This window comes from Lactococcus hircilactis, from assembly GCF_009601015.1.
Lineage (GTDB): Bacteria > Bacillota > Bacilli > Lactobacillales > Streptococcaceae > Lactococcus > Lactococcus hircilactis.
In genome coordinates this window covers 57,672-115,342 of the sequence record NZ_WITJ01000007.1, presented here as the reverse complement: position 1 = coordinate 115,342, position 57,671 = coordinate 57,672, and the positions used below count along the sequence as shown (strand labels likewise).

Below are 57,671 nucleotides of genomic sequence, written 5' to 3'. Positions count from 1 at the left end.
CTAAAATAACAAACAATAGACATTAATAATTTCTTTTCACTGTGTTAAAATAAAAATATGAATTAACCAGTTTTCGAAAGGAAAAGAACAGTAATGCCACAATCCCGAATCAAGAAAAAAAATCCGCATTTAAAACCAAAAGTGAAAACGTTCCATAGACCCACCACAAAAGTAGCAAGTACTGTTCTTTTAGCTGGCGCCTTAACGACAAGCGCAGAAATCTTATTTGATTTTCAAGCCCCAAAAGTCGCAGCAGCAACAAACACACAAGAAACGTTTATCGAAAATATCGCTGCTGTTGCAAAACCCGTTGCTGACAGTAATGGACTTTATCCTTCTGTCATGATCGCACAGGTCATCCTAGAGAGTGATTGGGGACAAAGTGGACTCTCAAAAGCGCCTTATTACAATCTTTTTGGCATCCAAGGAAGCTATCAAGGTCATAGCGTTTCTTTTTCGACTCAAGAATTTATTGGTGGAAAATTTGTCACAAAAGTAATGCCTTTTCGCGTTTATCCCTCCCATCTCGAAAGCTTAAAAGACAATGCGCGCGTCTTAAAAACGACGAATTTTGGAGCAGGACCTTTTTATCAAAAAGCTTGGCGCACCTTCGCTTCAACTTACGAGCAAGCCACAGCAGCACTCACAGGAACCTATGCGACCTCACCACTCTATGCGCGCTCACTCAATCAACTCATCGCGCAATATCACCTCACACGCTACGATGATTTTTCATCTCAACCTTTACCTACACCGCCCTCATCGCAACAAACAACGACAACTTACACCGTCCGCTCTGGAGATACACTTTGGGCGATTTCACAAAACTATGGCGTTTCAATTGCACAAATCAAAAACTGGAACCACTTGAATTCAGACATGATTTATGTCAACCAAAAACTTGTTTTGACAACTCAACTCACTCCTACAACTCCTGAAACACCACAAGTACAACCTCCTAAAACTCCTGTCCCACAGCCATCAGTGCCACAACAACAAGCAACGATAATCACCGTTGTCAAAGGAAATACCTTGTCTGGATTAGCTCAAAAATATCATACCAGCGTCACTCAAATCAAAACTTGGAATAATCTAAAAAGTGATTTAATTCTCATCGGGCAAAAACTTGTCGTCTCAAAAACAACCAATCAAACCAAAGCACCAAACCAACAGGACTCACAAGCACCTACCCAAACGGCCCAAACAAAAATCTATAAAGTCGTTTCTGGTGATTCTCTCTGGAAACTCTCACAAGAAAATCACGTCAGTATCCAACAAATCAAAGCTTGGAATCACCTCTCGAGCGATCTCATCCTTGTTGGACAATATCTCAGAGTACAATAAAATGAGACATCAAAAAACCACCGCTGCCGTTAAAAGTGCACGAGTGGTTTTTATTTCTGTCAGTACTGACAGAAATAGAACTGCAGACAAACCTAGCGAAATATGCGCTGGGTGCTCTCATCTTTTTTGGAAAAAAGCTGATTTTAAGAAAATGTAGCCCAAAGTGCGAGAAATCCTTCTTTCGATTTCTCATGATTTCCTAATTTCTTCATGATTATTTCTGTCAGTACTGACAGAAATTTTTTATTCATTGATGACTTGAATCTGACATGATTTCATGGTTTCAAGCGCAGCATCATGCTTTTCTTTTGATACACCAGCACAGCAAGCAGCATCAACAATTAGCTTCACTTCTGGGGCGAAAGCCTTGATCAATAACGCATTTGAAACAACGCAAATATCCGTGCAAATTCCCACCAACTCAACTTCATCCACTTGCGCATCTTTGACAAACTGAGCCAGAGCAACAGAACCAAAAGTGTGCTTTTCAAAACACCGCTCAAACCCCAATTGTGCCTCTTTTCTCATCTCCCAACCGTATGTTCCTTTTTGACAATGCAGCACAGAAAGCCACTTTCCTTCTTGTGTCGAAAGATAATCAGAAAAGTGTGTATCCAATGTTGCAAAGCGTTCATTTTTTGGATAAGATTGAATTTTTTGAACCACATTTTCTACGATTGCTTGTGCTTCAGGCGTCCCTAACGTCCCATCAATAAAATCATTTTGAAAATCAATCACAACAAGTATTTTTTTCATTTTTTATCTCCTTTTCGTGTTGTATTTATTATAACATGTTCTCTTTATTGATGTAAAAAAAGCCATGTCAACCGCACAGCTTTTCTCATTTTTTTAAAAATCAACTTCATCTGGATCTTTAGCATAGCCAGCTTTTCCACGTAATCCATCAATAAACGCAATATCTTCAACGCTCAAATTAAAATCGAAAATATCAGCATTCTCCCGAATCCTCTCTGGCGTGACTGATTTAGGAAGTGGAAGGTATCCTTTGTGAAGCGACCAGCGCAACACAACTTGTGCAACAGTTTTATTGTATTGATTTGCGATCGTCTGTAACGCTTCAATTGAAAAAATCTTTCCTGTTCCAAGAGGGCTGTATGCTTCTGTCAAAATATTATGTTTCACATTATAAGAGACAATCTCTCGTTGTTGATCGCTTGGATTGACCATGATTTGATTTACCGCAGGAACAATCTCAGCTGTTTTCAGTAATTTATCTAAATGACGTTTATGAAAATTAGAAACACCAATCGAACGTGCTTTTCCAGCCTTTACAGCAGCTTCCATTGCCTTCCAAACCGCTGCATTTCGTGCTTCATAATTGGGACGAAACGCTTTTGGATTTGGCCAATGAATCAAATAAAGATCGACAGCATCCAAGCCAAGTTTCTCAAGCGATTCGTCTAGTGCTTTTGTCGCATCTTCGGTCGTTCCAACGCCCCAAAGTTTTGTCGTAACAAATAATTGTTCGCGTGCAATTCCAGAATCAGCAATCGCTTGACCCACAGAAGCTTCATTGTGATAAGCAGCGGCAGTATCAATGTGGCGATACCCCGCTTCAAGCGCTGTTTTCACTGCTTGATAAGCTTCATCTCCATCTTTTGATTGCCAAGTCCCAAAGCCAATCTTTGGAATCGTAAGTCCGTTGTTGAGCGTATAAGTGTCAGTTAAAGTCATGGTCTAATCTCCTTTTTAGATGGGCGCAAGCGTGAGGCAAGCGCTATGAAAACGTTATACTATCATTTTATCACTTTATCCGACTTCTCGATAAAAATATCACTTCTGTTTTGTATTTATTTGAAAAACAAATACCATGGACAACTCAAGCCACATGCACTGGCGTACCTACTGGAATTGTATTATAAATCCATCGTGCATCAGGAATACTCAATCGAACGCACCCATGACTTTGAGGTGTTTTTCCAAGTTGAGCAGCTTGCGCTACATTAACTGTACCATTTGGATTGAAGACGACAGAGTGAAACAGGTAAATACCATGATAGAGCCATGACGTGTAAGTTTTTGCAATCGCATACCCGTCTTCATAAAGATTAGCGCCATGTTCTGCTTGTACTGCATAATTTCCAGAAGGTGTCGTCCCCAAAGAAGGATTTGCTGTGCTACAATACATCGTGTACACTACAGTATTTCCAGACTTGATATAAACTCTTTGTTTTGCTTTACTGATTTCAATATTAACATTGCGATACTGATTAAGATTTGGATATGCAGTAAGTTGCGATGGATAATTCCAATAATCCCCTGTCATCGGACGCATTGGATTTGGGATGACTTTACTGACACTCCCATTTGAAGCGACATTATAGTTTTGCCCTTGAATATTCCATGTTCCGTAAGGAAGTACCCAGCTTCCCCCTTCGTGATAATAATACGCTCGTTTTCCATTTGTGTTTGGTTGAGTTGCCGCTTTAGGAACAAGCTGCATTTTCATTGCCTCTAAACGATAGGAAAGTCCTACTGTACCTGAATTTCCCCCATTATTTGCCCAATTGAGCCAACCAAAATTTTGAACTTGCGTTTGATAATAAATATTGAAATATTTGGCAACATCTCCAGTAAGGCTGACTTTTAGCGTTTCTAAACGAAGGCCGCGTCCAACAGTCCCCGCAAGTGCGCCATTCGTCTTTGTCGCCTGCCACCCATAATTTTGTCCTTGCACTTGATAACTCACGCCGCCGCTAAGACCGTACGGAAGATTACTAAGCTGGATTTTTACTGCTTCTGCGCGAAGTCCACGTCCAACAGTTCCCGCAAGTGCGCCATTCATTTTTATGGCTTGCCACCCATAATTTTGTCCTTGCACTTGATAAGAGAGCGTTGGACTATAGAGATAAGAAAGTCCTTGAGGAGATGGGACTTGTGTTCCTTTTTTTACCAACTGCACTTCTAAGGCTTCTATACGAAGAGATTGCCCGATACTCCCAGCATTTTCACCATCTTTAGTCCATGCCATCCAACCATAATTTTGAACATAAACACGATAACAAACACTATAAGTTTGTGCAATTTCACCCGTCAAATTGATGCGTAATGCTTCTAAGCGCAACGCTTTGTTTGTCGTCCCTGCTTCAGCATTATCACTTACTGGACTTTGCCAATCATAATATTGACCTGCTGCACTGTATGAAATCCCACCTGTTAATCCTGTGTGATCTAAATGAAGCGCAAGTTTTACTGCTTCTAAGCGCAAGGCTTTTCCCATTGTACCAGAGAGCGCACCATCAGTTACAGGAGATTGCCATCCTATGCTTTGAACTTGAGCACTGTAAGAAACTTGAGGGGCTTGATCATTCACATTGGAAGAAGGATCAGGCTTTTCAGTGGTGCTAGGGATTGTGTTTGAATTTGAATTTGAAGGATTAGTTTTTGTTGAAGAACTTGTCTGCGTTGTCGTCGCATTCGTAGTGGACGAATTGACAGTTGTACTGTTTGATGCTGTGCTACTACTGGATGGCGTACTCACACTAATTTGAGGACTCGAATTTGTTGTTGTGCTATCTGCGTTGGTACTAAGGGGAAACATTGCACTCAATATAATGATGAGACTTGCAGATAAAAGGATGTTCTTTTTCATTTCATTACCTTTTTAGTAAAGCACTTTAAAATAGTTGATCTCAAAAAGAAATTCTATTTTAAGTCACTTGAGTCTTTCTTTGTTTTATTTTTATAACTTAATTGTAACATAAAATTCATTTTTCACAATTTTTTATGTTACTTTATCCTTTTGTTCGTTTTATTAAAGCGCTAGGATTTACTTATAATAGACAACAGCTGCTGAAGCGCCCATATCTTTGTTTCCTTGCAACCAAGAAAGTCTGCTCCAAACTTCACTCACCGTGTGTTTTCCACTAAAAAGTAAATTGTTCCAAGGATCATGTACTGTAGTGTAGCCATTACTATAGCCCGTCAATGCTACAATATGTCTTTCTCCATAACCTAAATCTATACACACCGTCGCAGGATAACCTTTTTGGAGATAACTTGCGAGTTGACTTGAAGAGCCCATTACCTTATAGGACAATCCCCATTTCTTTGCTGCTGTCGTGAGTGATGACTCATCAGAGCCAGCTGAGCCATCATTAAATAATCCTTTTGAATAAGTGTAATTTGCTACAGTAGGTGGAGTCACAGATGTCCCAAAGCCCGAAATAATCATTGCAATCGACGCTTGACCACATCCTGATTCTCTAAAAGTATATCCTCCATAGTATTTTCCAGACCATCGTGGATCCAACTGACTATAATAAACGAGTGAAAATTGTTTTGTATATTTTTTTGATCCAGCATCATAATATTTTAACGTGCCATTCACGGATTCCCAGCCTGAGGGTTTAGCAATAAAGCTTGTCTTTGTCGATCCAGGTGCTGCTTGACCTTTAGGGACGAGGACGATTTTTACGGATTCCATCCTCAATCCTAATGCTGTTGTTCCTGAATTTTTCCCGTCTGCTGTCCATCCAAGCCAGCCATAGCCTTGAACTTGGGATTGATACCACACATCAAAATATTTATTGAGATCGCCTGTGAGTTTGATATTAAGTGCTTCAACGCGAAGACTTTTGCCCTCTGTTCCTGCCAATTGTCCATTTTGTACAGGAGATTGCCAGCCGATGTTTTGGACGTGAGCTTGATAAGTAATGCCCCCTGAAACCCCTGTTGGCAGATTCGCTACAGAAACACGAAGTGCCTCTAATCGCAATGCTTTTCCTACCGTACCTGAGATGGCACCATTTTTCACTTCAGACTGCCAGCCAATGTTTTGGATATGACTTTGATAAGCAATGGTTGGAAGAAATAAATTTGAAAAAGTGCTAGAATCCGGCGATGCTGGTGCTTTATTTCCTTTTTTGACCAGCTGGATTTCAAGTGCTTCTACTCTCAAACTCATCCCACTTGTTCCTGAGATTGCCCCATCACTCGTCCAATTCATCCAGCCAATATTTTGAGCATAAGTCCGATAATAAATCGAATAAGTACTCGCAAGCGTTCCTGTCAACCGAATTTTGATGGCTTCTACGCGTAAACTTTTACCGACAGTTCCACTGATTGCTCCATCTGAAACCTCCGATTGCCAGCCGATATTTTGAACATAAGTACTGTATGAAATCCCACCTGTTAAGCCATCTGGAAGGTGACTGAGATTAATTTTGATGGCTTCCATTCGCAAACTTTTTCCACTCGTTCCTGAAAGTGCACCATTTTTTGATACGGAATCCCAACCAATGTTTTGGATTTGAGTGCTGTATTCAACATCAGGGACTGCTGTCGGATCACTCACGGTCACAAGCGCTGTTTTCACAAGTTTTTCGTTTGTGAAAGTAAGCGTATAGCTTCCTGCTTTTGTCGGATCTACTGTCCCAGAAACGTGCAGATGACTCAGTGCTAAAGCTGCGCCATTTTGATCTGTCGCAGAAACAAAAGCTTGTACGTTTGAAAACGAGTCTCCTACATTAATCTTCACGTTTTTTACGACCAGCGTTGATGCATCTTTGAGCGCAGTAGTCGATGTGGAAGGTGTGCTTTGATTTTGGGAGGACGAGGAAGGGACTTGAGTTGTACTCTTTTGAGAACTCGTCGCACTGGAATTTTTAGTGTCTGTGGGTTGCGCACTCGAAAGACTAGAAGAGACTAGTCCACTAGATGATTGATTGATTGATTGATTGATTGATTGATTGATTGATTAGTGTCTGCGTGTCCCACGACATTTGCACCAAGCAGCGTCAATGCTAAAACTGAGAACGAAATGATCTTTTTCATAAAACTCCTTTATTTTTTCACAATTGTAATAATTATACTCCTTTTTTCTTGTTAATTCAATGGAATACGCATTTGAGGATAAAAAACAACACGAATCACTGATTCGCGTTATTTTTAGTGTTTTTATTTTATTTAATTAATCAAATTTTACTAAATGTTTTTCTGAGATGGCTTTTACTTTTTCGACGCGGCGGATGTATTTTTCTTCTGCAAGAAAATCTGTGGTCATCCATGTTTCTACGATATCGAGTGCAAGTGCTGAACCGATAATTTTGCCTCCTAAGCACAAAACATTACTGTCTGTATGTTGTCTTGCTAATTTTGCACAAAATGAGTCTTGGCAAACGACTGCATCAATCCCGTAAATTCGATTGGCAATCAAGGCTGAACCGTAGCCAACACCATCCACAAAAATCCCTCGAACATTTTCTTGACTTACTTTTAAAGCTGCTGGATAAACAAAATCTGACAAATCAACTGCTGTGGTATCAAATGGTCCCATATCCTCCACTTCGTGTCCCATGTTTTCTAACAAGACTTTAATTTCTGCTTTCAACGCAACACCAGCATGATCACTGGCCATAATGATTTTCATTTTACTTTTTATCTCCATTCAATGTCATGTGCTATTTTGAGATCAATTTTGTGTGATCTCTTCATGAATATATCCTTTATTATACCACAATTTAAACACGATGGTTTTTAAAGGATGACTTTTCTTTTGAGATCTGATCATTAGTTTTGGTGATAAAATCTATTTTTTTTACTTCATTTTTAGGGATATACTATTTATTAAAAAACGCTTAAAATCTTTGATATTATTGAATTTATGAAGTATAATGAAACAAAAGAATGGAGAAAAAATTATGGCAGAAGTAGAATCATTTCAATTGGATCACACGAAAGTTTTAGCGCCTTATGTGCGTTTGATTGGGGCAGAAAAAGGACCGCATGGCGATGTCATTACGAATTTTGATGTGCGGTTTGTACAACCCAATGCAAATGTGATTGGGATGGCCGCACTACATACGATTGAACACAGTATGGCAAGTTTGATTCGGGATCGGATTGATGGAATGATTGATTTTTCACCTTTTGGTTGTCAAACAGGATTTCACATGATCATGTGGGGAGAACATTCTCCTGAAACCATTGCAAAGGTAATCAAGTCTTCTCTTGAAGAAATTGCGTCTGATCAGTTTGGATGGGACCAAGTGCCTGGTGTTGCAGAAAAAGAGTGTGGCAATTATCGCAATCATAGTGTTTTTGGTGCAAAAGAATGGGCGAACAAGATTTTGAATGAAGGCATTTCAACAGATCCTTATGAGAGAAAAGTTATCTAATCTTCCACACATCAGTCTATCACGTGTCTCATACCCTGTTAAAATGAGTATTTGATGAAAAGAAAGTAAGAAATGGGAAAATATCAACTTGACCCGAAAGGGCAACAAATCGAACAAAAATTTCATGAAAAAAATTCTACCGATGGTGGAAAAGGAATCAATACAAAAAATGCCACGCAGGCTAAAATTGCTGAATTGAGAAAAAAAATGGCGCAAAAAAAAAGATAAGCACTTGATGATGCTTTATAAAATCAGGGGCTTTGAGTTTTAAATGAAAAGGGAAATAATATGAAAGAAATGAATATTGCTTATGTTGGATTTGGGAAATCAACCAATCGTTATCATATTCCTTATGTGAAAACACGGGATCACATGAAAATCAAAAGGGTCGTCAATAGAAGCTTGGGGAAACGTCCGAAAGAGCAAGCGGCGCTTGAGGCGACAGGAACAGTATTTTCAACAGCACTATCTGATATTATCACTGATGATTCAATTGATCTTGTGGTTGTCGTTACGCCTGCTTTTGCTCATTATGACACGGTCAAACAGCTTTTGATGGGAGGGAAAAATGTGCTTTGTGACAAACCGTTAGTTGAGACGGCGCAGGAAGCAAAAACATTGATTGACCTTGCCAATGAAAAAGGGCTGTTCTTTATGCCTTTTCAAAATCGGCGATTTGATAGTGATTTTTTGACCGTAAAAAAGGTAATTGAAGCAGGTTATCTTGGTGATTTGATTGATATTACGGTAAATATGGATCATTTCAGAGCAAATGATGCAACGTCTGGTCAGCCATTTGATGGGGCATGGTACGGTCATGGGGTTCATTTAGTGGATCAGATGATTTCCTTGTTTGGAAAACCAAGTTCTGTTTCGTATGACATTCGTTCAGTGCGTCAAGAAGATGCTGTTGATGATTATTTTAATGTAAATCTCATGTATCCAAAATTACGTGCAACGGTTGCGGCTACTGAAGTTGCAGCACTTCCTCATCCCAAATGGATTGTGTATGGCACACGCGGTACATTTGTGAAAGCTACTGTAGATCAGCAAGAAAATGATTTGAAAGTTGGCATCATGCCTGGCACTGAAGGCTTTGGATGTGATACACCAGATGATTTTGGAACAGTGACGTATTATAATGGAAACGGTGATCGGATTGAAAAGCGAATCCCATCGGTTACTGGTGATTATGCGCGGGTTTATGATGCTGTTTATGAGACCATCATGAATGGACGTGAAAAACTCGTCACTGATGAACAAATTTTAGCAGTGATTGAGACGCTTGAACATGGATTTCATTAAAAAGATGCTGTCAGTACTGACAGCATTTAAAATGTGACGATTTTCTATCTCAAAATAACTCTGTCAGTACTGACAGGGTTATTTTTTTGTGAGTTTGATCATGGAAAGGGCTGTTTTGACTTGGGCACTGACTTTTTTTCCATTGCCTAAAACATCTTCGCCTTTGTTAAGCATATTGACTGTGATCCAGCCGAGTGCTTCTGTCGTTAGAACAGATACTGTAACGTTTGCAATACTTCCTGCTGCCGTTCCAAAAAAGGGGATGAATTTCATTAAATTTCCTGGGATTTCTCGAATGAACGTCAGTAAAAATGTTTCTTTTGCAATACTCCACGCCATGCCTTCTGTCCAACTGGCACCAAAAAGTTTATGGAGCCGTCCCATCATCACGACTTGAATCGGCACTAACATCGCAGAATCTGTCAATGGAATCGGAGAAAGCGTGACAATGGCAGCCATCAAAGTGGCAGAATGAATGACCTCATGACATTTTTTTCGCTGCTTTTCATCCACATTTTCAAGAAGCGGATCAAAAGAATGATCAAATTGGGTTGCGATTGTCGCAAGTTGTTTTTCAGCTTGGACTTTCAAGGTTCCAAAAGAATTTTTCAAAAGCTGTGCTGATTTTTGAGGCATTCTATCTGTTACCTCAGAAAAAAATGTGTCAAAATGATCGTTTTGTTCTTGACGTTCGTGGTTTTCTTTCGTTTTTAAATGAATGCCTTTATTTTTATTTCGATGAAACATGCTGCCTCCTTTGTATGATCTGATTTACCTTCATTATATCATAGGTCGCTTTATTTCGAAAAAAAGTGATTTTTCATTTATATTTTATGATTCTTTTTGACATTCATGTCGTCGTGAGTGCTTCTCAAATCCAAAGACGCGTGAAAAAACTTTTGTCCCTTTTGTGATTCCACAGCGAAGCGCTCTGGTAGCAAAGAAATACAGCAGCTCACGTACATTTAGTGAAATAAAAATCTGTCAGTACTGACAGATTTTTATTGCTCAAACTGTGAATGATAAAGTGCCGCGTACATGCCGTCTTTTTTGAGCAGACTTTCATGATTTCCTTTTTCAACAATATTGCCATGATCCATGACGATAATTTGATTGGCCTCTCGAATCGTGGAGAGCCGATGTGCCACAACAAAACTCGTCCGTCCGTAAAGGAGGCGATGCATTGCACTTTGAATCAAGCGCTCTGTTCTCGTATCCACAGAACTGGTCGCCTCATCCAAAATCAAAATTTCCGGATTTGAAAGAAATGCACGCGCAATCGTTAATAATTGCCGTTGTCCTTGTGAAATATTCGATGCTTCCTCATTCAAAACAGTCTCATATCCTTGCGCAAGCGTTTGAATAAATTCATCTGCATAGGCCATTTTTGAGGCTGCGATGACTTCTTCATCACTTGCATCCAATTTTCCATAGCGCAGATTATCCAAAATCGATCCACTAAAAAGCCATGTTTCTTGCAGTACCATCGCCATGCGCTGACGCAAAACCTCACGCGATTCTCCTTTAATATCTTGGCCTTTAAGATAAATCACACCTGCCGTGGGATCATAAAATCGCTCTAAAAGATTGATGAGTGTTGTTTTTCCAGCACCTGTTGGACCAACAATCGCAACCATTTCACCTGCTTTGACGTGCATCGAAAAATTAACCATCAACGGATGCTTTTCATCATAACTAAAATCCACTTGATCAAAATAAACCAAGCTGTCAGTACTGACAGAAGGTGCTACTGGCAGATTTTCCATTTCTTTTTCATCCAACACTTCAAAAATCCGCTCACAAGAAGCCACTGTCGCTTGAATTGTATTGAGCATGTTTGAAATATTTGTAATGGGCTGAGAAAATTGATTCGTGTATTGCAGCATTGCTTGGACATCCCCTAAATTGATTGTCCCTGAAACCACCTTTATTCCACCAATCACAGCCATCGCAAGATAATCCAGATTGTTAATAAATCGCATCGTCGGATAAATCAATGTTGACACCACTTGTGCTTTCCACGCCGCTTGATAAAAAGCCTCGTTTTGTTTTTCAAACCGAATCATCATCTCATCTTCATGGTTAAATGTTTTGATAATCGTGTGCCCAGCATAGTTTTCCTCGACTTGATTATTTAAAAGTCCGAGATGTCTTTGTTGTGCCGCAAAAAAACGTTGTGAAAGTGGAGCAACAATGCGCACTGTCACAAATGCTAGCGGTACCGTCACAAATGCCACAAGTGCAAGCTGCCAGCTGATTGTCAGCATAAAATAAATCGTCCCAACAAACTGCAACACCGACGTCACAAGTTGAATCAATGTTTGATTGAGTGTGCCTGAAATATTATCCATATCATTAATCATCCGACTCATGATATCTCCATTATGATGCGTGTCATAATAAGCAATCGGTAATTTTCTCATTTTATCTTTAAATTCACGACGAAGTGCAAAAACCGTGCGCTGTGAAATTCGTGTCATAATACTTTGTTGAATCACGCCAGAAATAAAACTGATCAGATAAATCACCATCACCACTGTAAGAATTGAGGCGACTTTAGTCATGTCAATGTGCACTGCTGTCTGATTTCTGTCAGCGCTGACAACACCATTAAACACCACTGTTGTCGCATTTCCAAGGATTTTTGGTGCTTGAACGGATAAAATCACAGAAAGCGCTGCAATCAGCATGGAAATAATGACTCCCCAAAGATCGCGTCGCATGTATTTAAAAAGTCGGATAATTGTCGGCCAAAAATTTTGAGCACGCGAGGCTTTTTTCCCCCATCGTGCTGCATTTCCCCCGCGATTGAGATAATTTCCACCATTTCTCATCATAAGCTTGGTCCTCCTTTAGAAAATTCAGCGTGTGCCACACCCATCTTTTCCAAATCTTGATCAGAGAGCTGTGAGCGCATGATTTCTTGATACTGTGGACAAGTTTTTGCTAGCATTTGATGCGTGCCATAACCAACGCAGCGTCCATTTTCAAGCACCAAGATCTGATCTGCGGACATGACAGTTGCAATGCGCTGTGCAACAATGATTTTGATGGCTTCTTGATGCCGGTTTGATGTATTTATGGCATGACGAAGTTTTGCATCCGTCGCAAAATCAAGTGCTGAAAAACTATCATCAAAAAGATAGAGCTTGGCGGGTTTGATTAACGTCCGTGCAATCGCTAAACGCTGACGCTGTCCCCCCGAAAAATTAGCCCCATTTTGCTCAACTTCAAGCGCTAAACCACCTTGTTCACGAACAAAATCATCTGCTTGTGCCAACGAAAGTGCCTCCCACATTTCCTCATCCGAAGCATCTGGTTTACCAAAATACAAATTTGAACGGACCGTTCCTGAAAATAGCACTGCTTTTTGCTGCGTCATTGATACGTCCTGATGAAGGGTATGCTGTGAAAGCTGACGAATATCTGTCCCAGATAAGAAAATTCCCCCATGAGTCACATCCATCAATCGCGCAATCAAACTGATGAGCGTCGATTTTCCTGATCCTGTCCCCCCAATAATTGCAAGAGTTTGACCTGATTTCACCTCAAAAGACAAGTCTGAGAGTGCCTCACGCTTTGCTTCGTCAAATTTAAACGCCACTTGATCAAAGGTCAATGTCACGTGTCCTTCTTGCGAAGACGAAAGCGGTTTTGTTTCAATTTTTGGGTCCAACACCACATCTTTACGCTCTAAAACTTCGCGCACGCGCATCGCAGACACTTGTGCCCGTGGAACCATGACTGCAACGGCTGATAACTGCATAAAACTCATCAAAATTTGGGTTGCATACGTCAAAAAAGCAACCAAATTTCCCATCGGCATCGCATTTTTTCCAATCAACTCTGCTCCAAACCAAACGATAGCAACATTACTAAAAGATAAAATCACCGTCATGATTGGCATCAGCATCGCAACAGTAGTCAATACCACACGCGTGGTGTGTGTCAAATCTCGATTGGCTTGATCAAATTTTTCAACTTCAAAATCATCTCGATTGAACGCACGAATCACGCGCACTCCCGTTAATCCTTGTTGAAAAACTAAATTAATCTTATCTACTAACCCTTGCATGGCACGAAAACGTGGCATCGCAATCATCATATTAGTGACCACCGCAAGCGTCAAAAGTGGTAAGCTGACCGCAAAAACAAGCATTAAATCGTGACTCAATTGAAACGCCATCACAATGGATCCAATCAACATCATTGGCGCCATCAGCATCATGCGCAGCATCGTTTGAAACACATTTTGCAGCTGAGTCACGTCGTTTGTTGTCCGCGTGATAAGCGTAGAATCCCCAAATTCGTGAAACGCAGCATTATCCATGAACATGATTTTTTTAAACACATCTTGGCGCAATTTTCGCCCAAGCAATTGAGATTGCTTTGAAGCATAATAAACATTGATCAGTGCTGACAACCAACTCAATAGTGCCACCACAAGCATCACTGCACCTTTTTGCCAAATGTAGGGCAAATCGTGCTTTCCAATGCCTTGATTGATGAGCGCTGCTGTGATCGTCGGGAGCGCCAGATTGGTTATCACCTGAATCACCAGAAAAAGCAAAGCCAAAAAAACCGGCCATGCTTGTAAATATCGTCTGCCAATCGTTAACATTTTTTCCTTCTATTCAAAACTATACATATTAGTTTTGTTTCTATATTTAGTAGTATAAAAAATATTATAGCACTTTTTTCTCAAAAATTCTGCATCAAAAAATGCTGTCAGTACTGACAACAAATTTTCTCATGCAAAACTAATGAAATTAAAAATTACTCTTTTTTTCTTCATACTTTTTCATCATTTTAGGAATTTCATTGATCAATTGACTTGGAAGCACGACATAAGCGGACCGTGCAGCATCGCGTGCAATTCGTGAGTGCAAATAAACAGCGGCCAGTATCGCATCAAATTCATCTGATTTAAATTGTCCAACAAAACTCCCAATCATCCCAGCCAATGTATCGCCCATCCCAGCTGTTGCTTGAGCTGGAGTGCCAATTTTTAGCTTATAATTTTCTTTATGAGGGGAAAAAATTCTTGTTTCATGCGATTTTGCAACAAGCATCACACCACACTCATCCACAAAATCTTGAATTTTTTTATTCGTTTGCTGCCCAATCGCAACAGCACTCAATCGCTCAAGTTCCATTTCGTGTGGCGTAAAGATTGTATGTTCTGGAAATTTCAAAATGAGCTTTTCACGTGCGAAAAGCGTAATGGCAGAACCATCAATGATTAATTTTTGATGTTCAGAAATGTGATCTAATACCTGCTTAAAAACAACTAAGTTTTCATCAGATAATCCTAATCCGCATCCAATAATAATCACATCTGAATTTTGAAGCAACTCAGAAAAATCGTGATGATAATCCACCACCATCGCTTCAGGAAGTCGCGCATGGAGTGCAGAGCGATTGATTGGATCACACGCCACCGTAACCAGTCCACTTCCTGCATTTACTGCAGCTGCTGCAGCCAAAATAACTGCACCACCATATTGCGCGTTGCCCCCAATCAATAACACACGCCCGTAGGTTCCTTTATACGAATGTGCCGCCCGTTTTTGAATTACTCGCCCTAAAATTTCATCCGTTAAGTCTATCATGCCTTTATTATATCAAATCTCACCCAAAAGTGCGGACGATTTAAGCCATAATCAAAAAAGCACTAAATCCGTGCTTGCAAAAATAATGGATTGCGTTTTTTTCTCTCAATGACTTCACCTAAAAAAGTGGTTTTTTGATTACTTTTGCTGTATAATGTGAAAGAAAAAGGAAAATTACAAGACCAATATTTGTCATTTTATCAAAACGAGTCATCTGTTACTCCTTTTTCTTAACTTTGAGATTAAAATCCAGAGTGCAATAAGAAAAGTAGCAGCATAAAGTATAAACTGAACACTTAATATCTGATGATGCAAAATGTTCCGGCTCATAAGAATTGGCGAAGTGATCAGCCAAAGGATGCAGCCTGCAAGTTCGAGTTTATTTTCCATGATTGGTTATTTTCCTACTCTCAGCTTTCATCAGCGCTTTTTGTTTTTGGCGTTTTAAATAAACCATATAAAACGGACAAACAATGACCGCAATCAGTGCCATGCCTTTCACACCAAAGAAATAATATCCCGCAATAAGGAGTAAAATAATGAGCATGCCAAGCCCCCAAAGTGTTAACCACTTGATGACATCAACTCTTTTTCCACCAGATTTCATTTTTTCAGCGAATAGAGCAACAAAAGTCCAAATCCACCAAATAAAAAAGAGCGGAATGAGAATCATGAGTCCGATGCTGATGATTTGTACGAGTAAAGCCATTTGTCCTGCTACCATCTTTCAATCTCACCTTTATTTTCCCTCTCTTTTTGTAACGCTTCTGATACTTCTACCGCTTCCCACAGCGGATAAAGATGCTGTAATCAGAGCTTATGAAGTCTATCAATCGTTTTTTTGTTCGATTTTTGCTAGCAATTAACAGTTTATCAGAAATAAAAATCCCTGTCAATCACACTTTTTTAGACATCTCGTATTGTAAAAACGCTGAAAACGCGCAGTATGACACGATTTTCAGAAATTCAATGATACACCCTGTATAAAAAATAGTGTTAAAAAATTGACATGGTGTATCGTAAAAAAATCAATAAATGGAGCATGAAAAATGCGCGCTCAACCGAAATGATGAGGTTAATCACGAGAAGCGGGGCTTAATTGTGTTATAATTTGAACATGAATAAATTTGATATCATTGTCGTTGGGGCGGGTCCTGCTGGACTGATGGCGGCGATCCGTGCGGCTCAATCCGGATGCTCTGTTGCGCTGATCGACAAAAATAAAAAAGTTGGAAAAAAATTACTCATGACGGGCGCAGGCCGCTGCAATGTCACTAACAGTCGGCCAGTTGACGAAATTATTGCCAATGTGCCGGGGAATGGACGTTTTTTGCACAGTGCATTCTCACAATTTTCTAATCTTGATATTATTTCTTTCTTTGAAAAAAATGGAGTGGCGCTCAAAGAAGAAGATCATGGGCGTCTTTTTCCTACAACAAATCGCTCTAAAACAATTGTTGACGCACTATTTAACAGCTGTTTAAATCTTGGTGTCCAGTATTTTCCTGAAACGAATGTGCTTGGACTTTTGATTGAAAATGGTGAGGTAAAAGGTATTAAAACTGCGCAAACAAACTATTTTTCTCCTGCTGTGATTCTTGCGACGGGTGGAAAAACGTACCCTTCAACAGGTGCGACGGGCGATGGCTACACGTTTGCAAAATCAGCAGGTCATACAATCACTCGACTCTATGCCACAGAATCTGCATTACTTTCTCATGAAAAATTTATCGAAGAAAAGACTTTACAGGGGATTAGCTTAAAGGAAATCGAACTTTCTGTGCTCAATGCTAAAGGAAAAAGCGTTGTGAAACATCAGCACGATTTGCTGTTCACGCATTTTGGACTTTCTGGTCCTGCGGCACTGCGCTGCTCAAGTTTTGTGAATAAATTATTAGAAAAAGGTGAAAAAGAAGTCACCCTTTCACTTGATCTTTTCCCAGAAATAGCGCTTGGACAACTCACTCAAAAGTTGTCAGTACTGACAAAATCTAATAAATCTCTTAAAAACGCCTGTGCCTCACTTCTTCAAGAACGCCTTTTTGTATTTTTAGCTGAGACTGCTGGACTTGATCCAAACACCCCAGCAAAACAATGCTCAAAAAAAGAAATCGACGCTCTTTCAAAACTCATGAAATCCTTTCATATAAAGGTTTATGCCACCTTCCCAATTGAAAAATCTTTTGTCACTGGAGGAGGTGTCACGCTCAGCGAAATCAATCCGCAAACACTCGAAAGTAAGAAGACAAAAGGGCTTTATATGGTTGGCGAATTGCTTGATATCAACGGATACACGGGAGGGTACAATATCACGTGTGCCTTTGTCACAGGCGCTGTTGCTGGCCAACACAGTAGCGCTGCGATTCTTCAACAAAATAAATAAAAAATGAAAAATAACAGAATCAAGTCTGTTATTTTTATTATCTTATTATCATTTTTTAATTTGAATGAACAAAACTTTTAAATAATCTCCTTCTGGAAAAGCACGCGACACGCAAAAATCATCTGGTAAATGCTCTGTTTTTAAAAGTTCAAATGCCACATCAGACTTTGTCAGTGCTGCCAAAACGATCTGATGAAATTTTTGAGCACTCACATTAGCTGCGTTTGTTGAACAAATCAAAATGCCATTATTTTCTAATCTATCAACAGCATCTTCGACTAATTCACCATAATTTTTTGCAACAGTAAATGTTTTCTTCCCATTTCTCGCAAAACTCGGCGGATCTAGTACAATCAAATCATAAGTCAATTTCTTTTTTTTTGCATAATTAAAATAACTAAAAACATCCATCACATAGATTTTTTGCTGCGCCAAATCAAGCCCATTCACTTCAAATTGCTGACGCGTTTTTTCTAAACTCCGCTTTGCCAAATCCACTGAAGTCGTTTGTTTAGCCCCGCCAACAGCCACTGCTACTGAAAATGCGCCCGTATAAGAAAACATATTAAGGACTGATTTTCCAACTGCCAAACCATTTGCTAATGCCCCACGCACATTTTTTTGATCCAGAAAAATCCCTGTCATCAATCCTTCATTTAGATAAGTCGCATAAGTCACGCCATTTTCCATGACTAACAAAGGTTCAGCTGCTTCTTCACCAAAAATATGTTGACTTTCTAAAGCAGCATCAGAAAAACGAAGTTTTTCATAAGCCCCTTTAATATCTGGGAAAACGGCTTGAAAAGCCTTAACAATCGCTTTTTTTTGACTATATATAAATTGATTATACCAAGAAAAGACAGCAAAACCATTATAAAAATCAATCGTTAAGCCGCCCAATCCATCTCCTTCACCATTAAAAAGACGAAAGGCTGTCGTCAATTCATCCTGATAGAAGTTCGCACGTAAAACGCGTGCATTGACAAATTTTTCCACATAAAAATGATGGTCAATTTTTACTGACGAAGAATCTAAAAGCCAACCCACTCCTTTATTTTGTTTTGAAAGATAGCCTGTTCCAAGCGTTTGCCCTTTTTCATCAAAAAACCGTGCAAAATCATCCTCTGATAGTTCTGTCAGTAAATCTTCTGCCACCAAGAGTGGATAACCCCCCCGCAATTTTTTTGCTGTTTTTGCCCGTACTGTTATTTTTTTCATGTTCTCATTATATCATACCCAGTTACACGAAACAACGCTCCACATTACTAGCTTCCGCCGTATGGATAATACAAAAACTGACAGCTCTGAGAACTGCCAGTCAATGGGATTAAAACTATCTATCTTAAGTCCGACGAACATTTTTCAAAGCTAGAACATTTGCAAGATAAAGCACGGCAGAAAAAATTAACATAATGAGCAAATCAAACCAAATTCCAGAAAATCCCATTCCCCTTTTAACTACCTCTTGCATGGCACTAATTCCATAATAAACCGGAATACAATGAGCGATTGCTTGAAGAATGACAGGCATCGTATCGACAGGAATCAAACCAGAAAATAAAAATTGTGGAATAATGGCCAAAGGAATCATTTGCACAAATTGAAATTCTGTTTTTGCCAATGTGGACAAGAGCAAGCCAAACAACAAAGCAATGATTGCAATAAAGAAATTAATGACAAAAACCCAACCAATATTTCCGTTATTATGAACCCCCAAAATCCAATAAGTAAAAACAACCATAAGTGCTGTTTGAATCATTGCAAGAATTCCATAACTCAAAGAATAGCCAGTCACAATTTGACTCCTTTTCACAGGAGTAACTAACATTCTCCCCAGCGTCCCTGAAGTTCGCTCATTCACTAATGAAATCCCTGAAATTAGAAGCACCAAGAAGAAAGCAAAAGTTCCAACTAAAATCGGTGCTAAATCACCAAAAGTAGCATTTGTACTACTAGGATCTCCGTACAAATAGTGACTCGTGACTTTATACTGCTCTGTGTCAACCCTGAAATTTGTTGAAAGACTTTGACCTAATGTTTGAGGTAACTTACTTATCAAATCTTGCAAAGCCTGCTTAGTCTCCTCTTTAGTTGCCTTAACTTGGCTTTCTTGAATGACCTGTGTTAAAAGTAGCTTAATCGCAGAACTTGTTCCATTTGACTGATTAGCATAACGAACATCAATATTTTTCCCCGAAATACTAACAATTGCACTCAAATTTTTCTCATTCATTGTTGAGCGATTATTTTCAGAAACACTAATAACTTTCAGATGTGCTTTATCATCTGGCATATCCTTCAAAGTTCTTGTTAATTCTGTATTATCAGACTTTAAACCCACTCTGTAAGGAGTATTTGACGGCACTTGAAAGAGAAAGTACATAAGCGTCAAAATAAAGATTGGAGCTAAAAACATCATCGCCAGCGTCCTAGGGTCACCACGACGTTGAAGCATAATTCGTTTAAAGATAGCAAGTGTTCTCATTTCGCTATCCCCTTATTTTCTAACTCTAAATTTTTTCCCGCAACAATAAAGGCTTCCTCAACCGAATCCACTTGATACTTTTCCTTAATTTCCTTTGGCGAACCTTCTGCTATAAATTTACCATTTCTAAGCATCAGTACGACATCACAGCGTTCAGCTTCATCCATAACATGCGTCGTAATTAATATTGTTTTCCCTTGACTTGCTTGATGACGGAGCTCCGCCCAAATTTCTTGACGTAATTCTGGATCAATCCCAACAGTTGGTTCATCTAAAAGTAAAATCGGAGCATCCGTCTGCAGAGCAATAGCGAGTGATAAGCGCCTTTGCATTCCTCCTGAATAATTAGAAATTGAATGATTTAACTGCTTAGTCAGATTTACTGTAGCAGCTGCCTTATCAAGCTTGCTTTGTAAATCCTTTTTTTTGATTCCTTGCAAAGAACCAAAAAATTCTAAATTTTGTTTGCCTGTCAATTCTTTAAATAGGGCATCTTCTTGCGCCATATAGCCTAATTTTCCTAATACTTCTCTGTCAGGAATTTTTCTTTCAAGCATCTCAACATTGCCAGAATCCAATTTTTGCATGCCAACAATAGCTTTGATCAAGGTTGACTTCCCAGCTCCAGAAGGTCCAATCAAACAAATAATTTTTCCACTTTCAAATTCATAGGATAAATGGTCTAATATTGCTTTATCGCCAAATTTCACACTAATATCATTAATAGCAATCGGTGATTTCATATTATTCTCCTCCAATCAATGAATGAGTGCTCGTTCATTTTTCTTGTTGAAGTAATTTTATCACTTCAATTCATGATTGTCAAAAATTAAACTTTGAGTGTCTTTATAGTAATTTCAGTGGCAAATTCGATTTCTTCCTCTAATGACAAATTGTTAATTCCCAAAACTCTTTTACCAATATAAGTCGCTAAAGGATAAAAAAGAATCTGTAGAATTTTTTCAATCGAAAGATTTTTTATTTTTTGCTCAGCTTGGAGGCGAACAATTGTTGGTAAAACTAACTGTTTTGCTTGTTGCTCAAAAAAATTTTTTAAGTCTCCAATAAAAACGGAATTAACAAGCATTTGTCCTAACATTAAGCGAATCACATTTATATTTTTATCGGCAAAATAAAAACGGTCCGCAATAGTTACCTTAACGAGCTCCTCCACGCTTTCAAATCCTTTGCCAAATGTATTATCATTAAATTGATTGGCGACAGTATCCATTGTCCCCTCAAAGATAGGTGTAAGTACCGCTACAAGGATGGCTTGTTTCGTGGGGAAAGTGTGATAAACAGAACCAACAGAAACTCCCGCCCTTTTTGCAATTTGTTGAGAAGTCGTCGCTTCAAATCCTTGTGACGCAAAGAGCTCTAATGACGCCTGTAAAACTTTCTTTTGCTTTTCTGTCAAATTTTCCATTTTTTTTAGGGTATCAGCATAAACCTCATTTAATGTTTGTTCTTCAGACATGATATCTCCTTTTAGACTGAATAAATGATTACTCATTCATTATAATATTTTGAAGAATGAACATCAAATAAAGTCTAACAAAGCTATCTAAAAATAGCATTTTTGTAGTATAATGACAATAACTTTAAGTTTTGAGGAACTTAGCACAAATCACCTATATCTTTATAAAGCAATTCATATGGCATGTACATCATTTCTCGTCGGTAAAAACGCCTCATTACATGGCACAACTCTAATTGCACGAAACGAAGATGGTGGAGATAAACCTAATCCCCAACGTTTTGTTGTCATTAATCCCGAAAATCAATCCAAGCGGTATTCTTCTGTTGCCACAGCTTGTGAATTTGAATTGCCAGAAAACCCTCTATCATAGACTACCACACCTGACGCAGATTCAACCCATGGTATTTGGGCAGCGGCTGGAATTAATAGTGAGAATGTTGCCATGACCGCGACAGAAACCTCCACAACCAATAGTCGAATTTTAGGATTGGATCCCTTATGTTGAAACAGGACTGGGTGAAGAAGACTTCACAACAATTACTCTTCCTTATATCCAGAGTGCGCGTGAAGGAGTTGAACGAGTAGGACAACTCTTAGAAAAATATGGAACCTATGAATCAAACGGGATGACTTTTTCTGATAAAGATGAAATTTGGTGGTTAGAAACACTAGGTGGACATCAATGGGCAGCTATTCGTATCCCCGACGACGCTTATGTTATTGCTCCTAATCGTCTTAATATCGATTGGTATGATTTTGAAAGTTCTGACACGATTTATTCAACTGGTTTGAAAGAATTTATTGATAAGAACAAGCTTAATCCAGACTTTGATGGTTATAACCTTCGTCATATTTTTGGTTCAAGTACCATTAAAGACACGCGCTTGGTATGTGCAAAACTATTTTTCTCCAGAAACCACAGGAAATGACGATCCATTTAACCAAGATTTACCTTTCATCTGCCATGCCAATCGCAAAATTTCCATTGAAGAAATTAAGTTTGTCATGTCAAGTCATTATGAAAATACAGCTTATGACCCTTACAGCACAACTTCAAGCGCCGCAGAACAAAAATTGATTCGACCAATTGGACTCAATCGTAATTTGGAACTCCATGTTTTACAAATTCGAGATAATATAGACAAGGAGCTTCCTGGCATTCATTGGCTTGCTTTTGGACCTAACAGTTTCAATAGCCTTGTTCCATTTTATGCTAGAGTAAGTGATACCCCTACTTGTTATCGCGATACAAAAGCCGACTTTGACCCAACCAAAATGTATTGGTTGACTACAATGACCGCTGTTCTAGGAGACAGTAATTTCCAAGGCTATGTTGATAAAAGAGACAATTTTGACCTAAACACAATGGCAAAATTAAGAGCCTTACAAAACGAAACCGACAAAGGAAGTGACCAATCACTTGAAGCAGTGAACGAAAAACTTGCACAGATTGCTCTGACTGCTCAAACCGAACTTCTTGGTAAAATGGTTATTTCTGGTTCCAATCACATGAAACTTCGCTTTGATTTTAATGATTAAAAAATACGGATGCTTATCCGTATTTTGGTTCTTTGTCAAATCCTGTGGGAAATCATTCTCATAGGATTTATTATAGAACCCGTATTTTTAGATACTATCAATGAAGCGTCAGTATCCATTGATAGAGTAGCCCAGCAATTACGGCGCCAACAATCGAACCAGTTGCTGGAATCCAAGCATAGCTCCAGTCGGAGGTTCCTTTATTTTTAATTGGTAAAAGTGCGTGCATGATTCTCGGACCTAGGTCACGTGCTGGATTCATCGCGTAGCCAGTTGTTGGTCCTAAAGAAAAACCAACTGCCATAATGAGAAAACCAACAATAATTGGACCAAAACCACCTTCAAGACGATAATGGCCCATTGCCATAATCAGTAGCATGAGTAGCGCCCCATCAAAAGCTTCTCCTAAAAAATTGGACCAAGAATGACGAATAGCAGGTGCTGTAGCAAAACTTGCCAAGATTAGAGAAGAATCTTTTGTTTCTTCCCAATGAGGATAATAATGTAACCAAACGGCGACAGCACCTAACATAGCACCTAAAAATTCGGCTACAATAAAAGCAAGTGCTAAGCCAATCTTTATTTTCCCTAATACAAGAAAACCAATGACCAAGGCTGGATTGAGATAAGCGGGCGAAAAGAAGCCAACTACCCAGACGGCGACAGCAACGGCTAAGCCCCAGCCAATTGCAATAGTCACCCAACCTGCATTTTCCGATTTTGTTTTACCTAAAACATTTGCTGCGACAACCCCATTTCCCAGCAGTACAAGGATGAAAGTGCCCAGAAATTCTCCCAATATTTGTAATGTCATTGCTCTACCTTATTTTTCTATCAGCATTTTTTCTAACTGATCTTTTATTGCTTCAAAAGTTGCTCCTGCTTCTAAGAGAGCACTCGCTGTGTAAGCTCCCTCAATAAGCGGGACATTAAAAATGGTTAATTCTTTGTCTGTCATTTCAGAAACCAAATCCAAATTCATTCGCGCACTTCCTAAATCAAAGAATGTTAAAAGATGATCTGCCTCATTTCCCTCAACGGCTGCCATTACTCGATCAAAAGAGGTGCCTATTTCGCCATTTTCTAAACCACCTATAGCAGTTAGTGAAATATCTTTAGCAACTTCACGAATTAATTTTTTTAGTCCTGAAGCAATCTCAGACGAATGAGAAACGATGACAATTCCATAAGTCATGCTACTACCTCCAAAAGTGTTTCAAATAAATAAGCACTTGATTGTGTTCCAGGGTCAATGTGCCCAATTGAGCGTTCACCAAGATAAGAAGCTCGTCCTTTTGTAGCTAAAAGTCCTGCACTTGCTTTAACAACTTTTTCTAAATTTTCTTTGGAAGCTGAATCCGTTTGTAAGTCATTTAAAAACGCTGACCAGATATCAACCATCGTTTTTTCACCGACTTGAGCTTTTCCTCTTTTTTGAATGGCTTCTAGTCCTGCATAAATCAACTCGCGTGTTTCTAAAGTTTCTGCAGCAGTCTTACTCATGGCTAGAAAGGCTGAACCATACAAAGGGCCTGAAGCTCCTCCTACTTTTGACATTAGGGTCATGGCCACTTTTTTAAAGATTTCTGAGACATTTTCAAAGTCTGAACCTTCCAATGCTTTCATTGTTTCAGACATCCCACGAGCCATATTTGCACCATGGTCCCCGTCACCAATAGGTCCGTCTAGTTCGCTCAGATAAGCTTTATTTTCTTGTATTTTTTCGTTGAATTTTCCTAACCATTCAATGGTTGTATCTATTGTTAACATTCTCTCTCCTTATCCCCAAGAAATAGTTTTCACGTCTTCATTAAGATTTTTGAGCCATTGGTCATCTTCCAACTTAATCATTGTAAGTGACAAACCTGCCATATCAATTGAAGTCATATAATTTCCAACTTTTTTAAAAAGAACTTCTATTTTTTCTTCTGTCAGTAATTTTGCAACATCATTCATAAAAATGAATTGCTCCATTAGTGGTGTTGCTCCCATACCATTTACAAGAATTCCATATTTTTCACCAGCTGCAAATTTGAATTCTTCTTTCAACTTACCAACTAGCTCTGTCGCCAACTCATAAGAAGTTTTCATTTTCTCGCGTCGATAACCTGGTTCACTATGAATTCCTACGCCATATTCAATTTCATTATCATCAAGAATGAATCCGGGCTTACCAACTTCTGGAACTGTTGCAGCTGATAAAGCTAAACCAATTGTTTTGATATTCTTGACGACTTTATCAGCCAAATCCTTAATTTCATCTAAGGAAATCCCTTGATGGGCAGCTGCACCTAATATTTTATGAACAAGGACTGTTCCAGCAACTCCTCGTCTTCCTTGAGTATAGAGCGAATTTTCAACGGCGATATCATCATCGACAATAATTTGTTGAACTTTAATCTCTTCCATCTCAGCCATTTCACGTGCCATTTCAAAATTCATCACATCACCTGAATAATTTTTGATAATTAAGAGTACTCCAGCACCTTCGTCAGCTGCTTTGATTGCTTCAAAAATCTGGTCAGGGGTTGGAGAAGTAAAAACAGCTCCACAAACAGCTGCTGACAGCATTCCTTCCCCAACAAAACCAGCATGAGCGGGTTCGTGTCCAGAACCCCCGCCTGACACTAAGGCAACTTTTCCACTTTTAGGACTTTTACGTTGAACAATTTCAAAATCTGGAACTTTTTCAATCAAATCCCCGTAAGCATAGGTTAATCCGTCTAACATTTCTGAGACCACATCTTGTGGTTGATTAATAATTTTTTTCATCGCTCATCCTCCTGAGTTTCTTATGTTATACTTAGTATAAAATATAAAGTCCAGAAAAATAAGGGACAAATCGCAAAATGTGTCCGCTTTCTTTTAAAATATGAAAAAATCAATCATTACACAAAAAATTATTGCTAAAGCTTTTAAAGACCTGATGCAAAGTAATGCTTATCACCAGATTTCTGTCAGTGATATTATGCAAACTGCAAAAATTAGACGACAAACTTTTTATAATTATTTTCAGAACCAAGAAGAGCTTTTATCTTGGATTTTTGAGAATGATTTTGCTGAGTTAATTAATGATAATCTAGATTATTATGGCTGGCAAAATGAACTCTTACTTTTATTACGTTACTTAGAAGAAAATCAAATTTTTTATCAGAAAATATTTGTTATTGATAAAAATTTTGAACATTTTTTTCTGATTCAATGGGAAAACTTGCTTGATAAGGTGCTTTTTGACGAAGAAAATAAGTCTGACTATAATTGGTCAGACTTAGAAAAATCATTTATATGTCGTTATAATGCTGCAGCAATTTGTGCAATAACTAAAGAGTCAATCCTCAGAGGAAATTCTTTAGAAAAGCTGTATTCTCAGATTGTAAAACTTTTACTTGCTCAAATTAAAATTTTTGAAAGCTGATCACCATGCGAAAGCACCAGTTGGAGCATTCAGATAGTCCAACCATTTAGGATCTTTAACAGAACAAAGTGTTAATGAAATTCCTGACATATCACAACTTGTCATTAAGTTTCCAACTTTGAAAAACTTAATAGATAAGCCTTCAAGTTCTAAAAGACGCATCACATCATATTGAAAACTGTAAAGTTCCATTAATGTTGTTGAACCCAAACCATTTACAAGCAAAATATAATTTTTATTTGCTTTTTTTTGCCAGTTAATTTCTGCTTTTAACTTATTTACCAACTCTACGGCAATACGCTCTGAGTCTTCAAATTTTTCAACACGATAACCGGGTTCTCCGTGTATTCCAATTCCAAAAGAAACTTCATCTTCAGCTAGAACAAATGAAGTCTTTTGATGAGGAAAATGAACAGGTGCTAAGGCAACACCTAAAGTATAAATTTCTGGGGAAAGTGACAGAGCCAATTGTTCAATTTCATCAATTCTTCCGCCTTCTTTTGCAAAAGCACCGAGAATTTTATGAAGTAAAATTGTTCCAGCAACCCCACGATGTCTTTTATGAAAATTATAAGCATTCACCGAAATATCATCATGACTGACAATATATCTTACATCAATTCCTTCATTTCTCGCTTCTTTTATTGCCTCATTAAATTCCTTTAAGTCAGCTTCAAAATTTTTGATAATCACAAAAACGCCTTTACCTGAGTTAACTTGGCGAATGGCTTTTAAAATATTTTTAGCTTTTGGAGGTACAAATAGAGGGCCAGTTACAGCTGCAGCAAGCATTCCAGAGCCAACGTAACCTACATGGGCCGGTTCATGACCACTTCCTCCACCTGAAATAATTGGAACTGTTTTTTTATTATATGTATTATTATAGAGAATTCCAGTTTCTGGTAGATAAGTCAACTGAGGGTAAGTCAAACCAATCCCTTTTAACATTTCTTCTGGAATTTCATTTGTTGAAGTATAGAATTTCATATAATCAAATTATAGCACAGATACAAAAAGAGCTTGATTTAAAAAGTCAAACTCTTTTTATTTATTAGCTTTTAGATTATTTATCAGTCAAAGCGGCAAGGCCTGGAAGTACTTTTCCTTCAAGAAGTTCCATTGAAGCTCCACCACCAGTTGAAATCCATGAGAATTTGTCTGCGTAACCAAGATTAATCGCAGCAGCAGCAGAATCTCCACCACCGATGATTGATTTGACACCTGGTTGTTTCACGATTGCTTCCATAAGTCCGATCGTTCCTGCTTGGAAGTCTGGGTTTTCAAACACACCAACTGGGCCATTCCAAACAACTGTCTTGCTGCCAGCAAGTTGAGTAGAGTAATCAGCGATTGTTTTGCTTGCTACGTCAAGTCCCATGAATCCTGCAGGGATATTTTGGTCAGCAGTTTCTTTCACTTCAGTATATCCTGCAAAAGCATTTGCTACCTTGTGGTCAATCGGCAAGATGAGTTTACCATCAGCTTTTTCAAGCAATGCTTTAGCAAGGTCAAGCTTGTCATCTTCAACAAGTGACGTTCCGATTTCGTAACCTTGTGCTTTAAGGAAAGTATAAGCCATTCCGCCACCGATGATTACTTTATCAGCTTTTGAAAGAAGATTTTCAATCACACCGATCTTGTCTGAAACTTTTGATCCCCCAAGAATAGCGACAAATGGACGTTCAGGAGCTTCAACAGCTTCTTGGATATAAGCAATTTCATTTTCCAACAAGAATCCAGCCACTGCTTTTTCAACATTTGCAGAGATTCCAACGTTTGATGCGTGAGCACGGTGAGCTGTACCAAATGCGTCATTAACAAAGATTCCATCTCCAAGTGAAGCCCAGTATTTACCGAGTTCAGGATCATTTTTAGATTCTTTCTTACCGTCGATGTCTTCAAAACGAGTGTTTTCAACAAGCAAGATCTCGCCATCTTTAAGTTCAGCAATTGCTTTTTCAAGTTCAGCTCCACGAGTAACAGGAACAAAAGTTACTTCTTGACCGAGTTTTGCTGCAAGTGCTGCAGCAACAGGAGCAAGTGTTTTACTTGCTTTATCAGCCTCTTCTTTCACACGTCCGAGGTGAGAAAAAAGAATTGCACGACCCTTGTGTTCAAGGATATATTTGATTGTTGGAAGTGCAGCAGTGATCCGATTATCATTAGTAATCACACCATCTTTGATTGGAACATTAAAGTCAACACGAACAAGTACTTTTTTACCTGCAAGTTCAACGTCTTTAACAGTCAATTTTGCCATTTGAAAAATTCTCCTATTTATTTTTGATAAGCTAATTATATCACAAATTTTAGATTTTTGGTTTTAAAAATTAAGAATCTTCATGTAATCGCTGACACGAACAACCCTCAGCTCAAAAAAAGCACTGAACTGTGTCAGTGCTTGAAATTTCAATTAGAATTTTTTACGTTTACGCTCAATGAGATCAGGATAGCGTTTTTTCAATTTTCTCGCTGCCAAGAGTGCAAAAACAGCAGCTATAACTTGTATGATAAGCGTCAAAAACCCTAATAATAATCCTATCTCTAACTCTAAAAGATTATGTGCCTGATTGGCTAAAATAATCAAGACAGCACCAATCACGCTCAAAACATTGAGACTATAAACTAAAATTGAAGCAATACTTTTTATTCTTAATTTATGATTCTGAACATGAAGCACAATCGCATAAATCAGGATAAGTAAACCAAACCCCCAAGCTAGATATGAGTCTGTTATTATTTTCGTAACTTGTAGCAAAAAAATGATGGATACAGCGATAATCCAAATTCCAAGAAAGATATTATATTTATATGCTTTTTGAATCACTTCTTCTTGTTTCTTTTCGTCAATCTCTTCTTTCATTTTTCAATTTCCTTTTTTTTTAATTCTATGAGCACTAAAGTTCTAAATTTTCTTGCCCTCCTGAAATAAAACAAGTAGGTATATACAAGCATATTGATAGCAATTAAAATGGTAATATAAATTAACCAAATCCCCAGATCTCCTGAGTTAATATAAAAACCAGCAATAGCAAATCCTACACTTGCACAAATCACAGCAAGAACAATCATAACGATTTCCCCCGCTTTAGTCGCCTGTATTTGATAGAGTTTTTCTATTTTTTTAGGATCTTCTAATTTTTCAAAGTTTCTGTAATTAAAAAAGTTTTCTGAAAGAAATAATAAAATTCTCGCTACTACAAAAGATAAAACGAAACAAACAATCGTCGTCAAAATTACCCATTTTATGGGAGAAATAGTGATAGAATGATGTTCTGCAAAATTCATTGCAGATGCTGGAAATGCACCAGATATTACGAAAATAGGGAGCATGCCCATACCTGTCGCTTTTTTATTACTCTTTATAAACAACTCTTTGTTTTTAAAGTTATAGCCATATCTGTTATCCACGTTTCCACCAATATCAACTATAACTTTATCGGAATATATCGATTTCATTTTTTCCCCTTTCTATGGTCGTATAACCAGTCACATACCATTAAAAACAACTGTCCAATATTTTTAAATTTCTTTTTATTGATATGTACTCAGAAATAAAGAATGTACCAAAAAACGTTACAAATCCGAAAATCCACAAATACTTAATATCAGAAAAAAGGAAAAATCTAACCCCTATATATACTGCCAGAACTAAAGATAAAATAGAGATAATAAGAAAAACAAGGCGCGTTCTTAACAAATTCTTCTTCATATTTCTTTTTTCTCCTTCATCAACAGGAACTTTTTTCATTGTATTTTTTTCAAAAGATTTTACTGTTTTATATTCAAAATACAAAATATTTAAATACCAAAAAAGGAGCATACACAAAACTATAACAAAAACCAAAAACAGATTGAGCAACTTTAACTCTCTTTCAACAACTTTCTCTGAAAAAAATGGAATAGATAAAGGAATAAGGGCTAGTAACATTACATTATTTGAAGCCTTAGAAGCCCCTCCAATTGATAATGGATTAAGACTATATAATTCATCATCTTCATTCAATTGTTCTTGATTTTTATTTTTTTTATATAGTTTTTTAGTTTCTCCCTCAATATAGTAAAAAGAACTAGGAACTTTCAAAATTGGAAAAATAAACTTATAGGTATTGCTATTTCTTCTTTTTCTTTGATTTATCATATTGTTAATCAAGTCCCCCTATGCAATATTAAGACTTTTTTTCTATTCTTAGTCGCTCTACGATTTATGTAAAGTAAAAGAAAACATATGGCTACACCAAAAATCAAAGTTTGTATTAGAGCAAAAATGAGCCCATCATTGTGAGTAAGATAGAAATTTCCCAACGGCAAAAGTATTGACATAAATAAAACAATACCTCCCCAAATCATAGTTAATCTTAGACGATTTGAACTCTCATATTTTTCAATACTCATCCACTCTTTCTGGGATAAGGCACACTTTTGTCCACTAACTTTAAATAAGTTTTCATTTTGCCTATCCGTTATTAAAATAAAAACATAAGATATTAAAAAGGCAATTAGGCAAAGCCCTAGGGAAGATAACAATAGCCACAATAAAATATTCATTTCATTTGAGAAATGATTCAAGTATAAGGAAAAATCTATCAAAAATGGTGACAGTAAGGAACCACCTCCAATTATTGACCAAGCCATTTTTTGATTTCCTTCACTAGTGACTTCATTTTTTCTCACAAATACCATTTGTGTTTTATTTTCAAAACCGTAACAAGATTCTTCATTAGTATAAAAATTGATAATCATCTTTCGACACCTCACTTCCGTTTTCTGCGGTGGTCATAAAGATAATCATATCCATAGAAATATGATTTTGGAATTTTTCATTACCATTTTCTCCGTTTGAACCATCTATTTAAAAAATACTTTAAATCAATCTTTGAATCCTTTCCCCCTATCTTTCTTTACATATACCAATATACACAAATACTGTTTTTCTATTTTCAGCCCATACCGAAATACTAATCTTTTAAAACATTCCCGTTTTTTTTAATTTTCTTAATAATTTATAACGTTTGGGAATGCTCAAAGCAAAAGTACTTGTGAGTGAACTGAGCATCGTTGCAACTACCATGCAAACAAAGAATAACATATTAGCATTTTTTACAAAATAGAAAGAACCTACAATCATTCCGACAGGACCAAGAAATGCGATAGACAATACATAGTTGGCTTTATAACTTCTATTCAATAAAGCTTTGTCCTCTATGTTTTTCTTTTTTAAAACTAAATTCTCTCTTCTATTTAGCCTTTTTCTTTCCCTTAGCATTAAGATTGACAATAGTATAGACACTAGCAGCACAATTCCCCACATAACGACGAGAATTATTAGATTATTTCTTACGTTTTCAAAAAAATTATTTCCTTTGGATACAATTCCCAAGATTGTCGCAATAGCTCCAGAAAATGAAACAAGCTGTACTCCAGCAATTGATTTGCTATTAGGTGAAGAACGAGTATATAACTGATAATTTTCTATATTGATATAATAATTAACCATATCTTCAGTACGGAGGAAAATTATTTTAGATTTTTCCATTACCATTTTCTCTTGTTTTTTTCTCCCATATATCAACAATCCTTGCTTTTTTAATTGCCAAAATTAAATATGGAAAGAGTAAAGTGAACAGAAAAAATACAATACCATATATAATAAACAGTCTGGGTTCTGAAGTTGTAACATATAGCCCTCCAAATATTGGAGTTAAGATTAAGAAAAACAAACAGATTAATATAACTCTCCTGATATGCTTTTTCACTTCCCTAAGTATCCTCAACCTTTTTTCGGGTGCTAACACAATTGCTTTATATTTCCAAGCTTTTAATCCTCTATCCAAGTCTTTAAATCTTGGATAATTAAATATTCTCTCAACAAAATATAAAAGAGAAGTGATAAGAACTGTTAAAATAACCATTCCTAAAACTAAAGATATTTTTACCAGATAAGTTGGTGAAGAAATAATTGATTGTGCTAACATTCCAAGAACAGTTGCTAGAAACCCTGAAAATTGAGCAAAATTTTGCTTCTGATTCGAAGAAGATTTATTAATCTCATCTTTTATATAAAAAAGCTGAAAGGTCTGTGTATCAATATAATATCTCTGCCCAACATCTTCATATAAAAATTGTTTATGAGAATCAAAAATAGAACTTTTCTTTTCTATATCTACCATTATCTACCTTCTTCTTTTTTTAATTTTATCGTAAATAAAATCAAAACCAACACCAAGAGCCGCGCCTATTCCAATACCAATAATTGTACCAACTCCAGGAGCAAGAGCAGTCCCAAGCATTCCTCCAATTTCTTCTGCAACATATCCACCTGCTACATCTCCCACCGCACTCAGTCCTGCATGGACAGCCGTTTTATTTAGAGCATCATTTGCATTCTCTCCCGATACAATCTGTGTCCCATAGTCCACAAAACTACTTATTTGCCAAGGAGCAAATCGTGTCATATTTTTCAGGCTTTCTCCCAAACTAGAAGACCAAACACTTTCTCCAAAATTCAAAAGTGAATTATCTTCTTTATCTGTGGAATAATTTACTTTTGATGAATTATTTCCACCTTCTTCTGCTACAAGCTGAGCTTCTTTAGAATAATAAGCAGATTGTGGTACATAATTTGGATAGTAAGCACCGCTAGAATTACTATACCCTCCTGACGAATAACCATAACCACTAGAATAAGAATATCCTCCGTCATAACCATAATCATCATAAGTTGGCGCATAATAAACAGGCGCAATGTAATTTGGTACATACTCATAACCATTGGCATAATAAGTCGTCGCATAAGGATTGCTCGTGTTGTAATACACCATCGGTGGAACATATTTGTAGTAAACGTTTAGCGTTTCATCATGTTTTGGATAAAATCCCGATCGTTTGGTACTTCCTTCGATATAGTAATTGCCAAAGTTGTAAGGGACATTGACCGAATAAGCATGCCCATAAAGCCCTGTGGTTGATTCTTGTCCGAGGTAAACGCCGTCTGTGCCATAATAATCATAGATGACGGTACTTTGGATATGATAATAATCGCCGACAGTGATTGTGTTCCCAGCCGTCTTTTGATTTTGCCAACCGTATTGATAATGAGGAAAATTGCTTAATCATCTAAACTCTTTTCCTCCAAAATATAACTCTTTCAATACAACTTTTGCGATACAATTTCTATCTTTAATGATATTAAAACCAGAAATTAAAACCGGAATAGCAAAAACTACAACAGCATATATGATTAGTAATTGTAAATTCGAACTTTCGATAAAAAGATAGCCCGTAAAAAGCGTTACTATTAGCCAAATTATAATTAAAATAACAATTACTCGATATGAAAATTGCGCACGCTTGAGTAAAGAATATTTAAGCTTTAAATTTACGGCTGTTAAGGAATAATTATATTTAATTTTACTTGAAAGGAAATTTGCCAGCACTCCTGCTAGAACAGAGATAACCAATATTGCTATTGTTATTAAAAGGTTAATTAATATCGAAGTCCGAGTCGAATTTTGGAGTAAAACCCCTGACAGGCTAGTAATAGGACTAATGATTGTTGGCGATGTTGTTACAAGAGTCGCAATAAACTTATTTTGATATTCTCCTTTATAAATTTTATGGTCTTGCTCTCCAATGAAATAAATAACCTTATTTTTGGTTGTTAATGGAATCATTCGATTCTTTTGATTTTTCATCATCACCTTACCCATTTATCTATTGCCCAATCAGCTAGTGTATCCAAAAAATATGCAATAACCCAGCCTAATAGAAAAGCAGCCCCAAAACTCAATAAATCAACTAATATATTTACTAAAATTGTTATCCCCAAATGAACCGCTGTTTTTAGTGCTGCTATACTTGGATTATTTGTAGAGAATTGTAAAAAAGCATCAAATACTGTTCCAAAAATTGTATCAGAAATTTCTTTGCTTGTTGCACGTTCAGCCATAATCCCCCATGTCCCTAATTTAGAAGTTATGTCACCTACTATTGTGCTAAGAATACCTTTTAATGCAGAACTACCATGAGTAGCCCTAGTCTTATTAGATTTCCTACTATATTTTTGTGAGTTAACAGATGAATTCTTATTATTATTTTGTTGAGGGGATTGAGATTGTGCAACATTATTGGCGGAGTTATAATCTCCATCAGAATTTCCACTATCAGAAGAGTAATCACCGTCATATCCATAGGTTGACACATAATAAACCACAGGCGCAATGTAATTTGGTACATACTCATAACCATTGGCATAATAAGTCGTCGCATAAGGATTGCTCGTGTTGTAATACACAATCGGTGGGACGTATTTGTAGTAAACATCTAGCGTTTCATCATGTTTGGGATAAAGTCCTGACCGTGTCGTGCTTCCTTCGATATAGTAATTACCAAAGTTGTAAGGGACATTGACCGAATAAGCATGTCCATAAAGCCCTGTGGTTGATTCTTGTCCGAGATAGACACCGTCTGTGCCATAATAATCATAGGTGACGGTACTTTGGATATGATAATAATCGCCGACAGTGATTGTGTTCCCATTTCTGTGTTGTGTTTCTTGACCATAAGCATAATGTGGGAATTTGCTGGCTGGAACCGTCCAAGAAACATTTGGGAACCAGATAAATTGGTGCTGTGGCACAATGAGTTGATTGTTTTCATCGGCGTCATAGTAGTTGAGATAGACAACATCTCTGACTTGTGTCGTTAAATGTGCTTGAAGTGCTGAACCAAAGAGGTCATAGCGTACTCCTTGCGAGTATTGATAAGAGTTTCCACTACGCGCTGGGGATGGACTGTAGAAGTCATAGTCAAAGTTGGAGAGAAAACCAACACCTAAGTAACCGCCATAAGGCAAGCTAGCCTGACCGTTTAGATCAGTATCTGAGGGAGTCGTATCATAAATGACGCCAGTTGAATCGGTCGCAAGATTGGTCGTCTTTGGAATGACAGTTAATAGATTGGCAAGATTAGTTTTTACACCCTGAGCGACATCAACGTCAGTGGTAATAAAAGAAGCTAAGACAGGAGTTGGAATGTCCGTGTCATGTGCCACGATTTGATAGTTGAGATCCACGTGATTTGCACCATAATAAAGTGCAACAATCGAATTTCCATCTGAGTTGGCGATTTTTTGTTCACCAGTAAAAGCAAGCCCAATCGGACAATCTGATGTCCCACCTTGCCAAGTTGAAGCATCTGTTGAGATGACTTTGTAGATCAAATCCAGATTCGTTCCTGCTAGCGTTGTGCCGATGTTGATAATTCGTCCAGAATCTCCGGGATTCATAGTATATGTGGTCGCAGGTATGGTTGGACCGTCCGTTTGTCCAAAGTTTGCAGCACTAATTTGACCTGTTGTTTGACCTTTGATTGGAATGACTTGCGTCTTATCTGACCAATGAAGTCCATCTGGGGTTACAAAATTGTTGGGAACAAGGTTATTTGCTTTAATCGTGATATTGATATCGTCAAGAGTCGCAGGTCCAGTAATGTCATTTGCGACTGAACCTGTAGCAGATATCGAACTGATGGAAGGGTCTTGATGATTGGCTTGACTTGAGATTTCTCCATTTGTTAGTGCTGGATTCGTAACTGTTCCAGTCGCTGAAAGACTAGAGGCAACCGTGACTGCAGGGTGACTTGAATCAAGAGGGAAAGTTGGTGCGTTTGAACTAGTGGAACTTGGTGCCAAATCTAACCCGCTTGTACGATCAGTTGTGTTGGCGCTTGAAATTGGGCTAGAACTGACAGATGATGGACTTGATGCTGAGCTAGTTAAAGATGAGCTTTCCTTACTTAGATTTGTATTTAGCGTTGTTTGTGACGATGAAAGAGGTGCGGGAACCATTTGTATTTGAGCATTTTCTGTCTTTCCATGAGTGGCCAAATCAGATGCGGCAGATAAAGTGCTCTCAGTTGTTTTATCAGGCTTATTTGTTTGAACACTTGCTGCTAAAGTAGCAGAATCATCATCTGCTTTCACCGATAATGGCAGCGCACTAGCAAATAATCCCAAAAATATCCCTGTACTCAACAGCAAAATTTTACTCGATTTTTGCTGTTGAAACCACTTTTTGTGAAATTTCACTGTATTTTCCTTCTTTATATTTTTTCTATTCTGACTATTACAAATTATAGCACTAAACGAAAGCGATAGCGTATTTAAAGTCATCAAAAAAATAAGAAGTACTGTTTAAAGAATAAAAAAAACTCCCGCTTTTAGGAGTTGCTGGACGATTATCTGTAATAAAAAAACACTGAACTGTGTCAGTGCTTAAAATTTCAATTAGAATTTTTTACGTTTACGAGCTGCTTCTGATTTGCGTTTAGCTTTTACAGATGGTTTTTCGTAGTGTTCACGTTTGCGAAGTTCTTGAAGCGTACCAGCTTTAGTTACTGAACGTTTGAAGCGACGGAGTGCGTCGTCAAGTGATTCATTTTTACGAACGATAGTTTTTGACATTTATTTCACCCCATTCCTGTTTCAAATTTCGTGTTATTTCACACGTCTTATCCATTCTATCAAAACTTTATTGCTTTGTCAAATCAGATTTTTCAAAGTACGATTTCACTTCAGCTTTAAAGCAAAAACTCCATTGTCAACAGTGTAACTTTCTGTCAGTACTGACAGAAAGTTCTGACATGATTTTTTTGACAGATTGAGTGATGGGGATCTGTGGTGATATTTTTAGCGAATGAATGTCGCGCGGTGAGCGAGTTCATTTGCTGTTTTCGCTTCTTCAAAGGTCAAAATTTTATGATCTAAAAGCATTTGATACTCTTTGGGTAAGGTGGTGTTTTGTAAGATTGGGCCATCTGTATTGATGGTGAAAGGGACGTGATGAGAGAGGAGCGTTCTGTAATTTTCTCTCATCTCATCCATATCTTTGACGGACTGAGTTTGTAGGTTTGAGCTGGGGCAGGTTTCCAAAATGATCTGATGTTCTGATAAATACGCCATCAATTGTGCATCGTGCACACTCGCAATTCCGTGTCCGATGCGATGAGGTTTGAGTTTTGTGACGACTTCCCACATCTCATCAGCATTGGTTGCTTCTCCCGTGTGAATCGTCAAGCCAAGTCCTTCAGCATGGATGCGCTTTGCAATGCCTTCTAAGGCATCAAAACTAAAATCTTTTGCAATGGGACCCGCTAAATCGACTCCGATTACCCCACGCTCACGATATTTTATTGCTTTTTCGACGATTTTACTGTTGACTTCTGCAGAAAACCGGCGATCCATTGATAAAATCAACCCTGTTTTAAGTTTTGGAAATTTTAAGCTTGCACGCTCAAGCCCCTGCAATGTATAAACAATGATATGATCTAAATCAATCTTTCCTTTTCTTGAACGAAGCATTGGATTCATCCGAATCTCCACCAAATCAATCTGGTCATGCTGATAAAGATACGTCGGAACTTGCTCTGCTAAGCGAAACATCGAATCTGGTGTGGACTGAATTTCTTCTAAAATATCATACATTTTCAAATAATCGTCATAGCCAACATTACCTTGGATTTGCACAGAGCGCGCAAATTCAAAATAATCGCGCGCAGGAAGTTTCATCCCTTGCTCATGTGCCAAATCCCACAAAATTTCTGGTGTGACAGATGAGGAGATATGCATGTGTAAATCTGCCAAATGTCCAAGATCGACTGCTGTTTTTGTTTCCATTGTTTCAAGTGCCCTTCGAAATATAATTGTTGTCTATCATAACAAAAAGCACACACAAAATCAAGTGTGCGTTTTGTTTATTTGCTCCAATCAATTGGAGATTGTCCGGTTGAGTTTAGATAGGTGTTGGTTTTTAAAAAGTGATCGCAGCCAAAAAATCCGCGTGTTGCAGAGAGAGGTGAGGGATGAGGTGCTTCTAAGATGAGGTGCTTTTTGGGGTCGATGAGTGCTGCTTTTTTGCGCGCAAACCCTCCCCAGAGCAAGAAAACTTTGGGACGATCATCTTCACTTGCAATTGTGATGAGGCTATCGGTCAATGGTTCCCAGATTTTTCCTGCGTGCGCATTCGATTGAAATTCAGGGACAGTGAGGACTGCATTTAAGAGTAAAACGCCTTGTTTTGCCCAAGCGGTCAAATCCGTACTTTTTTTATCAAATCCTTCATTTTGGAGTTCTTTTTGGATGTTTGACATTGAGTCTGGACGTGTCACTTTGAATTGGTCTGGATAAGAAAAACTCAAGCCTTGCGCCTTTTGAGGTTGGGGATATGGATCTTGTCCAACAATGATAACTTTTGTCTCTGAAAGTGAGGTCAACTCAATCGCACGAAAAATTTTTTCTTCTGGGGGATAAATTTTTGCGCCGTCAGCATAAACGGAATTGATGAATTCAAGCATGCGTTCAAAATAATTTTGAGGGAGATGTTCGCGTAAGGGCACTGACCAGTCTGTTTTTTTCATACTTTGATTATACCAAGATGTGAAGAAAAATGAAATCATTTTTTGAACGTTTGACTTTTTATCTGTTTAATTTTTGCATATCTTTTTGAATCTCGCTGTTTTTATGAGAAAATAATTATATAAAAATAATTTAACTCTCATTTTTTAAGATTTTCATTAAAGAAAGGATCATTCAATGACTCAAATAAGAATAGAAACTGAACATCTGATGACCCACGATCAGATTGAACAAATCAAAAAAGGAATTCGTATCTCAAAAAATTGGCCTGCCAGAAAACGGACACGTTATCTCGCATCTGTACTGTCCATTCTCTCCATTATGGAATCAAATGAATTGAATATGACGCTAGATATGCTCAAGCATGCAAATGGAAATCAAAGTGAAGTGATTGCAGAGTTGCTCAATCTCACGATTGAAGAGCATAATGCTCATGTGATTGATTATAATGCAAAAGTGGCGTTATTTATGGCTGGGATGGAAATTTCTGCTGTCACTCAAGCAAGTCTGGTAAAAGAGTACTTGTCTTTAAATTTAAAAGCAGAATATTTCAAGGAAATGGTGGCACTTGCAAATCGGACATTCAATCAGAAATTTGCCCAATTTGAAGCGTCTTATCATGAGTGGGAGCTTTTGAATCGTGCGTTTCAGCTTAATGGAAAAACGGCGCTTGTGGAAAATCAAAATTACATCAACCTTGGAAAGATTGCACCTGAATTTGTGGCATTTCGCGACGAACAGACGGATCAAAAGCTCATCATTTGGGTGAAAAATCCGCCAACAATGAGTGCTGCGGCCTATCTTCAGTTACTGAGTGAGAAAATGTATCATCAGCCAGAGTGGTTAAAAAATCTGGACGCATTCGATGTGGAGTTTTTGGTTGGTGATCAAAAGCGCGTGAGTAAAAATTGGAAGATGACCTTTCAAGTGATGGATACCGCACAAGGGTGGATCATTTTAAAAAGTAGTGGAGTCATCAATAGTACAATCTGGTCGTATGGACATTCGCAAGCACCAGGTGAGCGCCCGACGTTTAAACCCGTTCAATTTTCGGAATTGGTCTTACCAGTAGCACCTTTTGATGAAGAGACGTTGTCAAATTATGACACTTATCTTCGTTATATGACCATGTGGAATGATGTGTATCATCTGCTCGGTTATGGGGCGACTTCAAATGAGGCATTTCATCAGGCTGAGAAATTTAATCCAGAATTAAGTGACGTTTTTAAAAATTCTGGAGGACAAGCGCATTATTTAGCACTTGCAAAAGCTTATCCTGAGCAAAAAGAAGCACTTCTTGCTGGATTTATTCCACACTTCTTTTTTCTCAATGCTTGTGGTGGAATCGACCGTGATACGCATCACATCTGGAAGGATAAACTTGAAAAAACATGCTTATGGTTAGAGGAAAATTGGAATTTACTTTCAATGGAAGATCAAGCCGTCTTGTGTGAAAAGTGGGGCGTCAATCCTACATGTGACAAGGAATGGATTTTGAATGCTTATCTTGAGCGTGAGTGCGATCAGATGATGGGAACAACGGGAATGAAAATTGATGAGTTGATGCATCGCCAAAATGAAATTCTTAATGGAAATTTCTTAATATAATGGTCTCATTCATTTCTTTCACCAAATGGTCCTTATCCTTTTATTAGGATGAGGATCATTTTTTTGACGAAAAAATTTCTGTCAGTACTGACAGAAATTCGTGAGGATTTTTTAAGCATTGACTTTTTCAAATGCAGCGCTCAAATCAGCGATGAGGTCTGTGGCATCTTCGATTCCGACAGATAAACGAATCAAACTGTCTTTGATGCCTGCTTTTTCTCGGAGGGCTTTTGGGACGGAGGCATGTGTCATGACTGACGGAACTTCAATCAAGCTCTCAACGCCACCTAAAGATTCTGCTAATAAAATGTATTTCAAACTTTCGACAAATGGTTTTACTTTGCTTTCATCTGCGAGTTCAAAAGAAATCATCCCGCCAAAACCGTCCATTTGTTTTTTGGCAAGCTCATGTCCGGGATCTTGTTTGAGTCCTGGAAAATATACTTTTGAGACGTAAGGTGAGGCATCAAGAAATAGGGCAAGTTTTTTTGCATTCGCTGCGTGAGCTTCCATGCGCAATGCTAGTGTTTTTATCCCACGCAAAACGAGCCAGCTGTCATTTGGACCTAGCACACTTCCGATGGAATTTTGTAAAAAACCAATGTGATCAGCCAATTTTTCAGAATTCGTCGTCACTAATCCTGAAATCACATCTGAATGTCCACCGAGGTATTTTGTTCCAGAATGAAGCACAATATCTGCACCAAGTTCAAGTGGGCGTTGGAAATAAGGGGTTGCAAATGTATTATCTACCACTGTCAGCGCTCCGTGTGATTTGGCGAGTGCTACAATTTGTGCAATATCATGAATTTTGAGTAATGGATTTGATGGACTTTCAAAATAAACTGCGACGGTTTCAGGTTTGAATTTTTCTGTCAGTACTGACAAGTCGCTAAAATCTACCAAATCATAGGTCAATCCTGATTTTGAGAGAATTTCATCGACCAATCGAAAGGTTCCTCCATAAATATCATCCGCCAAAATCAAGTGATCGCCTGGCTTAAAAAGAGAAAGCACCGCGTGAATGCCCGCCATTCCAGATGCAAATGCAAAGCCACGCACGCCGCCTTCAAGCTCTGCTATCAGTGCTTCAAGCGCGTGTCGTGTGGGATTTCCTAAGCGCGTGTATTCATATTCTTTTGGACTTCCAAGTCCGTTTTGCAAAAAAGTTGAGGTCTGATAAATCGGGGTCACGACTGATCCTGTTACTTGATCTGTGCTAACTGCACCGTGAATCACTTTAGTTTTTAACTGTGGCATGGCATCTCCTGTTTCTTTATTTTATTATTCTACCAAAATCTCAAGCGCCTGCGTCATTAAATTTTTTTATCTGGACTTTTAGTTTTTGGTGGGCATGAAATGAAAAGAAAGAAAAAAACAAGGAATCGTCCTTGTTTTACATTGTTTACTCCATATTTTCAACGTTGTGATAGACTTTTTGTACGTCTTCGTTGTCTTCAAGTGCATCTATCAAACCTTCAAAAACGGCGAGGTCTTCGTCTGATAAGCTCACTTCAGATTGTGCGATAAGCTCTAAATCTGTTTCTTCAAACTCAGAAATACCATCTGCTTTGAGTACAGAAATTGCTTTGTGAAGCTCTGCAGGTTCTGTCGTAACCGTGATATAACCTTCTTCTGAAACAACATCACGAACGTCGATTTCGCCATCCAACAGTACTTCAAAAATGTGATCACTGTCGTCGCCTTTAAACACAATCACACCAGTATTATCAAACATATAGCTCACAGATCCTGCAGCACCAATATTTCCGCCGTTTTTGTGGAAAATCGTTCGGATATCAGCAATGGTACGGTTGACATTGGGAGTCAATGTTTCACAAACAATCATTGATCCATTTGGTCCAAATCCTTCATAACGTCCTTCAACAAAGGTTTCATCTGATTTTCCTTCTGCTTTTTTAAGTGCATTTTCGATGACGTGACGTGGAACTTGTGCTTGTTTTGCTTTTTCAATCGTGAATTTTAATTGACTGTTTGCTTCAGGATCGGTTGATCCTCCTCTTTTTGCTGCAACATATAATTCGACACCGAATTTTGCATTTTTAGCGGAAGTTGCACCGTCGTTTTTTGTTTTTTTAGCAACAATATTTGCCCATTTACGTCCCATTGGTCTATACCTTCTTCTTTTAAACTTTAATATTAGAGCGTTTGCTCGAGATTTTTACTAGAATATTATACCATAATTTTTTGCTTTATTCAGCTGATTCGTTGTATTTCATGGTTTTACAGCACTTCGAAATTGAATTTTTAACTCTTGTGATGTCCTTTTCACAAAATAATTGGTTTTCTGCCGAAATTTTGCTCTGTCACTGCTAAATGACCGAGTTGATAAATCTCATCTGCATTTTGCGTGACCTTATCCCACGGTTTTTGTCCAATCCGCACAATGATTTTTTCGCGTACTTTTCGCAAATGTGCTTGTCCTTTTTTATTGAATCCAAGCACATGAATCTGTTTTGGCAAGGTAAAATTTGGCGTAATGCCAAGTAAAATATAAGTCAAAACCCTTCTTACACGTGCTTTTGTGTATCTTTTGGTGTGGACTAAATCAACCAATGTCTCAAAATTTTCTGCGCTGTTCATTGATTTTTTTATGCGATGTGAGAGTTCTTCATTCACCTGAAAAATACAGGTCAAATCTGATGTTGATACGATTCGATAACGCAAAAGTGGAAAATAATTTTCCCAAGAAACTGCATTGAGAGCGCCGTCTGGAATGTCCAGTGCTGACGGCATGAATTTTTGGAGTTTGTCAGTACTGACAGCAGCCAAAATTTCCCGTCGCAAGGCAGAACCACTGGCATAGGAGCTGGTTGACGCAAGGATTTTACTGTCATGACTCGCTCCCAAACGCACGATTGATTGCAGTTGAATCTGTTTTTTCGCGCATGCTTTGGCGTACGCCAACCCAAGCACATGATTGGGCGTGTTCCCATCAAAAGTCACCGTTGAAAAGTGCTGCCACATGCGCTGCGTTTTTTCTGGATAGCTAAAATCATCAGGAAGAGCAGCAATGAATGCCTCCATTTCTTGCGCATTTTGAGCATAATTTTTTGAAATTTCATTGTAATCAATCGTCGTTTCCGATCCAAAAATCAATGTCTCACATCCTAATTCAGCTAAAATATCGACTGCACCTCGTGCAAAAAAATCAGCAGATTGCACTGAAATTTGCGTGGGCAATTCAACAACGATATCTGCCCCATTTTCTAGCGCCATTTTCGCACGGATCCATTTATCAAAAATAGCTGGCTCCCCACGTTGCACCCAATTTCCACTCATCACAACAATTTTCAGGCCTTGTGCTTGAGTAAGCAAGTGCTTATGCCCATTGTGAAAGGGATTAAATTCTGCAATAATTCCTGTAATTTTTATCATTTTTTCTCATTTCACACACACAAAAAACCAGCGCAAACTCTCTTGATTTGGCGCATCATCCGTAAAATCCGCATACACTTCAACCTTTGAAAAGTCTGTCAGCGCTGACAGATACTGCTCTATCTCATACGTCCGTTCTTTGTGGACTTCATCTTTTCTGACAAATTTTCCGTCTGTATCTTTCACAAAAAAAGTCAACTCATGAATCACAGCATGCGCACTTTCTCCTGCAAAACTGTCCCACAAAAATGCAAAATCTTCTTCATTTTCATGATATGACGTCCCTGGAAAAATAGCATCCATTTGATGCAGCGAATGAACATCAAACAAGAACTGTCCTCCCTTTGTCAGTACTGACGAAACCTCAGAAAAGACCTTTTTGACCTCATTTAGATCCTCCATGTAACAAATCGAATCCGAATAGCACGTCACGCAATCAAACGGTCCAAGTCCTGAAAGTTCTCGCATATCACCTGCCACAAAATCAATTGAAACGCCTGCACGTGTAGCTTTTTGACTGGCAAGCGTCAACATTTCCTCAGAAATATCAAGCCCCACGATCTGATAACCTTGCTGCGCCAAACGAACCGATAAAGCCCCAGAACCACACGCCAACTCAAAAATCGACTGTGTTGTTTTTGCTAAATGACGATTGGTAAACGCCAGCCACTGATCATAAAGGGACTGATCCATCACTTGATCATACACTTTTGAAAAATCTTCATAAAATGCCATTTTTACTCCTTAGAAAAATTCTGTCAGTACTGACAGAATTCATTTTTAATCTTCGTTGGTCCATTGTGACAATTCAACTAACGGTGCATCTCGCCAAAGTTTTTCGAGATTGTAGCGACTGCGTGAATCATGATCAAACACATTGACCACAACATCCCCCAAATCAAGCAACACCCAGCCATCACGTCCTTCACCTTCGATATGTCCACCTAAAGGAAAACCAGCTTTTTCAGCTTCTTCATCCACATTGTCCACAATCGCATCCAACTGACGTCCATTCATCGCTTCACAAATCACAAAATAATCCGCAAATCCAGACACTTCAGACATATCCAGTGCCACAATATCGAGCGCTTTTTTATCATCCGCTGCTTTAACAACCACTTCAAGTAATTCTTTTGAATTCAAATTTTAATCTTTCCATTCTTTTTAATCATACTATTTTAACATATTTTCTTCGTCACAAGCAATCGCTTTATTCGTGACGGGCCAATTTTTGTAACTCACATCTCAAACCTGGTCCATTTTACTCATTTTAGCTTTTCGAATCATTCTTCTACCGCCGTGAGTGCATTTACGTAAGCGTTGTAAGTTTCAATGGTCTGTGGATAGATGGGAACGCGCTTTTTGGCTAAAAATTCCACAGTCCGCACTGTTTCAAATGCAACAGCGGCATCAAGTGAACGCTGCGCGATTTTTCTTGCCTCATCAACACCTTCAAACGTCCGATTTTCCTCAATATAATCCGCCACATAAACGATTTTATCGAGCATACTCATCGTGCTTGAACCTACCGTATGGGTTTTGATCGCCTGCAAAATCTCTGGATGTTCTTGTGCAATAAAAGGAAAATCCTCTTTGATTTTCAACCACCCCACAAGCCCGTGCAAGACATTGTTGCCCCAATCTTTTAGCGCTTCATCAAGTCCGTACATGTCAATCAAACGCAGATATTCTGCTTGAGGTTGTTCTTTTGCATAATCATGTAAGAGCCCCGCTAACGCTGCGACTTCTGGATTTTCATACCCAAAACGCACCGCCAATTCCCGTGCCGCTTTCTCCACCCCAAGACAATGCTTGTAGCGCGAAGCTTTCACTTGCGATCGAAGTTGCTGTAAAATTTCTTCTCTTGTCATGTTTTTCACACTCCTTTTCACTTCACACGATTTTAGTTCTTAAAAACGCGATGCATTCCCGCTGTGTGCCATTTTCAATAATGAAATGCATTAATTCTTTTTTTTCAAAAATGGGACGAACAAACGCATCAGATAATCCTGTAAAAATAGAAATAATATCTGTTGACGCAAGCGATTTCATCATTTTTAGTTTTTCTGCATCTTTTTTCTTACGCTGCGCTGACGCTTGGGGATAGCCTGTATTCATCGGAGTTTCAAATAATTTTTCTAATGTAAATCTTAGATTAACTTCGCCAGCCCATCCAAAATTTAGCCCTAAAGGAAGACTCGCACAGTTTCCCTGATTGATTCGTCCAAATAAAAACGCATCTGTTGGAGTCGGTAAATAACCACAAATCACTTGAGGAAGCGCGTTACACGCAATAGCCATCCCATTGCCTGAACTACACCCTGTCACAACAAAATCAACTGCACCAGAATTCAATAGCAAACCCACGCAGAGTGCAATTTGAACATAAGAAAAATTTTCTTCCCCTTCATTCACACCAAAATTAATGACCTCTGCTGTTTTTGCTGCACGTTTTGTTTCATCAAACAAAAGCTGATTTCTTGCAATTTGAGTACTGGCTTGAATCACAGCAATTTTCACTTTCACACTCCTTTTCACTTCACACGATTTTTAAACATACAATCTATTTTTCATGATGTAATCAAGTACTTTTGGGGCAAGTAAAAAATGAGGAATAATCCCGTGCGCAAGCTGTTCGCGAATGAGTTGACCTGAAATGTCCATCGCAGGGACATCTACCCACAAAATCGGATAGGACGTTCCAATGCGATAACGCGGTCTGCGAATGCCCACAAACTGCACAATTTCAAGCAATTCATCAATGTGTTCCCAGCGTGCCATTGTATCAATCATATCTCCACCAACAATGAAATAAAAATCACATTCAGGATTTTCTTCTTGCAACTCACAGACCGTCTCATAAATGCCATGTTTTTCAGCATGAAGGCGGCACTCATCAACTTCAAGCCCTTCAATATCATCAATTGCTGCCGTTAGCATTGTTGCAACATGACCGTTGGTATTGTGCTCAGGCAGAAAAACGACCTTTTCAAGGTGGAGCTGTTGCCGAACTTGATCAGCAATCGTCAAGTGTGCCAAATGCACTGGATTAAAATTGCCCCAAAAAAGCCCAATCATTCGCCGATTTTCAGTTTTTTCTTCTTCAAGTTTTACCTTTGTGAAAGGTGTTAAGAGATCTATTGCCATTTCTTTACCTTTTTATCTTTTTAATCTTCCAAGTCCCGCTGCAGTTCCGCTTAAAACCGTTTTGTCAGTACTGACAGCACCTTTTTTAGCTCTTTTTGACGCTGTCAGTACTGACAGCACCTTATTTCACGAGTGCTTTCACATCAACAGAGATTTTGCGATTTTCTTTTTTGTCAGAAACCTTAAATACGACAAGATTTCGACCAATGATTTGAACCACATCAAGTCCCATTTCTTCAATTGCTGCTGCCACATCAAGTGCCACTTCATCTGAGTTTTGCAAAATATTAACTTTGATCAACTCACGCGCATCGCAAGCTGTACGAATGCTGGTCAAGATCTCGTTAGATAATCCTGCTTTTCCAATCTGCACAATCGGTTTCATTGTCACTGCTAAACTGCGCAAGTAGCGTTTTTGTTTTCCGTTTAATTCCATGATTTAATTTTTTTCCATTTCTATTTTTTTAACTAAATGATTTTGATTTTCATCTAAACCAACTTTTATAAATCCTTTTGCTGGATAAAATTTTCCAGCTTCAACATAATGTTCGGGAAATCTCGTGTGAATTTCTGAAATTTTCTGTGCTCTCGCATAATTTTCAACCGTAGTTAAAAGCTGACTTGCAATGCCACATCTTTTGTAGTCAGGTTTAATAAAGAGCCGTTTCAAAAAAAGTCCTTTCTCTGAAATTCGATGTTCACCAACCATTCCAACCACACGATTATCCTCAGAAATTGCGAGCCAAAATTCATCGCCAAGCTCAAAATAATTCCTTTTAATATCTAATAAATCCTCACGTAAATGAGGTTTTCCAAGCGCTTCTTTGGCGAGGAGATAACAAAGAAACATATCATCCCGATACTCATCTGTGTATCTGATTATTTCAAAATTCATTCAATTTCCATCTCAACTCAGGCGCAATCAATCCTTTAACCTGATATCCCTCTTTTCCCTCAACGACGGATTGCACCAAAGCACTCTTTTTTAATTCAGGTAACTGATAGGCTTTTTCGTAAGGGAGTTCCAACTCAAAAGCATCAAAAAGCTCATGCAATTTTTCTAAAATTGCTGTTTTCAACCATTGAACGCCATTTTCTGATTTAATTGAGAGCTGCAAACTTGGGGACAAAGTTGGCAAGAAATCACCTGGTGCTAGATCCATTTTATTATAAACATTCAACACAGGAATATTGGTCAGTTTCAAATCTTCCATGATTTTCAAAACCGTTTGTTCATGAATTTCATGATAAGGATTGCTGGCATCAATAACATGAATCAGTAAATCAACATTGGCAGATTCTTCTAAGGTTGATTTAAAAGCTTTAATCAGCTCTGTGGGCAGATTTTGGATAAAACCGACCGTATCTGTCAGTGAGACCGTAAAATCTTCAACCAATTGAACCGCTTTTGTCGTAGCGTCCAAAGTCGCAAAAAGTTCATTTTGCTCATATTGTTCTTTATCAAGCCCCACTAAAGCATTCATCATACTGGATTTCCCGGCATTGGTGTACCCAATCAAACCAATCCGAAAAATTCCTGATTTTGAGCGTTTTTGGCGGATATTTTCCCTTGTTTTTTCAACTTTTTTGAGGGCTTTATCAATGTTTTCAATTCGAGTGCGAATATAGCGACGATCCGTTTCAAGCTTAGTTTCACCAGGTCCTTTAGAGCCGATTCCCCCACCTTGACGACTCAGCATAATCCCTTGTCCCACCAAGCGCGGCAAAAGGTAGTTGAGCTGGGCTTCTTCCACTTGAAGCATTCCTTCATGTGAGCGCGCACGCATGGCAAAAATATCCAAAATTAATTGCATCCGATCGATGACTTTGACGCCCAAAGCTTCTTCTAAATTGACATTTTGCCTTGGTGATAAGCGACGATTAAAAATAACCGTATCAATTTCGCCCACTTCAATCGCCCAACGCATTTGTTCAATTTTTCCTGAGCCAATCATGGTCCGACCATCTGGACGCTCTCTTTTTTGAGTAAATTGGTCAATGACCAAGCCACCTGCCGTTTTTGTCAACTCCGCAAGTTCAAGCATGGATGACTCAAAAGTTTGAGCATTTTCAGCTGTTTCTACTCCCGCAAGGAGCACACGTTCTTGTTTTTCTTCTAAATCTATCACATTTCACTCCGTTGCTTCGGTTTTCGAAGCTTTATCTTCTGCTTTTTTACTTTAACGACAAGGCAACTTTTAACTTTAAAAGATCATTTTCATGAGGCACCACTTTTTGATTGTCCCAAAATTCATCATTTTTATAACGTGGAATGACGTGAACATGACAATGTGTGCCTTTATCCATGATTGAGCCATTATTTTGTGCAATCGTGACACCATCAACGTCAAAAATATCATAAATTTTACTCATAAGCTGTTGCTCTAACTTGATCAAATCAAATAACTCCTCGTCAAGCAGCTCACGCATGTCCATAGCATGTTTTTTACTGATGATCAACAAATGTCCCATTTGTACTGGATTAATGTCAAAAACAACCTTGAAATATTCCGTTTCTGACAAGATTTGCTCAAGCTTAATTTGCTGACAGAAAATACAGGCCTTCATTTCTTCAACTCCTTTTACTTCATCCTCGTTGATTTTAAACGCTACTGGTCTTATTATATCATATTTTACAAAGAGAATGACTTGATTTTCATGACTAAAAAAACTGGAATAATCCAGTTTTCTTCGTTCAGTCGTATTAAACTTTCGTTTTTTCCTTTTAAGCTAAAATTTATTTTCTGTCAGTACTGACAGCTTTTTATTTTACTGCTTTTGTGGCCCAAAATTCAGGAAATCCGTGAAATTTTTTGCTGTCAGCATCGAAAAAATCTTCAAATGCAGCAGTTAATACAAATCCAGCTTGAAGTTGACCACCAATCTGCTCCCCAAACGTATGACTGAATTGAACCCCGTCATTTTCCTTTATCGCAAGCGCCATCTGCGCTGGATTTTTCAAAGGGTTATAAGGCAAAATATTTTCAACAGTCATTTTTTCTTTGTAGGAATTAAATAAATAATTAAATCCATTGTCTAAACCAGATAATAAAATCCCACCTTTTTTTAGCACACGATACGCTTCTTGCCATACAGGTTGAACATTTTCAATATAGCAATTTGATACAGGATAAACGATCACATCAAAACTTTCAGCCTCAAAAGGCAACGGTTGTGTCATATCTGCTTTTATCACCGAAATTTCATAATTTTCTCGTTGTGCGACACGTTTTTCACGCTCAAGCTGTGAATCTGAAAGATCCAAAACAGTACAATCCGCACCAGCAGCGGTTAAGACTGGCATTTGTTGACCACCAGCACTCGCCAATCCAAGAATTTTTGTCCCCGGATAAAAATGACCTGAATCATCCAAAAACGGTGCAAAAAAATCCTTTGGAACTGGCGTCTGGGGCGTCAAAACAATGGACCAATCGCCCTTTTTGGCCTTCACGTAAGTGTCATGAGTAATGACTGTTCCCCATTCCCATCCTTCTTCATTCCAACCATCAATCGTTTTTGCATTAAACTCTGTATAATTTTCCATGTTATTTCTCACTTTAGTTTTATTTTTTTATCATTTATCTAAAGTTAATTTAAGTTCACATTTTATTTTCCTTCTCCAACCACTTGCGCAGTACGTATTGATTTCAATTATAAGCCTAAAAATCTAAGAAATCAAGTGCGGTGGTACAAAAAAACTGGAATCGTCCAGTTCTATTTTTTGTTTTTAGGCTGCTCTTTGAGCTGTGTTTTGCTGAGGCGTTCGTACCAAAGCAGACGGCTGCGATTGATGCCGCCAATGAAAACATCCAATAACGGCAGGGCTAAAAGTCCGACACTGAGTAAAATCAAGAGGTAATTTTCTCCTAATTGCGTGTATGGAATCGTCCCTGAACGATTGGTAAAAATAAGAATTAAAGCGAGCGGGATCGCATTTAATGCAGATAAGAATTGTCTCAAAAGAATGATGAGTCGGTGTTTTGGCTGGATTGAGATTTTGAGCAACGCTTGACCTAATGTACGACCAAAAATCAAAGGAATCAGTGCAAAAATCACCAGTAAAATCGCCCAAAAATTAATCCACAAACTCAGCAAAACAAGCATGATAAAATCAACCAGAAATGCGACGGCACGTCGCATATAAGAAATCGACACCTCCTGTACTTCACGTCTTTTTTCATCCAAACTTGGTAAATAACGAACCACTAATTTCGCAAGTCCAAATCCAATCAAACTTCCGATGGTATTGAGCATTAAGTCATCCACATCAAACAAACGATAAGGACGCGGATAAAGGCCTAATAGTGCGGTGCGTTGAATGGTTTCAAAGGATAACGTCAATAAAAAACTAAGCAGTAACGCCTTTCTAAAGCGAACTTTAAATAAATAGCACAAATAAACACCAAAAGGTAATGTCAAAAGGACATTAAATGCAGGTTGAAGAAAACTTGGTGCTTTCAGTGCTAAAAGCCAAGTGTGCGGATTTTGCAATACCAATGGATTATATTTGATAAATTCGCGGACAAATAAAAACGGTTCGAGATTTTGCATTGGTGTGGTGAGTTTTGCAACAACGGCGGGATCTGGCAACGGAAAAATCGTCATCGCATACGCACAAATCAAGTAAAGCACAAATGAAAAATTCACGATAAAAAGCCAAGGTGCGACGCGCCCACGTTTGCGATATTGAAAAATCATGTAAGGAATCAACGCTAAAATACAAAAAACGAAAAAGAGCAAAATTCCTGTTTGAATCGATTGAAGATAAACCATTTTGTTTCACTTTCTATTGCTTCTTTATTTTTTAAGTCTAAAAACTCCCTAAAACGTAATAAAACTACATTTATTCTCGTGTAACGAGCGTTTGAATTTCTGTCAGTACTGACAGAAATACGATTTATTTAAAAGAACGCTGTTTGATTCGCGAAATAATTTTTTCATAGATGATGCGCATCTCAGGTTCTGTTGATTTTTCCACAAACTCATCCATTGGAATCCACGCAACTCCGCGTGTCTCATCCGTATTGATCATCAAAGCATCTGCTTCATTGGCCTCAAAAAGAAACGTGAGGTTCAAATGTAAATGACAAGAAACATACCCTCGTGTGCGATGCGTGTGCGGTGCAACAGCTCCAATCTCAAGAGAAATCGGACATTCTTGTAGCGCTGTCAGTGCTGACAGACCACTTTCCTCACGTGCTTCTTTGTGTGCAACAAAAAGCAAATCACTCTCCCCATCACAATGTCCGCCCATAAATCCCCAGCTGTTATAAATCTTATGAAAAATTCCCAAAACCTTATCGTGCATTTCATTTAACACAAAAGCACTTGCCGTAAAATGCGTCAAACTTGCCCGCGTCAAATGAACATCGTCTTTTGCTAGCACTTTCATGTAAGCTAAATCAGACGTTTCTTGTACACCATCTGGAACATAATTTTCTAATATCGCTTGTAATTTATTCCCCATTTTCATCAAAATAAGCGATAAATTCGCCGTACCCTTCTTTTTCTAAAGCTTCATAAGGCACAAAGCGCAACGCTGCTGAATTAATACAGTACCGTAGTCCTCCTTTTTGAGCTGGACCATCCGTAAATACGTGTCCGAGGTGACTATCTGCCCTTTTTGAGCGAACTTCTGTACGCTCCATTCCAAACGTTTGATCTCTTTTTTCTTTAATGACACCTTTTTCAATCGGTGCCGTAAATGCTGGCCACCCACATCCCGACTGATATTTTTCAATACTCGTAAACAACGGCTCACCTGAAACGATATCAACATACAGGCCTTTTTCAAAAAAATCATCGTACCGATTGCTAAATGGTGCTTCTGTTGCTGATTTCTGAGTCACTTGGTATGAAAGCTCATCCAGTGCTGCTTTTTCTTTTTCAAATGTCATCTCAAACTCCTCTCACAACGCATGATTAATGCATGTTAAATCAACGCTTTTCGCTTCTCAACATCAACCCCCTCAGGAACCCAAGCCGCAACGCGCGCGCGCTCAGGCACGCGAACCCAGCCCAGTCCTGAAAAGACAATGTCTGTTTTCCCTGATACACTAAATTCATGCCGTACCAATTTCGTTGCCACTAAAGCAGGCGAAAGTAGTGTTCCTTGATGTTTCTCATAAAATGCTGTTGCACCATCTAGTTTCGTACGATGGATATTGATTTCATTATCAAAATAGGCTGTCATGCCCTGACGTTCTCCATTTATAAAATCAAAACGCGCTAATCCACCAAAAAACAACGTTTGCTCAGCATTGAGCTGATAGGTTTTTGGTTTAATTTCTTTGCGTGGTGACACGTATTTCAAATCCTCAGGTTCTAAATAATGCGCCATCTGTCCCCGATGAATAATGCCAGGCGTGTCAATAATTGACGTTTTTTCATCCAACGCAATCTCAATCATATCAAGCGTTGTCCCAGGAAAACGACTCGTCGTAATCAACTCTTGATCCCCTGAAGCTTGCGTGATGATTGCATTAATCAACGTTGATTTTCCTACATTTGTCACCCCAACCACATAAACATTACGCCCACGACGATACTGCTCAATCGCTGTCATTAACTCAATCACATCTGCCTTATTTTTTGCTGATGTCACAAGAATTTCCTGAGGCTTCAATCCTTTTTTAGCTGCTTGTTCCTTCAGCCAAGCTGTCAATTTCCCAACTTTTAATGATTTTGGCAAAACATCCCGTTTATTTGCCACCATCAAAAGATCATTGTTTCCTGTCAATTTATGAAGATTAGGAATCAAAGAGCCATTAAAATCAAAAATATCTACCACATTAACAATCAAAGCATCTTGTTGTCCTACTTTTTTTAGTAATTTCAAAAAATCCTCATCCGTCAACTGCGTTGGTGCAATTTCATTATAATGCCGCAAGCGAAAACAACGCTGACAATACAGTGCTTCATCGTTTTTAATTTTTTTATCCAAAGCCCCTGCTGGCAAAAAGCCAAGCGCATCTTTATTTTCAGTTTGAATGATTGCACCACATCCAATACAGCGCAATGCTTCCATTATATTTTCATTTTTATTCATAAGCCCAATTATATCACATTTCATCCGCTTTTTACCGCTCAATTCTCGATAAAAAAACGGTCAAAAACTAAATTTTGACCGTTTTGATGTCTTGTCAGTACTGACAAGACGTATTTTGATATTCTGTCAGTACTGACAGAAAAAATTTAGCCTCATTTTACAATGCTGAATAATTAGGTGCTTCTTTTGTGATTTGCACATCATGTGGATGTGACTCTTTCAGACCCGCACCAGACATTTCAATGAATTGCGCTGAATCATGCAAAGCCGTAATATCCGCTGCACCAGTATATCCCATCCCAGCTTTCAAACCACCGAGCATTTGGAAAACAATATCTGTCGCTGTCCCTTTATAAGCCACACGTCCCTCGATACCTTCTGGAACAAGTTTATTCGCATCATTCACAGCACCTTGGAAATAACGATCTTTAGACCCTTTTGCCATTGCAGCAAGCGATCCCATCCCACGGTACGTCTTGTATTTCCGACCTTGGAAAATCTCCATCTCACCTGGTGCTTCATCCGTTCCTGCAAGCATTGATCCAAGCATGACCGCATCTCCACCAGCTGCGAGCGCCTTAACAATATCACCAGAATACTTGATTCCACCATCAGCAATGATTGTTTTTCCAAACTCACGCGCGACATTCGCACAATCATAAATCGCCGTAATCTGAGGAACACCAACACCTGCAACAACACGTGTTGTACAGATTGAGCCAGGACCAATTCCGACTTTCACCACATCAACACCTGCCTCAAACAACGCCCGTGTGCCTTCACCTGTTGCAATATTTCCAGCAATCAACGTCCGATTAGGAAAATGTTCACGAATTTGCGCAATTTTACGTAAAACTCCGGCAGAATGTCCATGTGCAGTATCGATAACAATCGCGTCCGCACCCGCAGCAAATAAAGCTTCCGCACGATCAAACGTATCACTTCCAACACCAACCGCAGCCGCAACAAGCAACCGTCCCTGCTCATCTTTTGCCGCATTTGGAAATTCAATCACACGCTCAATGTCTTTAATCGTGATTAAACCAGCTAATTTTCCTTCTTCATCCACCAACGGCAACTTTTCAATTTTATGCTGTTGCAAAATATTCGCCGCTTCATCTAGCGTCGTTCCAACAGGTGCAGTGACCAACGCTTCTGAAGTCATTACATTTTTAATCAACTGATCATAATCATTGACAAAACGTAAATCCCGATTCGTCAAAATCCCCACCAACTTTCGATTTTCAAGCGTTTCAACAATTGGTACACCCGAAATACGGTAAGTTGCCATCAAATTTTCCGCTTCCTCGATTTTATGCTCAGGAGTCAAGAAAAAGGGATCCGTAATGACACCAGATTCAGACCGTTTTACCTTTTGCACTTCCTGTGCTTGTTGATCAATGGACATATTCTTATGAATCACACCAAGTCCACCTTGACGCGCCATCGAAATCGCCATTTTACTATCCGTCACAGTATCCATCGCAGCAGATATAATTGGAATATTCAACGTCAAATGCTTTGAAAGACGAGTTTTCATACTCACCTCATTAGGTAATACATGGCTTTCTGCTGGAATCAGCAACACATCATCAAAGGTAAATCCCTTTTTCAAAAACTTAGTTTCCCAGTTTGACATCGAAAACAATCCTCCAAAATTTTTCTAAAGCTAATTAGCCTATTTTATATTTTTACCATTCTAACACTATTTTCACGCTTTTTCAAACAAATATTATGAAAAAATCATATTGTCATCAACTTGAAATGATAATAGCACTAACATTACTATGAATCCAGCTGATTATATATTACAATAGAGTTATGAAAAATAAACTCAGGAAATTATTCTTTCTGTCAGTACTGACAGGAGTCACATTACTTACAACCATCGGTTTCGCAGATACCAACGCAACCCCAGAAAACCACGCGATGGGAAGCAGTCTGATTCAGCAAGAGCAAGAACAAAGTGAATCCCCACAATCCGCATCCCCACGCCTTCGCTCCTTTGCCGCAGCAGCCCCCGCTGTTGCAAACAGCTTAGTGGACCTCTCTCCCACAGATGTCAACATCCCAAGTTGCGATGCCGTCGATGTTGCCTCTTATCAAAGTTGGATGAAACAAGAAGATTTCAATGGTTTAAAAGCTCAAGGTGTCAAAACCATTGTCGTCAAACTCTCAGAAGGTACTTATTATACAAACCCCTATGCAAGTGCTCAAATAAAAATGGCACAAAATGCAGGGTTAAATATCGCCACTTACCACTATGCGATTTTTGGTAACACCAACAATCAAACCACCGCAAATCATGCGGCCATCGCAGAAGCAGATTATTATGCCCAAGCCGCTCAAAAATTAGGCCTATCTACCGCCATCACAATGGTTGAAGACGCAGAAAACTCAGGAACAACTTCTTCTGTCTGGACTCAAGCCTCACAAAATTTCCAATCTGAACTCTCAAAAAAAGGCTACCACAACGTCAAATTCTACACCGGCCAAAGTTGGGCAGCAAATGGTAGCATGAACTCAAGTACCCTAGGTGCCAAAAACTTTTGGGTCGCACAATACCTCTACGGCAAACCAGAAACTAACCCCACCGGCTGGGCCAACACCCTAAAAAACAACGCCCAATTCGGTGCTTGGCAATATACCAGCCAAATGCGATATTCTGGCACAAGCCTCCAAAAAAACGTCTTAGACACCTCAACCGATTTCTCCAATTTCTTTTCCGCTCGTTATATCATATCATTCAATACAAATGGTGGCTCTACACTTCCAAATCAAGCAGTAGATTCTTTAGGTCAGGTAAAACAACCCACAAATCCATCAAAAACAGGAGCTACTTTTTCTGGATGGTACAGTGATGCAGCACTCACACAAGCTTATGATTTCTCAACGCGTATCAGCTCAAATAAAACGCTCTACGCCAAGTGGACTCCATCCCCCGCACCTAGTATCTCCTACCAAACACAAGTTCAAAATATTGGATGGCAAACTCCTTCATATAATGGTGAAACCGCTGGAACGAGTGGTCAAGGGCTAAGAGCTGAAGCGCTAAAAATTTCACTCACAAATTTACCCCCAAATTTAGCAGGAAGCCATGTACAATACCAAAGCTATATTCAAGGAATCGGATGGCAAAATACCATCGCGACTGACGGAACAATGTCTGGCACACAAGGACAATCAAAGCGACTCGAAGCCTTTCGTCTAAAATTAACTGGAGCAATCTCACAACAATTTGATATCTACTACCGTGTACACGCTCAAAAAATTGGCTGGATGGCTTGGACAAAAGACTGGCAAACCGCTGGAACAACAGAAATGAGCTATCGACTAGAAGCTGTTCAGATTCAAC

General features: G+C 38.5%; 58 protein-coding genes and 2 pseudogenes (1 of these 60 only partly in view). 9 read left to right on the top strand and 51 right to left on the bottom strand.

The genetic code is table 11. From position 1 onward, the window contains the following. The first annotated feature begins 93 nt into the window (after positions 1 to 93). Entirely contained in the window at positions 94 to 1,344 is a 1,251-nt protein-coding gene (locus GHI93_RS06295) for a LysM peptidoglycan-binding domain-containing protein (protein ID WP_153496216.1), read from the top strand. 243 nt (positions 1,345 to 1,587) lie between these two features. On the opposite strand, the gene GHI93_RS06290 is transcribed toward GHI93_RS06295, so the two are convergent. From GHI93_RS06290 to GHI93_RS06270, 6 genes are all read right to left on the bottom strand, one after another. Further along, complete coding sequence (locus GHI93_RS06290) at positions 1,588 to 2,100, bottom strand: cysteine hydrolase family protein (protein ID WP_153496215.1); 513 nt, start codon at positions 2,098 to 2,100, stop codon at positions 1,588 to 1,590. Between the two features lie 93 nt (positions 2,101 to 2,193). Next, the gene (locus tag GHI93_RS06285) at positions 2,194 to 3,039 is read right to left on the bottom strand and encodes an aldo/keto reductase (RefSeq protein WP_153496214.1); all 846 of its coding nucleotides are present in this window, start codon (positions 3,037 to 3,039) and stop codon (positions 2,194 to 2,196) included. 145 nt (positions 3,040 to 3,184) lie between these two features. Continuing rightward, positions 3,185 to 4,957, bottom strand: a complete 1,773-nt coding sequence (locus GHI93_RS06280) for a L,D-transpeptidase family protein (RefSeq protein WP_153496213.1) — start codon at positions 4,955 to 4,957, stop codon at positions 3,185 to 3,187. A 177-nt stretch (positions 4,958 to 5,134) separates the two neighbouring features. Beyond that, a complete protein-coding gene (locus tag GHI93_RS06275; RefSeq protein WP_153496212.1) occupies positions 5,135 to 6,844 on the bottom strand; it encodes a C39 family peptidase in 1,710 nt (569 codons plus the stop codon). A 167-nt stretch (positions 6,845 to 7,011) separates the two neighbouring features. Then, positions 7,012 to 7,140 carry a hypothetical protein gene (locus GHI93_RS13170; RefSeq protein ID WP_281347480.1) on the bottom strand — a complete coding sequence of 43 codons (129 nt, stop codon included), beginning with the start codon at positions 7,138 to 7,140 and terminating at the stop codon, positions 7,012 to 7,014. Between the two features lie 136 nt (positions 7,141 to 7,276). After that, a complete protein-coding gene (locus GHI93_RS06270; protein ID WP_153496211.1) occupies positions 7,277 to 7,735 on the bottom strand; it encodes an RpiB/LacA/LacB family sugar-phosphate isomerase in 459 nt (152 codons plus the stop codon). A gap of 271 nt (positions 7,736 to 8,006) precedes the next feature. On the opposite strand from GHI93_RS06270, the gene GHI93_RS06265 reads away from it, so the two are divergent. The 3 genes from GHI93_RS06265 to GHI93_RS06260 all read left to right on the top strand — a co-directional run bounded on the left by GHI93_RS06265 (position 8,007) and on the right by GHI93_RS06260 (position 9,788). After that, entirely contained in the window at positions 8,007 to 8,483 is a 477-nt protein-coding gene (locus tag GHI93_RS06265) for an S-ribosylhomocysteine lyase (protein WP_153496210.1), read from the top strand. Positions 8,484 to 8,555: 72 nt separating this feature from the next. After that, positions 8,556 to 8,711 carry a hypothetical protein gene (locus GHI93_RS12830; RefSeq protein ID WP_170272405.1) on the top strand — a complete coding sequence of 52 codons (156 nt, stop codon included), beginning with the start codon at positions 8,556 to 8,558 and terminating at the stop codon, positions 8,709 to 8,711. 60 nt (positions 8,712 to 8,771) lie between these two features. Further along, positions 8,772 to 9,788 (top strand): Gfo/Idh/MocA family oxidoreductase, encoded by a 1,017-nt coding sequence (locus GHI93_RS06260; RefSeq protein ID WP_153496209.1) that lies wholly within the window; start codon positions 8,772 to 8,774, stop codon positions 9,786 to 9,788. A 78-nt stretch (positions 9,789 to 9,866) separates the two neighbouring features. Here GHI93_RS06260 and GHI93_RS06255 read toward each other — a convergent pair whose 3' ends face one another. The 5 genes from GHI93_RS06255 to GHI93_RS06235 all read right to left on the bottom strand — a co-directional run bounded on the left by GHI93_RS06255 (position 9,867) and on the right by GHI93_RS06235 (position 16,124). Continuing rightward, entirely contained in the window at positions 9,867 to 10,535 is a 669-nt protein-coding gene (locus GHI93_RS06255) for a DUF697 domain-containing protein (RefSeq protein ID WP_153496208.1), read from the bottom strand. A gap of 254 nt (positions 10,536 to 10,789) precedes the next feature. After that, the gene (locus tag GHI93_RS06250; RefSeq protein WP_153496207.1) at positions 10,790 to 12,625 is read right to left on the bottom strand and encodes an ABC transporter ATP-binding protein; all 1,836 of its coding nucleotides are present in this window, start codon (positions 12,623 to 12,625) and stop codon (positions 10,790 to 10,792) included. Beyond that, entirely contained in the window at positions 12,622 to 14,409 is a 1,788-nt protein-coding gene (locus GHI93_RS06245) for an ABC transporter ATP-binding protein (RefSeq protein ID WP_153496206.1), read from the bottom strand. The genes GHI93_RS06250 and GHI93_RS06245 overlap by 4 nt, the downstream gene beginning before the upstream one ends. A gap of 148 nt (positions 14,410 to 14,557) precedes the next feature. Continuing rightward, the gene (locus GHI93_RS06240) at positions 14,558 to 15,400 is read right to left on the bottom strand and encodes an NAD(P)H-hydrate dehydratase (RefSeq protein WP_153496205.1); all 843 of its coding nucleotides are present in this window, start codon (positions 15,398 to 15,400) and stop codon (positions 14,558 to 14,560) included. Positions 15,401 to 15,779: 379 nt separating this feature from the next. Next, a complete protein-coding gene (locus GHI93_RS06235) occupies positions 15,780 to 16,124 on the bottom strand; it encodes a hypothetical protein (RefSeq protein WP_153496204.1) in 345 nt (114 codons plus the stop codon). A 393-nt stretch (positions 16,125 to 16,517) separates the two neighbouring features. Here GHI93_RS06235 and GHI93_RS06230 point away from each other — a divergent pair, with 393 nt between their 5' ends. Further along, on the top strand, positions 16,518 to 17,783 hold the full coding sequence (locus GHI93_RS06230; protein ID WP_153496203.1) for a BaiN/RdsA family NAD(P)/FAD-dependent oxidoreductase: 1,266 nt from the start codon (positions 16,518 to 16,520) through the stop codon (positions 17,781 to 17,783). Positions 17,784 to 17,831: 48 nt separating this feature from the next. Here the strand turns inward: GHI93_RS06230 and GHI93_RS06225 are convergent, their stop codons facing one another. From GHI93_RS06225 to GHI93_RS06210, 4 genes are all read right to left on the bottom strand, one after another. Beyond that, the gene (locus tag GHI93_RS06225) at positions 17,832 to 19,001 is read right to left on the bottom strand and encodes a class I SAM-dependent rRNA methyltransferase (RefSeq protein WP_153496202.1); all 1,170 of its coding nucleotides are present in this window, start codon (positions 18,999 to 19,001) and stop codon (positions 17,832 to 17,834) included. Between the two features lie 124 nt (positions 19,002 to 19,125). Then, positions 19,126 to 20,268, bottom strand: a complete 1,143-nt coding sequence (locus GHI93_RS06220) for an ABC transporter permease (protein WP_153496201.1) — start codon at positions 20,266 to 20,268, stop codon at positions 19,126 to 19,128. Continuing rightward, positions 20,265 to 21,011: an ABC transporter ATP-binding protein gene (locus GHI93_RS06215; RefSeq protein WP_153496200.1), complete on the bottom strand. Its 747-nt coding sequence runs from the start codon at positions 21,009 to 21,011 to the stop codon at positions 20,265 to 20,267. The genes GHI93_RS06220 and GHI93_RS06215 overlap by 4 nt, the downstream gene beginning before the upstream one ends. A gap of 86 nt (positions 21,012 to 21,097) precedes the next feature. After that, positions 21,098 to 21,745, bottom strand: a complete 648-nt coding sequence (locus GHI93_RS06210; RefSeq protein WP_153496199.1) for a TetR/AcrR family transcriptional regulator — start codon at positions 21,743 to 21,745, stop codon at positions 21,098 to 21,100. Between the two features lie 178 nt (positions 21,746 to 21,923). On the opposite strand from GHI93_RS06210, the pseudogene GHI93_RS06205 reads away from it, so the two are divergent. Then, positions 21,924 to 23,287 (top strand): annotated as a pseudogene (locus tag GHI93_RS06205) (C69 family dipeptidase). A gap of 97 nt (positions 23,288 to 23,384) precedes the next feature. On the opposite strand, the gene GHI93_RS06200 reads toward GHI93_RS06205, so the two are convergent. From GHI93_RS06200 to dhaK, 4 genes are read right to left on the bottom strand one after another with little or no spacing between them, the layout of a single operon-like run. Next, complete coding sequence (locus GHI93_RS06200; protein WP_153496198.1) at positions 23,385 to 24,101, bottom strand: MIP/aquaporin family protein; 717 nt, start codon at positions 24,099 to 24,101, stop codon at positions 23,385 to 23,387. Between the two features lie 9 nt (positions 24,102 to 24,110). Beyond that, entirely contained in the window at positions 24,111 to 24,482 is a 372-nt protein-coding gene (gene dhaM / locus GHI93_RS06195) for a dihydroxyacetone kinase phosphoryl donor subunit DhaM (RefSeq protein ID WP_153496197.1), read from the bottom strand. Continuing rightward, entirely contained in the window at positions 24,479 to 25,057 is a 579-nt protein-coding gene (dhaL, locus tag GHI93_RS06190) for a dihydroxyacetone kinase subunit DhaL (protein WP_153496196.1), read from the bottom strand. The genes dhaM and dhaL overlap by 4 nt, the downstream gene beginning before the upstream one ends. Before the next feature lie 9 nt (positions 25,058 to 25,066). Continuing rightward, complete coding sequence (gene dhaK, locus GHI93_RS06185; protein WP_153496195.1) at positions 25,067 to 26,059, bottom strand: dihydroxyacetone kinase subunit DhaK; 993 nt, start codon at positions 26,057 to 26,059, stop codon at positions 25,067 to 25,069. Between the two features lie 100 nt (positions 26,060 to 26,159). Between dhaK and dhaS the strand changes: the two genes are divergently transcribed. Further along, positions 26,160 to 26,702 carry a dihydroxyacetone kinase transcriptional activator DhaS gene (gene dhaS, locus GHI93_RS06180; protein WP_153496194.1) on the top strand — a complete coding sequence of 181 codons (543 nt, stop codon included), beginning with the start codon at positions 26,160 to 26,162 and terminating at the stop codon, positions 26,700 to 26,702. Here the strand turns inward: dhaS and dhaQ are convergent, their stop codons facing one another. The 14 genes and pseudogenes from dhaQ to GHI93_RS06110 all read right to left on the bottom strand — a co-directional run bounded on the left by dhaQ (position 26,703) and on the right by GHI93_RS06110 (position 39,116). Then, a complete protein-coding gene (gene dhaQ, locus GHI93_RS06175) occupies positions 26,703 to 27,689 on the bottom strand; it encodes a DhaKLM operon coactivator DhaQ (RefSeq protein WP_153496193.1) in 987 nt (328 codons plus the stop codon). Positions 27,690 to 27,765: 76 nt separating this feature from the next. Further along, positions 27,766 to 28,962 (bottom strand): phosphoglycerate kinase, encoded by a 1,197-nt coding sequence (locus GHI93_RS06170; protein WP_153496192.1) that lies wholly within the window; start codon positions 28,960 to 28,962, stop codon positions 27,766 to 27,768. 153 nt (positions 28,963 to 29,115) lie between these two features. Further along, a complete protein-coding gene (locus GHI93_RS06165) occupies positions 29,116 to 29,565 on the bottom strand; it encodes a hypothetical protein (protein WP_153496191.1) in 450 nt (149 codons plus the stop codon). Beyond that, complete coding sequence (locus GHI93_RS06160) at positions 29,562 to 30,161, bottom strand: hypothetical protein (RefSeq protein ID WP_153496190.1); 600 nt, start codon at positions 30,159 to 30,161, stop codon at positions 29,562 to 29,564. The genes GHI93_RS06165 and GHI93_RS06160 overlap by 4 nt, the downstream gene beginning before the upstream one ends. A 40-nt stretch (positions 30,162 to 30,201) precedes the next feature. After that, positions 30,202 to 30,843, bottom strand: coding sequence for a hypothetical protein (locus tag GHI93_RS06155; protein WP_153496189.1), 642 nt, complete (start codon positions 30,841 to 30,843; stop codon positions 30,202 to 30,204). Positions 30,844 to 30,851: 8 nt separating this feature from the next. Further along, positions 30,852 to 31,445: a hypothetical protein gene (locus GHI93_RS06150; protein ID WP_153496188.1), complete on the bottom strand. Its 594-nt coding sequence runs from the start codon at positions 31,443 to 31,445 to the stop codon at positions 30,852 to 30,854. Between the two features lie 223 nt (positions 31,446 to 31,668). Then, on the bottom strand, positions 31,669 to 32,238 hold the full coding sequence (locus tag GHI93_RS06145; RefSeq protein ID WP_170272404.1) for a hypothetical protein: 570 nt from the start codon (positions 32,236 to 32,238) through the stop codon (positions 31,669 to 31,671). After that, positions 32,225 to 32,872: a hypothetical protein gene (locus GHI93_RS06140; RefSeq protein ID WP_153496186.1), complete on the bottom strand. Its 648-nt coding sequence runs from the start codon at positions 32,870 to 32,872 to the stop codon at positions 32,225 to 32,227. Before GHI93_RS06140 ends, GHI93_RS06145 begins: the two co-directional genes overlap by 14 nt. 3 nt (positions 32,873 to 32,875) lie before the next feature. After that, positions 32,876 to 33,811: pseudogene (locus GHI93_RS06135) on the bottom strand (cell wall anchor protein); the annotation flags it as partial. Positions 33,812 to 33,814: 3 nt separating this feature from the next. Further along, the gene (locus GHI93_RS06130) at positions 33,815 to 34,399 is read right to left on the bottom strand and encodes a hypothetical protein (RefSeq protein WP_153496185.1); all 585 of its coding nucleotides are present in this window, start codon (positions 34,397 to 34,399) and stop codon (positions 33,815 to 33,817) included. Then, positions 34,399 to 36,789 carry a cell wall anchor protein gene (locus GHI93_RS06125; RefSeq protein WP_343030326.1) on the bottom strand — a complete coding sequence of 797 codons (2,391 nt, stop codon included), beginning with the start codon at positions 36,787 to 36,789 and terminating at the stop codon, positions 34,399 to 34,401. Before GHI93_RS06125 ends, GHI93_RS06130 begins: the two co-directional genes overlap by 1 nt. 198 nt (positions 36,790 to 36,987) lie before the next feature. After that, positions 36,988 to 37,164 carry a 30S ribosomal protein S21 gene (rpsU, locus tag GHI93_RS06120; protein WP_003134539.1) on the bottom strand — a complete coding sequence of 59 codons (177 nt, stop codon included), beginning with the start codon at positions 37,162 to 37,164 and terminating at the stop codon, positions 36,988 to 36,990. Positions 37,165 to 37,389: 225 nt separating this feature from the next. Continuing rightward, complete coding sequence (locus GHI93_RS06115) at positions 37,390 to 38,376, bottom strand: adenosine deaminase family protein (protein ID WP_153496184.1); 987 nt, start codon at positions 38,374 to 38,376, stop codon at positions 37,390 to 37,392. Between the two features lie 77 nt (positions 38,377 to 38,453). Beyond that, positions 38,454 to 39,116 carry a uracil-DNA glycosylase gene (locus GHI93_RS06110; protein WP_153496183.1) on the bottom strand — a complete coding sequence of 221 codons (663 nt, stop codon included), beginning with the start codon at positions 39,114 to 39,116 and terminating at the stop codon, positions 38,454 to 38,456. A 175-nt stretch (positions 39,117 to 39,291) separates the two neighbouring features. Here GHI93_RS06110 and GHI93_RS06105 point away from each other — a divergent pair, with 175 nt between their 5' ends. Next, on the top strand, positions 39,292 to 40,722 hold the full coding sequence (locus GHI93_RS06105) for a hypothetical protein (RefSeq protein ID WP_153496182.1): 1,431 nt from the start codon (positions 39,292 to 39,294) through the stop codon (positions 40,720 to 40,722). A 111-nt stretch (positions 40,723 to 40,833) separates the two neighbouring features. Here GHI93_RS06105 and GHI93_RS06100 read toward each other — a convergent pair whose 3' ends face one another. The 18 genes from GHI93_RS06100 to guaB form a co-directional block, all read right to left on the bottom strand. Beyond that, complete coding sequence (locus GHI93_RS06100; protein WP_153496181.1) at positions 40,834 to 41,982, bottom strand: cystathionine gamma-synthase; 1,149 nt, start codon at positions 41,980 to 41,982, stop codon at positions 40,834 to 40,836. A 145-nt stretch (positions 41,983 to 42,127) separates the two neighbouring features. Beyond that, positions 42,128 to 42,850: a YebC/PmpR family DNA-binding transcriptional regulator gene (locus GHI93_RS06095; protein ID WP_153496180.1), complete on the bottom strand. Its 723-nt coding sequence runs from the start codon at positions 42,848 to 42,850 to the stop codon at positions 42,128 to 42,130. A gap of 161 nt (positions 42,851 to 43,011) precedes the next feature. Further along, positions 43,012 to 44,118 carry a nucleotidyltransferase gene (locus GHI93_RS06090; RefSeq protein ID WP_343030329.1) on the bottom strand — a complete coding sequence of 369 codons (1,107 nt, stop codon included), beginning with the start codon at positions 44,116 to 44,118 and terminating at the stop codon, positions 43,012 to 43,014. A 9-nt stretch (positions 44,119 to 44,127) separates the two neighbouring features. Beyond that, entirely contained in the window at positions 44,128 to 44,856 is a 729-nt protein-coding gene (locus GHI93_RS06085) for a class I SAM-dependent DNA methyltransferase (RefSeq protein ID WP_153496178.1), read from the bottom strand. Positions 44,857 to 44,901: 45 nt separating this feature from the next. Then, complete coding sequence (rsfS, locus tag GHI93_RS06080) at positions 44,902 to 45,264, bottom strand: ribosome silencing factor (RefSeq protein WP_153496177.1); 363 nt, start codon at positions 45,262 to 45,264, stop codon at positions 44,902 to 44,904. A 140-nt stretch (positions 45,265 to 45,404) separates the two neighbouring features. After that, the gene (yqeK, locus tag GHI93_RS06075; protein ID WP_153496176.1) at positions 45,405 to 45,992 is read right to left on the bottom strand and encodes a bis(5'-nucleosyl)-tetraphosphatase (symmetrical) YqeK; all 588 of its coding nucleotides are present in this window, start codon (positions 45,990 to 45,992) and stop codon (positions 45,405 to 45,407) included. A 22-nt stretch (positions 45,993 to 46,014) separates the two neighbouring features. Continuing rightward, positions 46,015 to 46,641, bottom strand: a complete 627-nt coding sequence (locus tag GHI93_RS06070; RefSeq protein WP_343030325.1) for an RpiB/LacA/LacB family sugar-phosphate isomerase — start codon at positions 46,639 to 46,641, stop codon at positions 46,015 to 46,017. A 30-nt stretch (positions 46,642 to 46,671) separates the two neighbouring features. Further along, positions 46,672 to 47,268, bottom strand: coding sequence for a nicotinate-nicotinamide nucleotide adenylyltransferase (locus GHI93_RS06065; RefSeq protein ID WP_153496175.1), 597 nt, complete (start codon positions 47,266 to 47,268; stop codon positions 46,672 to 46,674). Positions 47,269 to 47,389: 121 nt separating this feature from the next. Then, positions 47,390 to 47,704, bottom strand: a complete 315-nt coding sequence (locus GHI93_RS06060; RefSeq protein ID WP_153496174.1) for a YhbY family RNA-binding protein — start codon at positions 47,702 to 47,704, stop codon at positions 47,390 to 47,392. 3 nt (positions 47,705 to 47,707) lie between these two features. After that, positions 47,708 to 48,163, bottom strand: coding sequence for a GNAT family N-acetyltransferase (locus GHI93_RS06055; protein ID WP_153496173.1), 456 nt, complete (start codon positions 48,161 to 48,163; stop codon positions 47,708 to 47,710). Beyond that, positions 48,153 to 49,397 carry a GTPase HflX gene (hflX, locus tag GHI93_RS06050; RefSeq protein WP_343030324.1) on the bottom strand — a complete coding sequence of 415 codons (1,245 nt, stop codon included), beginning with the start codon at positions 49,395 to 49,397 and terminating at the stop codon, positions 48,153 to 48,155. The genes GHI93_RS06055 and hflX overlap by 11 nt, the downstream gene beginning before the upstream one ends. A gap of 46 nt (positions 49,398 to 49,443) precedes the next feature. Next, positions 49,444 to 49,869, bottom strand: coding sequence for an HIT family protein (locus GHI93_RS06045; RefSeq protein ID WP_343030328.1), 426 nt, complete (start codon positions 49,867 to 49,869; stop codon positions 49,444 to 49,446). Positions 49,870 to 50,032: 163 nt separating this feature from the next. After that, entirely contained in the window at positions 50,033 to 50,812 is a 780-nt protein-coding gene (locus tag GHI93_RS06040; RefSeq protein ID WP_153496171.1) for a class I SAM-dependent methyltransferase, read from the bottom strand. Between the two features lie 170 nt (positions 50,813 to 50,982). Beyond that, a complete protein-coding gene (locus tag GHI93_RS06035; protein WP_153496170.1) occupies positions 50,983 to 52,041 on the bottom strand; it encodes a VanZ family protein in 1,059 nt (352 codons plus the stop codon). Between the two features lie 124 nt (positions 52,042 to 52,165). Then, positions 52,166 to 52,735 (bottom strand): NUDIX hydrolase, encoded by a 570-nt coding sequence (locus GHI93_RS06030; RefSeq protein ID WP_153496169.1) that lies wholly within the window; start codon positions 52,733 to 52,735, stop codon positions 52,166 to 52,168. Beyond that, positions 52,725 to 53,165 carry a peptide-methionine (R)-S-oxide reductase MsrB gene (gene msrB, locus GHI93_RS06025; RefSeq protein ID WP_153496168.1) on the bottom strand — a complete coding sequence of 147 codons (441 nt, stop codon included), beginning with the start codon at positions 53,163 to 53,165 and terminating at the stop codon, positions 52,725 to 52,727. The genes GHI93_RS06030 and msrB overlap by 11 nt, the downstream gene beginning before the upstream one ends. Positions 53,166 to 53,200: 35 nt before the next feature. Further along, positions 53,201 to 54,295, bottom strand: coding sequence for a ribosome biogenesis GTPase YqeH (gene yqeH, locus GHI93_RS06020; RefSeq protein WP_170272407.1), 1,095 nt, complete (start codon positions 54,293 to 54,295; stop codon positions 53,201 to 53,203). A gap of 178 nt (positions 54,296 to 54,473) precedes the next feature. Further along, entirely contained in the window at positions 54,474 to 55,955 is a 1,482-nt protein-coding gene (guaB, locus tag GHI93_RS06015; protein WP_153496167.1) for an IMP dehydrogenase, read from the bottom strand. Between the two features lie 182 nt (positions 55,956 to 56,137). Here guaB and GHI93_RS06010 point away from each other — a divergent pair, with 182 nt between their 5' ends. Then, a protein-coding gene (locus GHI93_RS06010) for a GH25 family lysozyme (RefSeq protein ID WP_246177043.1) crosses the window boundary here: on the top strand, positions 56,138 to 57,671 show its 5' portion. The gene runs 482 nt beyond the window's last position; 1,534 of the gene's 2,016 nt are visible here — the first part of the coding sequence; its start codon is at positions 56,138 to 56,140; the stop codon falls past the right edge of the window.

Bases quoted from the DNA above. Each gene is read 5' to 3' on its own strand.
- GHI93_RS06295 (WP_153496216.1), top strand. From the start codon at position 94: ATGCCACAATCCCGAATCAAGAAAAAAAATCCGCATTTAAAACCAAAA.
- GHI93_RS06290 (WP_153496215.1), bottom strand. From the start codon at position 2,100: ATGAAAAAAATACTTGTTGTGATTGATTTTCAAAATGATTTTATTGAT.
- GHI93_RS06285 (WP_153496214.1), bottom strand. From the start codon at position 3,039: ATGACTTTAACTGACACTTATACGCTCAACAACGGACTTACGATTCCA.
- GHI93_RS06280 (WP_153496213.1), bottom strand. From the start codon at position 4,957: ATGAAAAAGAACATCCTTTTATCTGCAAGTCTCATCATTATATTGAGT.
- GHI93_RS13170 (WP_281347480.1), bottom strand. From the start codon at position 7,140: ATGAAAAAGATCATTTCGTTCTCAGTTTTAGCATTGACGCTGCTTGGT.
- GHI93_RS06270 (WP_153496211.1), bottom strand. From the start codon at position 7,735: ATGAAAATCATTATGGCCAGTGATCATGCTGGTGTTGCGTTGAAAGCA.
- GHI93_RS06265 (WP_153496210.1), top strand. From the start codon at position 8,007: ATGGCAGAAGTAGAATCATTTCAATTGGATCACACGAAAGTTTTAGCG.
- GHI93_RS12830 (WP_170272405.1), top strand. From the start codon at position 8,556: ATGGGAAAATATCAACTTGACCCGAAAGGGCAACAAATCGAACAAAAA.
- GHI93_RS06260 (WP_153496209.1), top strand. From the start codon at position 8,772: ATGAAAGAAATGAATATTGCTTATGTTGGATTTGGGAAATCAACCAAT.
- GHI93_RS06255 (WP_153496208.1), bottom strand. From the start codon at position 10,535: ATGTTTCATCGAAATAAAAATAAAGGCATTCATTTAAAAACGAAAGAA.
- GHI93_RS06250 (WP_153496207.1), bottom strand. From the start codon at position 12,625: ATGATGAGAAATGGTGGAAATTATCTCAATCGCGGGGGAAATGCAGCA.
- GHI93_RS06245 (WP_153496206.1), bottom strand. From the start codon at position 14,409: ATGTTAACGATTGGCAGACGATATTTACAAGCATGGCCGGTTTTTTTG.
- GHI93_RS06240 (WP_153496205.1), bottom strand. From the start codon at position 15,400: ATGATAGACTTAACGGATGAAATTTTAGGGCGAGTAATTCAAAAACGG.
- GHI93_RS06235 (WP_153496204.1), bottom strand. From the start codon at position 16,124: ATGGTAGCAGGACAAATGGCTTTACTCGTACAAATCATCAGCATCGGA.
- GHI93_RS06230 (WP_153496203.1), top strand. From the start codon at position 16,518: ATGAATAAATTTGATATCATTGTCGTTGGGGCGGGTCCTGCTGGACTG.
- GHI93_RS06225 (WP_153496202.1), bottom strand. From the start codon at position 19,001: ATGAAAAAAATAACAGTACGGGCAAAAACAGCAAAAAAATTGCGGGGG.
- GHI93_RS06220 (WP_153496201.1), bottom strand. From the start codon at position 20,268: ATGAGAACACTTGCTATCTTTAAACGAATTATGCTTCAACGTCGTGGT.
- GHI93_RS06215 (WP_153496200.1), bottom strand. From the start codon at position 21,011: ATGAAATCACCGATTGCTATTAATGATATTAGTGTGAAATTTGGCGAT.
- GHI93_RS06210 (WP_153496199.1), bottom strand. From the start codon at position 21,745: ATGTCTGAAGAACAAACATTAAATGAGGTTTATGCTGATACCCTAAAA.
- GHI93_RS06200 (WP_153496198.1), bottom strand. From the start codon at position 24,101: ATGACATTACAAATATTGGGAGAATTTCTGGGCACTTTCATCCTTGTA.
- dhaM (WP_153496197.1), bottom strand. From the start codon at position 24,482: ATGACTTATGGAATTGTCATCGTTTCTCATTCGTCTGAGATTGCTTCA.
- dhaL (WP_153496196.1), bottom strand. From the start codon at position 25,057: ATGTTAACAATAGATACAACCATTGAATGGTTAGGAAAATTCAACGAA.
- dhaK (WP_153496195.1), bottom strand. From the start codon at position 26,059: ATGAAAAAAATTATTAATCAACCACAAGATGTGGTCTCAGAAATGTTA.
- dhaS (WP_153496194.1), top strand. From the start codon at position 26,160: ATGAAAAAATCAATCATTACACAAAAAATTATTGCTAAAGCTTTTAAA.
- dhaQ (WP_153496193.1), bottom strand. From the start codon at position 27,689: ATGAAATTCTATACTTCAACAAATGAAATTCCAGAAGAAATGTTAAAA.
- GHI93_RS06170 (WP_153496192.1), bottom strand. From the start codon at position 28,962: ATGGCAAAATTGACTGTTAAAGACGTTGAACTTGCAGGTAAAAAAGTA.
- GHI93_RS06165 (WP_153496191.1), bottom strand. From the start codon at position 29,565: ATGAAAGAAGAGATTGACGAAAAGAAACAAGAAGAAGTGATTCAAAAA.
- GHI93_RS06160 (WP_153496190.1), bottom strand. From the start codon at position 30,161: ATGAAATCGATATATTCCGATAAAGTTATAGTTGATATTGGTGGAAAC.
- GHI93_RS06155 (WP_153496189.1), bottom strand. From the start codon at position 30,843: ATGATAAATCAAAGAAAAAGAAGAAATAGCAATACCTATAAGTTTATT.
- GHI93_RS06150 (WP_153496188.1), bottom strand. From the start codon at position 31,445: ATGATTATCAATTTTTATACTAATGAAGAATCTTGTTACGGTTTTGAA.
- GHI93_RS06145 (WP_170272404.1), bottom strand. From the start codon at position 32,238: ATGGAAAAATCTAAAATAATTTTCCTCCGTACTGAAGATATGGTTAAT.
- GHI93_RS06140 (WP_153496186.1), bottom strand. From the start codon at position 32,872: ATGGTAGATATAGAAAAGAAAAGTTCTATTTTTGATTCTCATAAACAA.
- GHI93_RS06130 (WP_153496185.1), bottom strand. From the start codon at position 34,399: ATGATGAAAAATCAAAAGAATCGAATGATTCCATTAACAACCAAAAAT.
- rpsU (WP_003134539.1), bottom strand. From the start codon at position 37,164: ATGTCAAAAACTATCGTTCGTAAAAATGAATCACTTGACGACGCACTC.
- GHI93_RS06115 (WP_153496184.1), bottom strand. From the start codon at position 38,376: ATGGAAACAAAAACAGCAGTCGATCTTGGACATTTGGCAGATTTACAC.
- GHI93_RS06110 (WP_153496183.1), bottom strand. From the start codon at position 39,116: ATGAAAAAAACAGACTGGTCAGTGCCCTTACGCGAACATCTCCCTCAA.
- GHI93_RS06105 (WP_153496182.1), top strand. From the start codon at position 39,292: ATGACTCAAATAAGAATAGAAACTGAACATCTGATGACCCACGATCAG.
- GHI93_RS06100 (WP_153496181.1), bottom strand. From the start codon at position 41,982: ATGCCACAGTTAAAAACTAAAGTGATTCACGGTGCAGTTAGCACAGAT.
- GHI93_RS06095 (WP_153496180.1), bottom strand. From the start codon at position 42,850: ATGGGACGTAAATGGGCAAATATTGTTGCTAAAAAAACAAAAAACGAC.
- GHI93_RS06085 (WP_153496178.1), bottom strand. From the start codon at position 44,856: ATGGCATTTTATGAAGATTTTTCAAAAGTGTATGATCAAGTGATGGAT.
- yqeK (WP_153496176.1), bottom strand. From the start codon at position 45,992: ATGACAAGAGAAGAAATTTTACAGCAACTTCGATCGCAAGTGAAAGCT.
- GHI93_RS06065 (WP_153496175.1), bottom strand. From the start codon at position 47,268: ATGGCAATAGATCTCTTAACACCTTTCACAAAGGTAAAACTTGAAGAA.
- GHI93_RS06060 (WP_153496174.1), bottom strand. From the start codon at position 47,704: ATGGAATTAAACGGAAAACAAAAACGCTACTTGCGCAGTTTAGCAGTG.
- GHI93_RS06055 (WP_153496173.1), bottom strand. From the start codon at position 48,163: ATGAATTTTGAAATAATCAGATACACAGATGAGTATCGGGATGATATG.
- GHI93_RS06040 (WP_153496171.1), bottom strand. From the start codon at position 50,812: ATGGAAAATTATACAGAGTTTAATGCAAAAACGATTGATGGTTGGAAT.
- GHI93_RS06035 (WP_153496170.1), bottom strand. From the start codon at position 52,041: ATGGTTTATCTTCAATCGATTCAAACAGGAATTTTGCTCTTTTTCGTT.
- GHI93_RS06030 (WP_153496169.1), bottom strand. From the start codon at position 52,735: ATGGGGAATAAATTACAAGCGATATTAGAAAATTATGTTCCAGATGGT.
- msrB (WP_153496168.1), bottom strand. From the start codon at position 53,165: ATGACATTTGAAAAAGAAAAAGCAGCACTGGATGAGCTTTCATACCAA.
- yqeH (WP_170272407.1), bottom strand. From the start codon at position 54,295: ATGGAAGCATTGCGCTGTATTGGATGTGGTGCAATCATTCAAACTGAA.
- guaB (WP_153496167.1), bottom strand. From the start codon at position 55,955: ATGTCAAACTGGGAAACTAAGTTTTTGAAAAAGGGATTTACCTTTGAT.